A 57671-nucleotide genomic window follows, 5' to 3' on the forward strand; every position below is an offset into this window, starting at 1 on the left:
TGGTAGTGGTTGGCGACGTCGATCTGGCGGGGGGCTCGGACGCGGGGCTGCCGCAGGTGGGTCCGGGTGACGCGGCGTACGTGATGTATACGTCGGGGTCGACGGGCGCTCCGAAGGGGGTCGTCGTCTCCCACGCGGGGCTCGGCAATCTGGCGGCGGCGCAGATCGACCGGTTCGGTGTGTCGCCGTCGTCACGGGTCCTGCAGTTCGCGGCGCTGGGCTTCGACGCCATGGTGTCGGAGGTGCTGATGGCATTGCTGTCGGGGGCGACGCTGGTCATGGCGCCGGCGCGGGATCTGCCGCCGCAGGTGTCGTTGGCCGAGGCGCTGGAACGGTGGCAGGTCACGCACGTGACGGTTCCGCCGTCTGTGCTGGGCACAGCCGACGCCTTGCCGGACGAGCTGCAGACGGTGGTAGTGGCGGGGGAGGCCTGTCCGCCGAGCCTGGTGGATCGCTGGTCGGAGGGGCGGCGGCTGATCGACGCCTATGGGCCTGCCGAGGCCACGGTATGCGCGGCGATGAGTACGCCGTTGACGGCGGGCCGGAATGTGGTCCCGATCGGGACGCCGATCGCGGGGGGCCGTTGTTATGTGCTGGACGCGTTCCTGCTTCCCCTGCCGCCGGGGATCGCTGGTGAGCTGTACGTGGCCGGAATCGGGCTGGCCCGCGGCTATCTGGGTCGCGCGGGATTGACTGCGGAGCGGTTCGTGGCCGATCCGTTCGCCCCCGGTGAGCGGATGTACCGGACAGGGGACCTGGCGTACTGGACGAGCCAGGGTGAGCTGGTGTTCGCAGGGCGGGCCGATGACCAGGTCAAGGTCCGTGGATTCCGGATCGAACCCGGCGAGATCGAGTCTGTCCTGTCCGACCACCCACGGGTCTCCCAAGCTGCGGTGACCGTCCGCGCGGACCGGCTGCTGGCTTATGTTTCACCGGGCGACATCGATCCGCGCGCGGTGCGCGAGGGGCTTGCCGCCCGGTTGCCTCAGCACATGGTGCCCGCGGCGGTGATAGTGCTGGACGCGCTGCCGGTGACGGCGAACGGGAAGATCGACCGGGGCGCGCTGCCTGATCCCGATTTCGCCGCTGCGACCGCTGGACGGGAGCCGGTCACGGAGGCCGAGCGCGTGTTGTGCGACCTCTTTGCCGAGGTGCTTGGTCTCGACAGGGTCGGTGCGGACGACAGCTTCTTCGAGCTGGGTGGGGATTCGATCCTCTCGATGCAGCTGGCGTCGCGGGCGCGGCATGCCGGTCTGACGTTCGCCTCGCGGGATGTCTTCGCGTGCAGGACGCCGGAGCGGCTCGCGCGGCTGGCGGCGGAATCGACGCTGCCGCACAGTGATCGTTCCCCCGCGGCTGATGGTGTGGGTGGCGTCGAGTGGACGCCGGTCATGCGGATGCTGGGGGATGGGGTTGTGGGGGCAGGGTTCGCCCAGTGGGCGGTGGTGGGTGCGCCGCCGGACTTGACGGAGGATGTGCTGGCCGCGGGGCTGGCGGCGCTGGTGGATTCGCATGACATGTTGCGTGTGCGGGTGGAGCCGGGCCGGTTGGTGGTGGGTGAGCCGGGGTCGGTGGATCCGTCCGGCCTGGTTACGCGCGTGGAGGCTGCCGGACGTCGGCTGGACGAGGTCGTGGAGGACGCCGCGCGGGGTGCGGTGGAGCGGCTCGATCCCGCGGCGGGTGTGGTGGTGCAGGCGGTATGGGTGGACGGAGGGCCGGATCGGCTGGGCCGGTTGGTGGTGGTGGTGCATCACCTGGCGGTCGACGGGGTGTCGTGGCGGGTCCTGCTGCCGGACCTGCAGGCCGCCTGCGAGGCGGTGGCCGCCGGGCGGGATCCGGTGGTGGAACCCGTGGAGGTGTCGTTCAGGCGGTGGGCAGGTCTGTTGGAGGAGTGGGCGGTCTCCGCGGAGCGCGTCGGTGAGCTGGCGGCGTGGGAGGCGATCGTCGGTCAGGAGGATCAGCCGTTCGGTGCGCGTGGGCTGACCACGGGCCGGGACGCGGGCGGTGCTGTGCGCTCGCGGTCGTGGGTCGCGCCGAAGGCGGAGACGTCGGTGCTGCTGGGGCGGGCTCCGGGGGTGTTCCACTGCGGGGCGCATGAAGTCCTGCTGGCCGGGCTGGCCGGCGCGGTGGCGCGGTGGCACGGCGGGGACGCGCTGTTGGTGGATGTGGAAAGCCATGGCCGTCATCCCGTCGACGGGATGGATCTGTCCAGGACAGTGGGCTGGTTCACCAGCGTGCATCCGGTGCGGCTGGATGTGGCGGGGATCGACCTGGCGGATGTGCTGTCCGGTGGTTCGGCGGCCGGGCGCCTGCTGAAGGTGGTCAAGGAGCAGTCGCGGGCGGTGCCCGGCGATGGGCTCGGCTACGGGTTGTTGCGCCATCTCAACGGTGAGACCGGGCCGGTTCTGGCGGCATTGCCGTCGCCCCAGATCGGGTTCAACTACCTGGGCCGGTTCGCTGTCGGTGACCAGAACGGTGTGCGGGCGTGGCAGTTGGCCGGGGACATCGGCAGTTCGATGGATGCGAGCACGGATCTGCCGCACGCGGTGGACGCCAACGCGATCGTCCAGGACCTGCCGGACGGTCCGGAGCTGACGCTCACGCTGGAATGGCCGGACGATCTGCTCGACGAGGCCGAGATCGAACGACTGGGCCAGGCATGGCTGGACATGTTGTCCGGGTTGGCCCGTCAGGCGGATGACCCTGCCGCAGGCGGACACACCGCATCCGACTTCGATCTCGTCGACCTGGAGCAGGACGAGATCGAGGCCCTTGAGGCCGAACACTCGGGTGCCGGTGGACTGGCCGAGGTGCTGCCGCTCTCACCGTTGCAGCACGGGCTGGCCTTCCACGCCGGCTACGTACGCGACGGCGTCGATGTCTACACCGCACAGGCGGTGCTGGACCTGACCGGTCCGCTGGATATGGAGCTGCTGCGGAAGTCGGTGCGCGGGCTGCTGGATCGGCATGCCAATCTCCGTGCCGGATTCCGGCACAGCGCCGCCGGGGCCCCCTACCAGGTGATCGCCGGCACCGTGGAGGTGCCATTGACCCAGGTGGACGTGACGGAATCGGTAGATCCGCAAGCCGAAGCGCTGGTGGTGGCCGCGGCCGAACGGGCAAGGCCGTTCGAGCTCGCCCGGCCCCCGCTGCTGCGGTTCGCGGTGATCGTGGTGGGTCCGGACGAGTACCGGCTGGTGCTGACCTCGCATCACATCCTGCTCGACGGCTGGTCGATACACCTGCTGCTGGATGAACTGTTCAAGCTGTACGGCAACGGAGCGGATCCGCTCGCGCTGGCGCCGGTGACGCCGTATCGGCAGTACCTGGCCTGGTTGAGCGAAACCGATCGGGACGCTGCCATCGCCGCATGGCGCAACGCTTTGGCCGGCCTGCCGGAGCCGACTCTGATCGCGGCGGACCGGCCGGTGCCGGTCCAGATGTCCGAACAGACATGGACCGCACTGGACGAGGCGTTCTTCGAGGCGTTGGCGGCGAGGGCCCGCGAGTTCGGCGTCACGGTCAGCACACTGCTGCAGGCGGTGTGGGGAGTGGTGCTGGCGGCGATAACCGGTCGCGACGATGTGGTGTTCGGGTCGGTGGTGTCCGGGCGCTCGGCCGAGCTTCCCGGGATCGAGACCATGGTCGGACTCTTCATCAACACCGTCCCGGTCCGGGTACGGATGCAGCCGCAGCACACCTTTGCCGAGCTGGTGCGGCGATTGCAGAGCGAGCAGACAGCGGTGCTCGCTCATCACCACCTCGGGCTCACCGACATTCAGCAGGCCGCCGGACTTGGGCAGCTGTTCGACACCCTCTTCGTCTACGAGAACTACCCCAAGCCTGCCGCAAGCGATGACGGAGCTGCCGACGCAGGACCGGATCGGTTGCGTGTGCGGGGTGTGACCGATGCCGATTCCACCCACTACCCCCTGGCACTGACGGCCATCCCGGACAACGGCCTGCAGCTGCGGCTGGAACGCCAGCCGGAGCTGGTCACCGCCGCGCAGGCCGATACCGTGCTGGACCGGTTCACGCAGGTGCTCGAAGCCCTGGTCGCTGCTCCGCAGGTGCCGCTGTCCGTGGTGCCGATCCTGACCGAGTCCGAACGGCAACAGCTGTGGGCGTGGAATGACACCGCGGCGGAGGTACCGGCACAGACGCTGCCGGAGATGTTCGCCGCGCAGGTCGCCGCCACCCCCGAGGCGACTGCGGCGATGTTCGAGAACCAGTCGCTGACCTACGCCCAGCTCGATGTCCGCGCCAACCAGTTTGCCCACTGGCTCATCGACCACGGCATCGGACCCGAGGACCGGGTCGCGATCATGTTGCCTCGCTGCCTGGAACTGGTTGTCGCCGTGCTGGGTGTCACCAAAGCCGGCGCCGCCTGGCTACCCATCGATGCGAACTACCCCCAGGCGCGCATCGACTACATCCTCGCGGACGCGCAACCGGCGGTCGTGGTGGACGAGTCGGTGGTGCGCGAGGTCAGCGGATACCCCACCGATCCGGTGCGGTTGCGGGCTGTGCCCGAAAATGCGGCCTACCTCATCTACACCTCCGGCTCCACCGGGGAACCCAAGGGCGTTGTGGTCAGCCATACCGGTCTGGCCAGTTTGGCCGGCAGCTTGGCCGAGCGGCTGGATCTGACCACACGGAGCCGGGTCCTGGCGTTGGCATCGCCGAGTTTCGATGTCTCGGTGCTGGAACTGCTCATGGCGATCGGTGGCGGCGCCGCACTGGTGGTTCCGCCTGAGGGTGTTGTGGCCGGTGGAGAGCTGGCCGAGGTGTTGGCCGACCGGGAGATCAGCCATGCGTTGATCCCGCCCCCCGTGCTGGCCACCGTTCCCGAATCACCCGAGTCGGTACTGCCATGCCTGGTACTGGGTGTGGCGGCGTGTCCTCCTGAACTCGTGCATCGGTGGTCGCCCGGGCGCCGGATGATCAACACCTATGGGCCGACCGAGGCCACCATCGCCATGACGATCGGTCGGCACATTCCGGTCGGTGATGAGATTCCGCCGGTCGGGTATCCGACCGCGAACGCGCGGGCGTTCGTGTTGGATTCGTGGTTGCGTCTGGTGCCGCCGGGTGCGGTGGGCGAGCTGTATATCGCTGGTGTGGGTGTGGCCCGGGGATATCTGGGCCGAGCGGGGTTGACCGCGGCTCGATTCGTAGCCGATCCGTTCGGTTCCGGTGAGCGGATGTATCGGACTGGGGATCTGGTCCGGTGGAACCCGGAAGGAGAGCTGGTCTTCGTCGGTCGTGTCGATGACCAGGTGAAGGTGCGGGGGTTCCGGGTTGAGCCCGGTGAGGTCGAGGCGGCGCTGGTGGCGCAGGAGTCGGTGGGCCAGGCGGTGGTGGTGGTCCGCGCCAGTCATGCCGGCGAACGGCTGGTGGGGTATGTGACCGCTGCCGGGGAGGCCGCAGTGGATGCCGTCGCGGTGCGCGAGGGTCTGGCGGCCCGGTTGCCGGAATATATGGTGCCGGCGGCAGTGGTGGTGCTCGAGGCGCTGCCATTGACATCGAACGGGAAGGTCGACCGCAAGGCGTTGCCGGAACCGGACTTCAGCGGACGCGTTTCGGACAGGGAGCCGGTCACAGAGGTCGAACGGATGCTGTGCGATCTGTTTGCCGAGGTGCTCGGTCTGCCGCGGGTCGGTGCGGACGACAGCTTCTTCGAGCTGGGCGGGGATTCGCTTCTCTCGATGCAACTGGCGGCGCGGGCCCGCCGTGACGGCATGGTCTTCGGCTCGCGGGAGGTGTTCGATCGTCGGACGCCTGCGGGCATCGCGACGATCGTAGAGCTGGGCGCGGATGATCCCGCTGCGGGCGGAGACATCACATCCGGCGTCGACCTCCTCGACCTGGACCAGGAGGAGATCGACGAATTCGAGGCCGAGTTCGACCACCGGTAGGACAGTGTCCTAAGTGGTGAGGCACGGCAGAACCTCAACATGCGGCGGGAGAAGTGGAGTTGGACGGTCTCAGGCGGGGTGTCGGAGATCGCGAAGCCACTGATCCCGCCGTCGAAGGTGCGGCCTCAGGGCGGCGGAACTCAGGACACGCCTGATGCGACGCTGTTCGCGGCCGTCACCCGGGGACTGGTCGCGGCTGCGCCCGGCGGGCGCTACCACCCTGCTTCGGCGTCTCCGAGTCCACGGCCCGCCGCCGCTTCCTGATGTGGTGCCAGATCAGGTGGTTCCGGGTCGGACGCCTCGTCCGTCACCGGATCACCTGCCGAAGTCATGGATCACGCCGCTTCGTCGGCGTCCGGCACGGGAGCGAACCTCCCGCGCAGCTCTCAGGTACTAGGAATGGATGGGGCCGTGATGCACTCCGCGCTGGTGATCGGCACAGGACTGATGGGTACGTCGGTGGCGTTGGCGCTGCGGGCGCGTGGCGTGACCGTGTACCTCAGGGACGTCGACTCGGCGGCTGCCCGGACGGCCGCGTCGCTGGGCGCCGGTACGGTGCAGTCGCCCACGGAAACCGTCGACCTGGCGATCGTTGCGGTGCCCCCGCCGCTGATCGGCAAGGTGCTGGCGGACGCACAGGGCGGGCACCTGGCGCGGCACTACACGGACGTGGCGAGCGTGAAGGCGGAAACGCAGCACGACGTCATCGCCCTCAATTGCGACACCTCGTGCTACATCGGCGGACATCCCATGGCGGGCGCGTCGCGCAGCGGTCCGCTGAGGGCCCGGGGCGACCTCTTCGAGGGCCGCACCTGGGCGCTGACGCCGACGGCGGACACCGACACCGAAACGCTCAACACGGCACTGGAACTGGTGACGCTGTGTGGCGCTGTTCCTGTGCTGATGGAGGCGGCGGCGCACGACCGTGCGGTGGCGCTGGTGTCCCATGCGCCCCATGTGGTGGCGAGCCTGGTCGCGATGCGCCTGGACAGAGCCGAGGAGCGTGAGGTGAGCCTGGCGGGCCCGGGGCTGCGGGACCTGACCCGGATCGCGGAGGCCGACCCCCAGCTCTGGCTGGACATCCTGGGCGGCAACGCCGCGGTCGTGGCGGACCTCCTGGACGAACTGGGCGCCGATCTGAGCGAGATGGTCGCCGGGCTGCGCGCCATGGCAGCGACGGACGAAGCCAAGCGCAGCAGTGGCATGAAGACGGTCGGGACCATGCTGCGCAGGGGGAAGTCAGGCCGCGGCCGCATCTCCGGTAAGCACGGGACGCAGCCTGAGCGGTTCGAATCGGTGACCGTGATGATCGGGGACCAACAGGGCGAACTGGCACGGCTGCTGACGGATGCGGACCGCGCGGACGTCAACATCGAGGACATCCGCATCGAGCATGCCACCGGCCGCCAGGCCGGCCTGGTCCATGTCAGCGTCGCTCCCGGCATGACGGCACCGCTGAGGGAAGCCCTGCGGATCGGCGGCTGGCACGAGCGCTGAGCGCCGGCCGCGGCCCGATGTGTGGTTCGCCCCCCCTGGGCGGCGAGGAGTTCGCTCCGCGGGTGTGCGACTGAAGATCATGGATTACGCCCGGTGCGAGGCGTGCGCGATGCCCTTGTCGAGCACGTGGAAGGGGAACGCGGACTGGACATCGGCCCCGTTGTCCGTCGGGATCACCTCGACCTGGAACGGCAGGCGCTGGATCGCAGCGGCCTTGTTGAGTTGTGGGTAGATCCGCAGGCCCTCGACCCCCTCGGCCCGGTAGCGGCGCTGCCCTGCCGTGGTACGCCCGCCGGCTGATCCCGAAGTACCGGCAGGACTTGGCGACATAGCCGGTGACCTATTCGACATGGCGCATGACGGCCAGGCGCCGCTTGGCCTCACGATCGACCGCGTCCGGTGCGACTGGACATGTTGTCCGGGCTCGCCCGTCAGGCGGATGATTCTTCTGTGCGGCACGTTCCGCATTCGACGTCGACCTCCTCGACCTGGATCAGGGCGAGTTTGAGGAATTCACGGCTGAGTTCGACGACCAACGTCAAGCCCATAGCTGATTAAGGGAGACATTGATGGCCCAGTCGCGGATCGAGGACATCTGGCCGCTTTCGCCACTGCAGGCTGGGTTGCTCTTCCACGCGGTTTACGACGGCGAAGGGCCCGACGTCTACGTAGGCCATTGGATCCTGGACCTGGACGGGCCGGTGGACGCGGCCAGGCTGCGCGCGGCATGGGAGGCGCTGCTGACCCGGCACGCTCCGCTTCGGGCCTGCTTTCGGCAGCGTAAATCGGGCGAGACCGTGCAGATCGTCCTCAAAGAGGTGGAGCTTCCGTGGCGAGAGGTCGACGTTTCCCACCTCGATGACCCCGACGAGGCCGTGCGCGAGCTGGCCGAGGAGGATCGGACGACGCGATTCGACCTCGCGCAGGCGCCGTTGCTGCGGCTGACCCTGATCCGCCTCGGCGACCGTACGCATCGACTGGTGATGACCTGCCATCACACGATCACGGACGGCTGGTCGTTGCCGGTCATGGTCAACGAGCTGTCGAAGCTGTACCCGGCCGGCGGCGACCCGCTGGCCCTGCCCGCGGTGACGTCATATCGGGACTACCTCGCGTGGCTGAGCAGGCAGGACAAGGAGCGGGCCCTGTCGGCATGGGCGGCGCAGCTGCGTGGTGCCGAGGAGCCGACGCTGGTGGCGCCCGCCGATCCGGGGCGAGCGCCCGGCGTGCCGGACAGCGTCGAGATCGAGCTGCCCGCGACCCTCACGCGCTCGCTGGACGAGCTGGCTCGTGGCCATGGGCTGACGCTGAACACCGTGGTGCAAGGCGCGTGGGCCATGGTGCTGGCGCGACTGGCGGGCCGGACGGACGTGGTGTTCGGGGCGGCGGTATCGGCGCGCCCGCCGGATCTGCCCGGCGTGGAGGAGATGGTGGGGCTATTCCTCAACACCGTTCCGGTGCGCGTGCGGCTCCGCGGCTCGACGCCGGTGATGGAGCTGCTGGCGGAATTGCAGAAACGGCAGTCGGCGCTCATACCTGACCAGTTCGTGGGGTTGGTGGACATACAGCAGGCGGTCGGCCCCGGCGCGGTCTTCGATACCCTGCTCGTCTTCGAGAAGTTCCCCAACAAGCCCGCCGAATCGGACTCCGAGGGAAACTTTGGCATTCGAATAAATCAGGGCCGGGCAGCCGCCCACTACCCGCTGACGCTGGTTTGTGTCCCCGGCGAATCGATGCTCCTCAAACTCGACTATCTGACGGAGCTCTTCGATCGGGCCACAGCATTCTCCATCGTTGAGCGACTGAAGGAGGTTCTGCGTCAGCTGACGGGCGCGGGCGACCTGACGGTGGCCGAGGTCGATGTGACGACCGCGGCCGAGCGTGAGGTGGTCAATGAATGGGGTGCGACAGCCGCCATGATGCCGGGCCGGCCGGCCCCGGATCTGTTCGACCGTCAGGTGGAGCGCCACCGCGACAGGGCGGCGGTCGTCGATGGCGATCGGGCGATGTCGTTCGGGGAACTGGCCGAACACGCGGAGCGGCTCGCCGGCTATCTGCGCAGCAGGGGAGTTCGGCGCGGGGATCGGGTGGCCGTGGTGATGGGCCGGTCGCCCGAGCTGATCGCGACGTTGCTCGCGGTGTGGAAGGCGGGAGCGGCGTACGTCCCCGTGGATCCCGCCTATCCGGCGGAACGCCTGAAGTTCATGCTCGCGGATGCGGAGCCGGCGGCAGTGCTGTGCGCAGAGGCGTACCGAGATGTCGTGCTGGACGGAGGGCTCGAGCCGATCGTCCTGGACGATGCCCGGACGCGGAAGGCGGTGGCGGAGTGCCCCCGTCTGTCCGTTGGCGTACACGCTGACGACCTCGCGTACGTGATGTACACGTCGGGGTCGACGGGAACACCGAAGGGCGTCGTGGTGACGCACGGCAACGTCGCGGCGCTGGTCGGGGAGCCGGGATGGGCCATCGGCCCCGATGACGCCGTGCTGATGCATGCCTCGCACGCGTTCGACATATCCCTGTTCGAGCTGTGGGTGCCGCTGCTTTCGGGTGCCAGGGTGGTGCTGGCCGGATCGGGTGCGGTGGACGGCGAGGCTCTGGCCGGCTATGTGGCCGACGGTGTCACGGTCGCCCACCTGACCGCGGGGACCTTCCGGGTGGTGGCCGAGGAGTCACCGGAGTCGCTCGCCGGTCTGCGCGAGGTGCTGACCGGTGGGGACGCGGTGCCGCCCGCGGCGGTGGAGCGGGTGCGGCGCAGCAGTCCTGGCGTGCGCGTGCGGCATCTCTACGGCCCGACGGAGGCCACGCTGTGTGCGACGTGGTGGCTGCTCGAACCCGGCGACACGACGGGATCAGTGCTGCCGATCGGACGACCGCTCCCGGGGCGGCGAACATACGTCCTCGATGCGTTCCTGCGCCCTGTGCCTCCAGGCGTGGTGGGCGAGCTGTATGTCGCTGGAGCCGGTGTGGCACAGGGCTACCTCGGTCGTGCGGCACTGACGGCGGAGCGGTTCGTGGCCGATCCGTTCGTTCCCGGTGACGCGGCGGCGCACAGCGCCTCCGCGGGGGGCGGTGGCCGGGCGACGGGCGAGCGCATGTACCGGACCGGCGACCTGGCGTACTGGACGGACCAGGGTGCGCTGGCGTTCGCCGGACGTGCCGATGACCAGGTCAAGATCCGCGGGTATCGAGTGGAGCCCGGCGAGATCGAGGTGGTCCTCGCCGGCCTGCCCGGTGTGGGCCAGGCCGTCGTGTCCGTACGGGACGAGCAGCAGCTGATCGGCTATGCGGTCGCCGAAGCGGGGCACGACGTCGACCCGGTGCGGCTGCGCGAGCAGCTCGCCGAGTCGCTGCCCGAATTCATGGTTCCGGCCGCGGTGCTGGTGCTGGACCAGCTGCCGTTGACGGTCAACGGAAAGGTGGACCGGCAGGCCCTGCCCGAACCGGACTTCGCCGCGAAGGCGGTCAGCCGCGAGCCGGACACGGAGGCCGAGCGCATCCTGTGCGGAGTGTTCGCCGAAGTCCTCGGCCTGGAACGGGTCGGGGTCGAGGGCAACTTCTTCGAGCTGGGCGGGGACTCGATCTCGTCGATGCAGGTGGCCGCCCGTGCGCGACGCGAGGGGATCTTCCTCACCCCGCGGCAGATATTCGAGCACCGGACCCCGGAGCGACTTGCGGCACTGACACAAGAGGCCCTGACGACACGCATACGGGACCGCTCCGAGGCGGGCACAGGCGTGGGAGAAATCCCCTGGGCGCCGGTGATGCGTGCCCTCGGGGATGCTGCGGTGCGCCCTGACTTCGTGCAGGCGAAAGTCGTCGTCACCCCGGCAGACCTGAGTCCGGATGCCCTGGTGATCGCCCTGCAAGCGGTGCTGGATGTGCACGATCTGCTGCGGGCACGGGTGGAGCCGGACGGACGGCTGTTCGTGGCCGAGCGCGGCGCGGTGGACGCGGCCGGCCTGGTCACGCGGGTGCCGGCCGGGACCGCGGACCTCGATGAGCTCGCCGAGCACGAAGCCAGGACGGCGGCCGGCACGCTGAACCCGTCGGCGGGAATCATGGTGCGGGCCGTGTGGGTCGACGCCGGAAGCGACCGGCCGGGCCGGTTGGCTTTGGTGGTGCACCATCTGTCGGTCGACGCGGTCTCATGGGGAATCCTGGTGCCGGATCTGCGATCGGCGTACGACGCGGTGATCTCCGGCGGGCTCCCTGCCCTTGAGCCCGCGACGACGTCGTACCGGCACTGGGCGCGGCGGCTGACCGAGCAGGCCTTCAGCGAGAGCACGATCGCTGAGGTCGATCACTGGGTCGCCGTACTGGATGGTGCGGATTCGTCCCTCGAAAGGCGGACCGGGCAGTCGCACTCGTGGTCATGGACGCTGTCCGGAACCACGGCGCGCAGTCTGGTGTCCCGGCTTCCGGGGGTTTTCCACTGCGGGATTCACGAAGTCCTGCTGGCGGGCCTCGGGGGTGCGGTGGCGCGCCGGGGCGGTGCCGGCGCCGGGATTCTGGTGGACGTGGAAGGCCATGGTCGCCATGCCGCCGACGGTGAGGATCTGTTGCGCACCGTGGGCTGGTTCACCAGCGTCCACCCGGTCCGCCTCGATGTCTCCGATGTCGACCTTGCCGCCGCCGCAGCGGGGAACGCCGCGGCCGGGCAGTTGCTGAAGGCCGTGAAGGAACAGGCCCGCGCCGTCCCCGGCGATGGCCTCGGCTACGGGCTGTTGCGCTATCTCAACCCCGATACCGGGGCCAGGCTGGCCGGGTTGCCGTCCCCGCAGATCGGATTCAACTACCTCGGCCGGTCCAGCCTCGCCGCCGAGGCCACCGCGTGGCAGGGGAGCGAAGAGTCGCTCGGCGGCGGTCCGGAGATGGTCGCGGCCCACCCGATGGAGGTCGCTGCGGACGTTCAGGACACGCCCGCCGGACCCCGGCTGAGGCTGTCCATCGAAGGCAGGGATCTCGACCCCGCCACGGTGGAGCGGCTCGGCGAGGCATGGCTGGAGATGCTGACCGGCTTCGCGGCGCTGGCCGAGGATCCCGACGCCGGCGGGCACACCCCGTCCGACTTCGACCTCGTCGAGCTGACGCAGCGGGACGTGGCGGATCTGGAGGCCGCGGCGCCAGGGCTGACGGACGTCTGGTCCCTGTCACCGCTGCAGGAAGGCATGCTCTTCGAGCGGGCCATCGACGAGGACGGCGTCGACGTCTACCAGAGTCAGCGGATCCTGGACCTCGACGGACCGGTCGACGCGCAACGGCTGCGTGCGGCGTGGCAACGGCTGGTCGCCCGGCACGAGTCGCTCCAGACGAGCTTCCACCAGCTCGGATCCGGCGAAACGGTGCAGGTCGTCGAGGGCGAGGTCGATGTCCCATGGCGTGAGGCCGATCTGTCGCACCTCGATGAGGCGGCCGCGACGGCGGAGGTCGAGCGCCTGCTCGCGCGGGATCAGGCGGAGCGGTTCGATGTGACCAGGGCACCGCTGCTCCGGCTGTTGCTGATCCGTCTCGGTCGGAGCAGGCACCGGCTCGTCGTGACGTCGCATCATGTTGTCCTGGACGGCTGGTCCACACCGATCGTCCTGGGTGAGATGTCGACGGGTTACGCGGGTGGACAGGGCTCGTCGAAGCCACCGTCCTATCGGGACTACCTGGCGTGGCTCCGCCGTCAGGACGAGGAGGCGACACGAGCGGCGTGGCTGTCCGAGCTCGCCGGGGCGGACGAACCGACCCTGATGGACGCCGACGCGGACAAGTCGATGGTCATGCCGGACGGGCATGCCGAATGGCTGCCCGAGGGGGCGACGCAGGCCCTCACCGACTTCGCACGTGGCCATGGACTGACGTTGAGCACGATCGTGCAGGGCGCATGGGCGTTGGTGCTGGCGCGGCTGGCGGGCCGGACGGACGTGGTGTTCGGGTCCGTGGTGTCGGGGCGTCCCGCGGATGTGCCGGATGTCGAGCGGATGGTGGGGATGTTCATCAACACCGTCCCGGTGCGTGTGCGCCTCGAAGGCGGCCGGCCGATGCTGGACATGTTGCAGGACTTGCAGAGGCGCCAGGCGGCGTTGACGGAGCATCAGTACCTGGGACTGTCCAAAATCCAGCGGCTGGTGGGGACGGGCGCGATCTTCGACAGCATCGTGATGGTCGTGAACTACCCGGACGACGACGCCGGTCCCGGCGGCGACGGTGGTTTTGCGATCAGCTCGATCCGCACCCGGACCGGTACCGGTTATCCGCTGACCATGAGCGTCTCTCCCGGGAACCGCTTGCGGATCGACGTGGCCTACCGGCCCGATCGGATCGACCGCGAAACGGCCGCTGAGGTTGCCGGGCAGGTCGTGCGGGTCATTGAACGGATAGTGGCGGAGCCCTCGCTTCCGGTGGGCCGCCTGGCCGTGACGGACGAATCGACGCGTGCGTCGGTGGTGGAGCACGGGAGCTCGACCGGCGAAGCGGACGGCAGCCGGTCGGTGCTGTCGCTGTTCCGGCGGCAGGCCGACAGGTCCCCGGACGCGGTGGCGGTCATGGACGGGGGACGCACCCTGTCGTACGCCGAACTCGACCGGACATCCGATGGGTTGGCAGGGCACCTCGCCGGGATGGGCGTGCGGCGTGGCGACCGTGTCGGCGTGGTGATGGAACGCGGCGCGGACCTGTTCGTCGCCCTGCTCGCGGTCTGGAAGGCGGGGGCCGCGCAGGTGCCGGTGAATGTGGACTACCCCGCGGAACGGATCGACCGGATGCTGGCCGATGCCGGCGCACGGGTGGCGGTCTGCGTGGGAGCGACCCGCAACGCGGTGCCGGACGGGGTCGAGCCGGTGGTCATGGACGCACCGGCGATCGGGGGAGTGCCGCACGAGGCGCCGGCACTCACGGTCGGGGTGCACGACGTGGCCTATGTGATGTACACGTCGGGATCGACCGGGGTCCCGAAGGGCGTCGCGGTGCCGCACGGGAGCGTGGCGGCACTGGCGAGCGACGCCGGCTGGTCGCAGGGCCCGGACGACTGCGTGCTGCTGCACGCGTCGCACGCGTTCGACGCGTCCTTGGTGGAGATCTGGGTGCCACTGGTCAACGGGGCCCGCGTGCTGGTCGCGGAACCGGGCGCGGTCGACGCGCAGCAGCTGCGCGAGGCGATCGAGCGTGGCGTCACCACCGCCCATCTGACGGCCGGGAGCTTCCGGGTGGTGGCCGAGGAATCGCCGGAGTCCTTCCGCGGGCTGCGCGAGATCCTGACCGGCGGTGACGCGGTACCACTCGCGTCCGTCGCGCGGGTGCGCCGGGCGTGCCCGGAGGTTCGAGTCCGGCAGCTCTACGGCCCCACCGAGATCACCCTCTGCGCCACGTGGCACCTCCTCGAACCGGGGGACGAAACGGGCGACACCTTGCCGATCGGCCGACCGCTGGCCGGACGGCAGGCCTACGTGCTCGACGCGTTCCTCCAGCCGGTGGCGCCCAACGTGACCGGCGAGCTCTACCTCGCGGGCGCCGGCCTCGCGCACGGCTATCTGGGCGCGAGCGGGCCGACCTCGGAGCGGTTCGTCGCCGATCCGTTCGCTCCCGGCGACGCGGCGGCGCGAAGCGCCTCCGTACGTGGTGGTCGGGCGACGGGCGGGCGGATGTACCGCACCGGCGACCTGGTGCGCTGGACGGACCGCGGTGAGCTGCTGTTCGTCGGCAGGGCCGACTCCCAGGTGAAGATCCGGGGCTACCGCGTGGAGCCCGGGGAGATCGAGACGGCCCTGGCCGAGGTTCCGCAGGTCGCGCAGGCGATCGTGGTGGTGCGGGAGGACCAGCCCGGCGAGAAGCGGCTGATCGCGTATGTGACCACGGAAGGGGATCCGGGACCGGATTCCGACGCGATCCGCGAGCAGCTCGCGGCGCGGCTGCCGGAGTTCATGGTGCCCGCGGTGGTGGTGCTGGACGGCTTCCCGCTGACGCTCAACGGAAAGATCGACCGTGCGGCCCTGCCGGCTCCGGAGTTCACCGCGAGGGCGGCAGGCCGCGAGCCGCGTACCGAGGCCGAGCGCGTGTTGTGCGACCTGTTCGCCGAGATACTCGGGCTGGACCGGGTCGGCGCCGACGACGGCTTCTTCGAGCTGGGCGGCGACTCGATCCTGTCGATGCGATTGGCCGCCCGCGCGCGTCGCGAGGATCTCGTCTTCGGGGCGAAGCAGGTCTTCGAGCAGAAGACGCCCGCGAGGATCGCGGCGGTCGCCGAGCGTGGCGGACCGGCGCGGGCCGACGTCGCCGACGGCGTCGGCGAGGTCCCGTGGACGCCAGTGGTGCGGGCACTGCTCGAACGCGATCCCCGCGCGATGACCCGACGCGCACCGGCGCAGTGGGTGACCGTGGGCGCGCCCGACGACCTGTCCGTGGACGTGCTGGCGGCCGGACTGGCCGCGGTGATCGACACCCATGACATGCTGCGCAGCCGGATCGTCGAGACCGACGGAGAGCAGCCCCGGCTGGTCGTGGCCGACCGGGCAGCGGTATCCGCGGCGACGCTGGTCGAGCGGGTCGAGGCCGGTGCCGGTGACGTGGACAGGATCGCGGAGCGCTGCGCCGACGAGACGGCCGCCCGGCTGGATCCCGCCGCCGGCGTGATGATCAGGGCGGTGTGGGTGGACGCCGGACCCGGCCGCCTCGGACGGCTCGTGGTGGTGGCGCACCACCTCCTGGCCGACGTCGTGTCGTGGCGAGTCCTGCTGCCGGACCTGCAGGTGGCATGTGCGGCCGTGGCCGCGGGCCGGGAACCGGCGCTCGATCCGGTCGACGTCTCGTACCGGCGTTGGGCGCGAACACTGGCCGATCAGGCGGCGATCCGGACGGCGGAGCTGGAGACGTGGACGGCGATCCTCGACGGAGCGCAGTCGCGGCCGGGCGAGTTCGATCCCACGCGCGACACGATGTCGACCGCGGGACGCAGGTCCTGGAGGTTGCCGCGGGACAAGGCCGGCGTGCTCGTGGCGAAGGCAACCTCGGCCTTCCACTGTGGTGTTCACGAGGTGTTGCTGGCCACCCTGGCGGGCGCGGTGGCCCGATGGCGCGGCGACACGGCCGTCGTGGTGGACGTCGAGGGTCACGGCCGCCAGCCCATCGGTGACCTGGACCTGTCCCGGACGGTCGGCTGGTTCACCGACATCCATCCGCTCCGGCTGGATGTGGCCGGGATCGACACGGCCGAAGCCGTCTCGGGTGGCGACGCGGCAGGCCGGCTGCTGAAGAGCGTCAAGGAGAACGTGCGAGCCGTGCCCGACGGCGGGCTCGGCTACGGGATGCTGCGTTACCTCAACGCCGAGACCGGGCCGGCCCTGGCGGCACTGCCGAAGCCGGAGATCGGGTTCAACTACCTCGGCCGCTTTTCGTCCCGGCCCGACGGTGCCGCGGAGCCCTGGCAGATGGTGGGGACCATCGGCGGTACGACGGACCAGGACACGGCCTTGCGGCACGTCCTGGAGATCGACGCGGTCGTGCTGGACGCCGACGACGGACCCGAGCTCGAGCTGACCGTGACCTGGGCCGGGCGCATACTCGGCGAGGCCGAGGCGGAGTCGCTCGGGCAGGGCTGGCTGGACATGCTGTCCGGCCTCGCCGCCCACGTCGACGCCGGCGGCGTCGGGGGGCACACGCCGTCCGACTTCCCGCTCACCGCGCTGACGCAGCGGGATGTGGCGGAGGTCGAGGCCGCCGTACCGGGCTTGGTCGACATCTGGCCGCTGTCTCCGCTCCAGGAGGGCCTGCTGTTCCACGCCGCCGACGAGCGCGGCCCGGACGTCTACGCGAGTATGCGTACCCTCGTCATCGAGGGACCGCTGGACGTCGCCCGCTTCCGCAGGGCGTGGCAGGTGCTGCTGGATCGGCATCCCGCCCTGCGGGCGAGTTTTCATCAGCTCGGGTCCAGTGCGACGGTGCAGGCGGTCGCCGGCGAGGTGACGCTGCCCTGGCAGGAGACCGATCTGTCCCATCTGCCCGAGGACGAGGCGCTGGCGGAAGTCGACCGTCTCGCGGCGGAGCTGCATGCCGAGCGGTTCGACCTGACCCGGGCGCCGCAGCTGCGTCTGCACCTGCTGCGTCTCGGTGACCGCCGGCACCGGCTCGTCTTCACGTCGCATCACATTGCGGCGGACGGATGGTCCCTGCCGCTCATCACCGGTGAGGTACTGGCGGCGTACTACGCCGGCGGTGAGGGCCGGGCGTTGCCGACCCCGACGTCGTACCGCGACTATCTCGCCTGGACCGTTCACCAGGACAAGGCAGTTGCCCGGGAGGCGTGGCGGGCCGAACTCGCGGGGCTCGACGAGGCGACCCACGTCGTGCCACCGGAGACGATCATCGCGCCCGTCGAGCCCGACCGGGTCGGGTTCGCACTCGACGACGATCTGAGCCGGCGCCTGGTGAAGTTCACCCGCCAGCACGGTGTGACGGCGAACACACTCTTCCAAGGGGTCTGGGCACTGCTGCTGGCCCGGCTGACCAGTCGTCAGGACGTGGTCTTCGGCGCCGCGGTGGCCGGACGTCCGCCCGAGATCCCCGGTGTCGAGTCCGCGGTCGGCCTGTTCATGAACATGCTGCCCGTCCGGGCCCACCTGGCCGGCGCCGAACCATTCCTCGACATGCTGGCGGACCTGCAGGAACGGCAGGTCGCGTTGATACCGCATCAGCACGTCGGGCTGACCGAGATCAAACAGCATGCCGGGCCCGGCGCGGCATTCGACACGATCGTGGTGTTCGAGAACTACCCGCCCCCGCCGCCTGTGTCCGACGAACCCGACGCACTCGTCATGCGTCCCGCGGGAATTCCGAACGACACCGGGCACTATCCACTGTCCATGCGCGCATCCGTAGCGGGTCCCGTCCACGGCGAAGTCATCTTCCGCCCGGACGCGTTCGAGCGGACCCAGGTCGAGGAGCTTCTCGCGTCGCTCCTCCGGGCTCTCGAGCAGGTCGTGGCCGATCCCCGGACGCCGGTGGGACGGGTCGGCCTGATCGGACCTGAGCAACGCCGCCTGGTGGTGGACGAGTGGAACAGGACCGACGAGCCGGTTGCGGCGGAGACACTGCCGGTGCTGTTCCGCAGGCAGGCCGAGCAGACGCCGGACGCGCCGGCGGTGCAGGACGCGGCGCGGAGCCTGTCGTACAGCGAGTTGCTCGGCGAGGTGGAAGCGCTGGCGCGACTGCTCGTGGGCTCGGGCGTGCGGCGTGAGGCCCGGGTGGGAGTACTGGTCGAGCGCTCGGCCGAGCTGGCGGTGACCCTGATGGGGGTGTTGTTCGCCGGCGGGGCGTTCGTGCCGGTCGATCCGGACTATCCCCGTGAGCGCATCGAGTTCATCCTGGCGAACTCGGCGCCGGAGGTGCTGGTGTGCACGAGCACGACTCGCGCGGTCGTGCCTGCGGAGTTCGCGGGCCGGGTGCTGGTGCTGGATGAGCTGCCCGCCGCCGATCCGGGTGTGGAGTTGTCGCCGGTGGCACCCGAAGACGCGGCGTACGTGATCTACACGTCGGGGTCGACAGGGGTGCCCAAGGGCGTCCTGGTGGCCCACTCCGGACTCGTCAATCTGGGGTACGCGCACATCGAGCGGATGGCCGTGACGTCGTCCTCGCGTGTCCTGCAGTTGTCCGCGATCGGATTCGACGCCATCGTCTCCGAGCTCTACATGGTTCTGCTGGCCGGCGCGACGTTGGTCCTGCCGGACGCGGCGAGCATGCCGCCCCGGGTGACACTGGGCGACGCGATCCGCAGGGCGGGTATCACCCACCTGACCGTGTCGCCGAGCGTGCTGGCGAGCGAGGACGACCTGCCGGACACCCTGCAGACAGTGCTGACGGGCGGCGAGGCACTGCCGGCCGCGCTGGTGGACCGCTGGTCGCCGGGCCGTCGGGTGATCCAGGCCTACGGGCCGACCGAGACGACCATCTGCTCGACGATGAGTGCCCCGTTGGCTCCAGGACACGATGTGGTCCCGCTCGGCGGCCCGATCCACAACGTGCGGCACTACGTGCTCGACGCCTTCCTCCAGCCGGTACCGCCGGGGGTGGTCGGCGAGCTCTACATCACTGGCGTCGGACTGGCTCGTGGATACCTCGGGCGCCCTGGCCTGACGGCGGAGCGGTTCGTCGCGAGTCCGTTCGCCCCCGGTGAGCGGATGTACCGCTCCGGCGACCTGTTCCGCTGGAGCCGGGAGGGCCAGCTGCTCTTTGCGGGCCGGGTCGACGCGCAGGTCAAGGTGCGCGGATACCGGGTCGAGCCGGCTGAGATCGAGGCCGTGCTCGCGGAGCATCCGGGGGTCGGCCAGGTCGCGGTCGCGGTCCGCAGGGACGGCCCTGGCGACAAGCAGCTAATGGCGTATGTCGTGCCGTCGGCCGACGCTTCCGGCGAGAACGGCACGCTGACCTCCGCGCTGCGCGAGCTGGCGGCCGAACGCCTGCCGGAGTACATGATGCCCGCGGCATTCGTGTCGCTGGAGCACATGCCACTCACCCCGAACGGCAAGCTCGATCACCGGGCGCTGCTGACCCTCGACTTCGCCGGGATGTCTTCCGGGCGGGAGCCGCGCACAGCGATGGAGGCGAGGCTGTGCGAACTGTTCGCGGAGGTACTCGGCCTGGACCGGGTGGGTGCCGACGACAGCTTCTTCGAACTCGGCGGCGATTCGATCATGTCGATGCAGCTCTCGGCCCGAGCCCGCCGGAAGGGGCTGGAACTGGCCGCGTGGCAGGTGTTCGAGGAAAGGACGCCGGAACGGCTGTCGGTGCTTGTCGCGGAACTCCCCGCCGACGGCGATGCCACCGAGGCGCCGGAGTCCTCGGCGGGCACGCTCGTCGATCTCTCATCCGACCAGATGGACCAACTCGAGGCCGGACTGGCCGATGAACAAGCGCTGTAAGGAGCAGACCGTGACAGTTGACGGTACCCGCCCGAGGCCTCGCTCCAGCGTGGAGGATGTCTGGCCCCTCTCGCCGCTGCAAGAAGGGATGCTGTATCACACCGCGCTTGACCACGATGGTCCTGACGCCTACACCGTGCAGACCGTCTACGGCATCGACGGCCCGCTGGACGCTGCCCGGCTGAGGGCGTCGTGGCAGGCCGTCGTGGACCGGCATGCCGCGCTGCGGGCATGTTTCCGCTATGTCAGCGGCGCGCAGATGGTGCAGGTCATCGCGCGGGACGCCGAGATCCCCTGGCGCGAGACGGATCTTTCCGGGCTGCCGGACGACGTCGCCGACAGCGAGGTGGACCGGCTGGCGGCGGACGAGGTGGCCGAGCGGCTGAACATCGAGACGGCGCCGCTGATGAAACTGCACCTGATCCGGCTCGGCCCGGAGCGCCACCGGCTCGTGCACACCCTTCACCACGTGCTGGTGGACGGCTGGTCGATGCCGGTCATCCACCGCGAACTGGCCGCGATCTACGCGGCGGACGGGGAGGCATCCGGACTCCCGCCCGCCGGGTCCTACCGGGACTATCTCGCGTGGCTGGGCCGGCAGGACAAGGAAGCGGCCAGGGCAGCCTGGCGGAAGGAGCTCGCGGGGCTGGACACGCCCACCACGGTCGCCCCGGCCGATCCGACCCGCGTGCCGGACATCGACACGGTGGTGCTCGAGCTGTCCACGGAACTGACGGAAGGTCTGGCCGGACTGGCGCGCCGTCACGACCTCACCCTGAACAGCATCGTGCAGGGTGCGTGGGCCGTCGTGCTGTCGCAACTGGCCGGCCGTACCGACGTGGTGTTCGGCGCGACCGCCTCGGGGCGGCCCGGCGACCTCGCCGGTGTGGAGTCGATGGTCGGCCAGCTGCTCAACACCCTGCCGGTGCGGGTCCGGCTCGACGGCGGGCGGCGGGCCGTCGAGCTGTTCGCCGAGCTGCAGCGCGGCCAGTCGGCGCTCATGCCCCACCACCATGTCGGCCTGCAGGACGTGCAGGCCGTCGCCGGCCCCGGAGCGGTCTTCGACACGCTCATCATCTACGAGAACTTCCCTCGCAAGGGACTCGGCCGGGCGCCGGACGAGGGCCTGACCCTGCGCCCGCTGAAGCGGGGGCGCAACTCCTCGCACTACCCGTTCACCCTGATCACCGGACCCGGCGAACAGATGCCGCTCATCCTCGACTACGACCGGGGCCTGTTCGACCAAGCGGTCGCCGAATCGGTCGTGGGCGCGCTGGCCCGCGTGCTGGAGCGGCTGGTCGCCGAGCCCGATGTGCTGGTCGGCCGCCTGACGCTGCTGAGCGAGGCCGAGCGCGCCCTGGTGGTGGACGAATGGAACGCGACCGAGGGCCCGGTGCCGGGGGAATCCATGGTCGGGATGTTCGCGCGGCGGGTGGCCGCGGCGCCGGACGCGGTGGCGATCACCGACGCCGGCGGCGCGGATCTGACCTACGCCGAGGTCGACCGGGCTTCGAACCGGCTGGCCGGCTACCTCGCCGGTCGTGGCGTCGGCCGCGGCGACCGGGTCGGGGTGGCCATGGACAGGTCGCCGGACCTGCTGATCGCGTTCCTGGCGATATGGAAGACAGGTGCGGCGTACGTCCCGGTGGACGTCGAGTACCCGGCCGAGCGGATCGCGTTCATTCTCGACGACTCCGCGGTCTCCACCGTCCTGTGCACGGAGGCGACCAGCGGAGTCGCGCCGAAGGACGCGATCGTCCTCGACGCGCCTCGGACGCGGGCGGCCGTCGACGGCTGCGCCGCCACGGCGCCGGAGAGCCGGCCGAGCGCCGACGACCTGGCGTACGTGATGTACACCTCCGGATCCACCGGCCTCCCGAAGGGCGTAGGCATCCCCCACGGGGGCGTGGCCGGCCTGGCCGGTGACGCGGGCTGGCAGATCGGTCCGGGCGACGGCGTGCTGATGCACGCGACGCACGTCTTCGACCCCTCGCTGTACGCGATGTGGGTGCCGCTCGCCATGGGCGGCCGCGTCCTGCTCACCGAGCCGGGTGTGCTGGACGCGGCCGGGGTACGCCAGGCCGTCGAACGCGGCGCGACCGCCGTCCACCTCACCGCCGGTACCTTCCGCGCCCTGGCGGAGACGTCTCCGGAGTGTTTCGCGGGTCTGGTCGAGATCGGGACCGGCGGGGACGTGGTCCCCGCGCAGTCGGTGCAGAACCTGCGGCGGGCCCAGCCCGGCCTGCGGGTGCGGAACACCTACGGACCGACCGAGACCACCCTGTGCGCGACGTGGAAGCCGATCGAGCCCGGCGAGGAGCTCGGGTGGGAGCTGCCGGTCGGCCGTCCCATGGCCAACCGCAAGGTCTACATCCTCGATGCCTTCCTGCGCCCGGTCGCGCCGGGAGTGGCCGGCGAGCTGTACATCGCCGGCACGGGGCTGGCCCGCGGGTACCTCACCAGCACGGGCCTGACGGCCGAGCGGTTCGTGGCGTGCCCGTTCCTCGCCGGTGAACGGATGTACCGCACCGGCGACCTGGCGCGCTGGAACAAGGACGGCGAGGTGGTGTTCCTCGGCCGAGCCGACGACCAGGTGAAGATCCGCGGCTACCGGGTGGAGCTGGGCGAGGTGGAGGCCGTGCTGGCGGCCCAGCCCGGGGTGGTCGAGGCAGTTGTCATGGCGCGGGAGGACCAGCCGGGCGAGAAGCGTCTGGTGGGCTACTTCGTCTCCGACGGCAGTGATGCGGGGCCGGAACAGATCCGGCGTCACATGGCCCTGGTCCTGCCCGCGTACATGGTGCCGATGGCGGTTGTCGCCCTGCCCGGCCTGCCGGTCACCGCCCACGGCAAGGTGGACCGCCGGGCCCTGCCCGCCCTGGATCTCGCGGGACACGCGTCGGAGAAGGTGCCGGAGAGCGAGACCGAGAAGGTGCTGTGCGCGCTGTTCTCCGAGATCCTCGGCGTCGACCACGTGGGTGGCGACGACACCTTCCACGACCTCGGCGGGAGTTCGGCGCTGGCCATGCGGCTGATCGCGCGGATCCGTGAGGAACTCGGCGCGGATCTGCCCATCCGGCAGCTGTTCTCCTCGCCGACACCCGCGGGTCTGGCGAGGGTGCTTGCCGCGAAGTCACGCCCCGCACTGGAAGCCGCCCAGCGGCCGGACCGGGTGCCGGTCACCACCCGGCAGCTGCGCGCCCGGCTGCTGGCCGAGCCCGGGAAGGAGACGGCCGGCCTGCACGCGTCGGTCGCACTGCGCCTGCGCGGCCGGTTGGACGTGCCCGCGCTGGCGGCGGCGCTCGGCGACGTCGCGGCCCGGCACGAAATCTTCCGTACGACCTTCCCCGGCGACGCACAGAGTGTCCACCAGCACATTCAAGACGCCCTGGCGGTCGAGCTGACTCCCGTCCCGGCCACCGAGGAGGACCTTCCCGGGCTGCTCGCCGAGCGGCGCGAGTCGGCGTTCGACCTCACCAAGGACGTGCCGTGGCGATGTGAGCTCTTCGGACTCGCGGAGAAGGAGCACGTGCTGCACCTGCAGGTGCATCGGATCCTCGCCGACGACGACTCGCTGGACGTGTTCTTCCGCGACCTGGCGGCCGCATACGGCGCGCGGCGCGAGGGCCGGGTCCCGGAGCGCGCGCCCCTGGCCGTGCAGTTCGCCGACTACGCGATCTGGGAGCAGCGACTGCTCGCGGACGAGAACGAGCCGGGCAGCCTGCCCAACGAGCAGATTGCCTTCTGGCGGGACAACCTGGCCGGCATCGACGGAGAGACGGCGCTGCCGTTCGACCGCCTGCGGTCGGCTGTCGCGTCGCGTCGGGCCGGTACGGTCGAGCTGCGGCTGGACGCGGGCCCGTACGCCCGGTTGATGGACGCAGCGGAGTCGGCCGGCGCGGACGCGTTCCAGGTGGTGCACGCCGCGCTCGCCATGCTGCTGACGAAACTGGGCGCGGGCCACGACCTGGTGATCGGCACGACGCTGCCCCGGGACGAGGACCTCATCGACCTCGAGCCGATGATCGGGCCGTTCGCCCGGCCGGTCGCCCTGCGCACGGAAGTCTCCGGCGACCCGACCTTCCTGGAAGTCGTCACCCGCGTGCAGGAAGCGGTCCAGGCCGCGCAGGAGCACCTGGACGTGCCCTTCGAGCGGCTCGCCGAGCTGCTCGACCTGCCCGCCTCGCTCTCCCGCCACCCCGTGTTCCAGGTGGGGCTGGAGGTGTTGGAGGAAGGGCTCGGCACCTGGGACGCGATGGAACTGCCGGGCCTGCGCACCGATGTCGAACCCGGCGGGGCCGAAGCCATGGAGCTGGATCTCGCGTTCAAGCTCACCGACCGCCTCGACGACGACGAGGAGGACTGCATCGAAGGCATCCTCCGCTATGCCACCGACCTGTTCGACCGGGACACGGCCGAGTCGGTGGCCCGGCGGCTGGTCCGCGTCCTGGAACAGGTGGCGGAGGATCCCCGGCGGCGGATCAGCGACCTGGACATCTTCCTGGACGACTTCGAACGCAGCCGTCCGGTCATCGCACCGGCACGGTGGGCCGGGGCCGTGCCCCCGGCGCTCGCCGACCTGGCCGAGGACGGTCCGCCCGGTGCGCTCCTGCTCGACGACCAGCTGTGCCCGGTCACTCCCGGGGCCGTGGGCAATCTCTACGTCACCGGGCCCGCAGTGGACGCGGGCAAGGCCGGTCGGTCGACCGTGCCCTGCCCGTTCGGGACTCCGGGACATCAGATGCTGCGCACGGGCCTGCTCGCCCGGAAGACCTCGGCCAAAACCCTGGTCGTCGTGGGCGAGCGGCGGCGCTCGACCCCTTCGGTGAAGACGGGTGACTACGAGATCCTGCTGCCGCTGCAAGTCGGCGGTGACCGCCCGCCACTGTTCTGCCTCCACGCGAGCGGCGGTCTGAGCTGGAACTATCAGCCGTTGCTGCGGCATCTTCCCGCGAATCAGCCGGTCTACGGAGTGCAGGCACGCGGCTTGGCCCGTACCGAACCCCTGCCCGGCAGCGTCGAGGAGATGGCGGCCGACTACCTCGAGCACATCCGGGCTGTGCAGCCGACCGGGCCGTACCACCTCCTCGGCTGGTCCCTCGGCGGGCGGATCGCGCAGGCGATGGTCGCGTTGCTCGAGGCGGAAGGGGAGGAGGTCGGCCTGCTCGCCCTGCTCGACGCCTATCCCGTCTACATGGGACGGAACGCGACCGGCACGGTGAGCGAAGAAGCCATGCGCGACGAGGAGGCCCTGCAGAAGCGCAAGGAGCAGGACCTGGAACTCGCCGGTGGACTGGTCCAGGGGCCCGGCACCAGGAAGCGCCTCGAGGCGGTGATGCGAAACCTCTGGGAGGTCGGGCCGCGGCATATCGCCTCGCCCTTCGCCGGCGACATCCTGCTCTTCATCGCCTCGATGGAACGGCCGGCGCATCTGCCCGTACCGGAGGCGATAGCCAGCTGGAAGGACTTCACCAGCGGAACCATCGAGCCCCACGAGATCCCGTCCAACCACTACGACTTGGTGCAACCAGCGGCGCTGGCCCAGATTGGTGCCATCGTCGCCGAGAAGCTCCATTCCCGGCCGAAGAGCGAAAGGACAGAACGATGACCAACCCGTTCGACGACGACGGATCCTTTTTCGTGCTGGTCAACGATGAGGGCCAGCATTCCCTCTGGCCGACCTTCGCGGAAGTGCCCGCCGGATGGTCCCGTGTCCACGGTGAGGCCACCCGTCAGGAGTGCCTCGACTACGTCGAGGAGAACTGGAAGGACCTCCGGCCGAAGAGCCTCATCCAGGAAGCCGGCGTCTGAGGCGAAGGCGTCCAGCTGCTCGATGTGGACGGTTGGACGGGCTCGGCGCCCGTCCAACCGGCTCGCGACAACGATTCCTCATCCGAGGCTGGACGAGGCGAAAGGACCTGTGCGGTGCCCGAGGAGAACAACGCTGTCCGGGGAACGTTCGAGGAGATCAACGTTGACCTGGGCCTGGACATACACCGACGGGACCGGTTCGATCCGGTGCCGGAGCTGCGCGCCTTGATGGCCGAAGGCCCCATGGCCGTACTGGGCGTCGAGGATGTCCCCGAAGGGCGGACCGCGTGGCTTGCCGCCGGGTACGACGAGATCCGGCATGTTCTCAGCTCGGACAAATTCAGTTCCAAGCTGCTCTACCGTGGCACCGCGGCCGGTTTCATATTCCCCGGCTTCCTCACCCAGTACGATCCACCGGAACACACGCGTCTGCGCCGGATGGTGACAGGCCCGTTCGCCATCCGGCGAATACAGGGGTTTCGGCCGCAGGTTGAGAAGATCGTCGAAGCCACCCTTGACGACATCGAGGCCACCGGTGGCCCGGTGGACTTCGTCCCGCATTTCGGGTGGCCCATCGCGACGACGGTGACCTGTGATTTCGTCGGCATTCCACGCGATGATCAGGTGGAGCTGTCCCGTGCCCTGCACGCCAGCCGGGCCGAACGGTCGGGTAAGCGGCGCCTGGCGGCGGGAAACAAGTTCTGGGCGTACATGAACCAGGTCGTGACGCGTACCCGCCGCGATCCCGGTGACGACCTGTTCGGCGTCGTGGTGCGCGAGCACGGCGACGACATAACCGACGCGGAGCTGATCGGAGTGGCCGCGTTCGTCATGGGCGCCGGCGGGGACCAGGTGGCTCGCTTCCTCGCGGCGGCCGCATGGCTGATGGTCGAGGAGCCCGAGCAGTTCGCCGTGCTGCGGGACAGGCCGGACACCGTGCCGGACTGGCTGGACGAGGTGGTCCGGTACATCACCAGTGACGAGAAGACCACTCCGCGCGTCGCGTTGGAGGACGTGCGTATCAGTGGTTGCCCCATCAAGGCAGGCGACACCGTCACACCCTCGTTCCTGGCCGCGAACCGCTGGAACTTCCCCGGCCCGGACGACCGCTTCGACATCACCAGGGAAAAGCCCGCGCATGTCGCGTTCGGGCACGGCATCCATCACTGCCTCGGCCGGTCGCTGGCCGAGATGGTGTTCCGGGTGGCGATTCCGGCTCTGGCACACCGCTTTCCCACCCTGCGGCTGGCCGAACCGGACCGCGAGATCAAGTTGGGGCAGCCGCCGCTCAACGTGGAAGCCCTGCGGCTCAACTGGTAGCGCCGGATCTAGGAGGAGAATCGATGGCAGGGGAGGAGCTTCCCGTTGAGTGGTGACGACCCACGCCCCGTCCACGTTCGCAGGCACGGCCTCGATCCGGCGGACGAACTGCTCGCTGCAGGACCGCTGACGAGGGTCACCGTCGGATCCGGAGCGGACGCCGTGACCCGCTGGATGGTGACCACGCACGCCCTCGTCCGACAGGTGATGGGCGATCACAGGAGGTTCAGCACACGGCGACGCTGGGACCGGCGGGACGAGATCGGCGGGGAGGGCATCTTCCGGCCGCGTGAGCTGGTCGGCAACCTGATGGACTACGACCCGCCGGAGCACACCCGGATGCGGCAGAAGCTGACCTCCGGCTTCACGCTGCGCAAGATGCAGCGTATGCAGCCCTCCATCGAACAGATCGTGACCGAGCGTCTCGATGCCATGGAGCAGGCGGGATCCCCCGCGGATCTGATCGAGTACGTCGCCGAGGAGGTGCCCGGGGCCGTGCTGTGCGAGCTGATCGGCGTGCCCCGGGACGACCGGGTCATGTTCATGCAGCTGTGTCACGGGCATCTCGATGCCTCGCGAAGCCAGAAGAGGCGGGCGGCGGCCGGCGAGGCCTTCTCCCGCTACCTGTTGGCGATGATCGCCAGAGAACGGAAGAATCCGGGCGAGGGGCTGATCGGAGCCATCGTCGCCGAACACGGCGACGCGGCCACGGACGAGGAGCTGAGGGGCTTCTGCGTCCAGGTGATGCTGGCCGGCGACGACAACATCTCCGGAATGATCGGGCTGGGCGTGCTGGCGCTGCTGCGGCACCCCGAGCAGATCGCCGCGTTTCGGGGCGACGAGCGGTCGGCGCAACGGGCGGTCGACGAGCTGATCCGCTACCTGACGGTCACCTATTCCCCGACACCCCGCATCGCCATGGAGGACGTCATCATCGGGGACCAGGTGGTCAAGAAGGGGGAGAGCGTCATCTGCTCGCTTCCGGCGGCCAACCGTGACCCTGCCCTGACGCCGGATCCGGAACGTCTCGATGTCACGCGCGATTCCGTCCCGCATGTCGCGTTCGGGCACGGCGTCCATCATTGCCTCGGAGCAGCTCTGGCCCGCCTCGAACTGCGGACTGTCTATACCGCTCTGTGGCGGCGATTTCCCGGGCTGAGGCTCGCGGATCCCGCGCAGGAGGACATGTTCCGCTTGACCACCCCTGCGTATGGACTGACGGAGCTGATGGTCGCTTGGTGATTGTCCGGAATAACTGCTGTGACCGGTGATGCAAACGACCACAGAGGAGTAGGTATGAACGGAATCCGATGGATCGCGTCCTATCCCAAGGCCGGAAACACGTGGCTCAGGTGCATGCTGGCCGCCTACATATCGGGAGAATCCCCGAAGGTCTGGAACGATGTGTACGCCACGACCCCCGTGCTCGAGGGGATGCTGCGTTACGGAGATCTGCCGCCGGTGGAGCCGACGGAACCGGTGCTGCTGAAGACGCACCTCAGGGCCGATGTGCCGGTGCTGGACGTGCTGAGGAAGTCGACCGGCAAGGTTCTCTATCTTGTGCGCAACCCGAGGGATGTCCTGCTCAGTTCGCTGCGCATGGCCGCGATACCGCTCGACGACCTGGAGAGAAGCCGCGCCTTCGTCCGCGAATTCATCGCCACGGAAGGCCACCAACTGGCGGCGCTCTCGCCGGGCGTCGGTATCGGGTCGTGGCCGGAGAACGTGCGGAGCTGGACCGAGTCGTCGGGTGACCGCTTCCCGAACGCGGACCTGCTGACGGTGCGCTATGAGGATCTGCGTGCCGATCCGGTAGCACGGCTCGCCGAGATCATGGAATTCCTCGCCCTCGGGGAGCCCGTCGAGATCGCGAACATTCGCCGCGCGGTGGAAGCCAGCACCCTGGAACGGATGCGTGAACTGGAGCAGCAGAGCGCACGGGTGGGGGGTGGGACGTCGCCCACTGGCCAGGAGGCCGGCGGTGATGGGCCGAAATTCGTGGGCGAGGGCAGGTACGGCGACCGTTCACTGTCCTTCTTGGGCGATGAGATCGAGTCCGCCTATCAGGAGCTGCTGCATGGGGACTCTGCATACGCTCATTACGCGAAGCAGTACGGGTACGCCGAATAGCTAGCTGTCCCCGAAACGCTAGTATCGGCCAGTGAAGGAGATTCCACTCGTATGGGGCAGCGTATCGGTCAGGTCGCACCAATCCTACGAGAGCCGCCGAACTTCAAGTTGAGAACGAACTGTGATCCGCATGCGGAAAACTTCGATCTCCAAGCGCATGGCCCGCTGTTCCGGATTGTCGGAGAGGCGTCCGAGCAGCTGGGCAGGGACTATGTTTGGCAGGCGTTCGGGTACGACGTCGTGCGCAGGATATTGGGCGATCACGAGAATTTCACGACCCGGCCTCGGTTCATCCAGGGGGAATCGGAGGAACGCGTAGAGCCCCAGTTCGTCGGGCAGATATCGACGTATGATCCGCCTGAGCACACACGCCTGCGGAAGATGCTGACACCGGAGTTCACGGTCCGGCGCATACGCAAGATGGAGCCCAACATACAAGCCCTTATCGACGATCGGCTCGAGATGATGGACGCCGCGGGACCACTCGCGGACATCCAGCGGGATTTCGCCGATCCGATCGGCGCGGGTGTTCTGTGTGAGCTGCTCGGCATCCCGCGGGATGATCGACGCGAGTTCGTCCGTCGGCTCAGGCGGAACGTCGATCTGAGTCGCGGGCTCAAGGCGAGGGCCGCCGACAGCGCGGCGTTCAACAGGTACCTGGACAACCTGATCACCCGGCAGCGGAAGGACCCCGGCGAGGGGCTCCTCGGCATGGTCGTGCAAGGGCACGGGGACAACATCACGGACGAGGAGTTGAAGGGCCTGTGCATGGCGCTGATCCTCGGTGGTGTCGAGACCGTCGCGGGGATGATCGGATTCGGGGTCGTCGCGCTTCTGGATAACCCCGACCAAATACCGTTGCTTTTCGCGGGCCGCGAGAAGGCCGATCTCCTGGTCAACGAACTGGTGCGTTATCTGTCGCCCGTGCAGGGGCCAAATCCCCGCCTGGCCATCAAGGACGTGGTCATCGATGGACAGTTGATCAAGGCGGGGGACTATGTGCTGTGCTCGGTTCTCATGGCCAACCGGGATGACGCGCTGACGCCGAACCCCAACGTCGTCGACGCGAACCGTGAACCGGTCTCGGACGTGGGATTCGGGCACGGCATCCACTACTGCGTAGGCGCGGCGTTGGCAAGGGCGATGCTGCGAATTTCCTATCAGTCCCTCTGGCAGCGCTTCCCCGGGCTCCGGCTGGCAGTGCCCATCGGTGAAGTGAAGTACCGAAACGCGTTCGTCGACTGCCCGGATCAGGTGCCAGTCACTTGGTAGTGATCGAGCGGTGCACCCTCAGAAAATCAGCCGCAATAATGTGACCCGCAACAGAGGAGACGGTGGCGAGATGTCGGTCGAAGAATTCGATGTAGTGGTGGCCGGTGGTGGGCCGGGTGGTTCGACGGTGGCCACACTCGTGGCCATGCAGGGCCATCGGGTGCTGCTGCTGGAGAAAGAGAACTTTCCCCGGTACCAGATCGGTGAGTCGTTGCTGCCCGCCACGGTGCACGGAGTGTGCCGGATGCTCGGCGTCGCGGACGAACTGGCCGAATGCGGGTTCCCGATGAAGCGGGGTGGCACGTTCCGCTGGGGCGCTCGCCCGGAGCCGTGGACGTTCCACTTCGGCCTCTCCGCCCGGATGGCCGGCTCGACGTCGTACGCCTATCAGGTCGAGCGGGCGCGATTCGACGAGATCCTGTTGAACAACGCCAAACGCAAGGGTGTGGTCGTGCGGGAGGGATGCGCGGTCACCGATGTGGTGGAAGACGGCGATCGTGTCACCGGTCTGCGTTACACCGATCCCGATGGCATTGAGCGTGCGGTGTCGGCGCGCTTCGTGGTTGACGCGTCGGGCAACAAGAGCCGGCTGTACACCAACGTCGGCGGCACGCGGAACTATTCGGAGTTCTTCCGCAGCCTGGCGCTGTTCGGGTACTTCGAAGGGGGCAAGCGGCTGCCCGAGCCCGCCTCCGGCAACATCCTGAGCGTGGCCTTCGACAGCGGCTGGTTCTGGTACATCCCGCTGAGCGACACGCTGACCAGCGTCGGCGCGGTAGTGCGCAGGGAGGACGCCGAGAAGGTCCAAGGAGATCGGGAGAAGGCACTCAATTCCTTGATCGCCGAGTGCCCGATGATCTCGGAATACCTGTCGGACGCGACCCGGGTGACGACCGGCAAGTACGGGGAAGTGCGGGTCCGCAAGGACTACTCGTATCAGCAGACGAGTTACTGGCGGCCGGGGATGGTTCTGGTCGGCGATGCCGCGTGCTTCGTGGACCCGGTGTTCTCTTCCGGGGTGCATCTGGCGACCTACAGCGGGCTGCTCGCGGCCCGGTCGATCAACAGCGTCCTCGCGGGCGAGCTGGATGAGAAGACGGTACTGACCGAGTTCGAGGCGCGGTATCGCCGCGAGTACCAGGTGTTCTACGAGTTCCTCATGTCGTTCTACCAGATGAACGTGAACGAGGACTCGTATTTCTGGCAGGCCAAGAAGGTCACGAACAGTCAGAACGCCACGGATATCGAGTCGTTCGTGGAGCTGATCGGTGGGGTGTCGTCCGGTGAGACGGCGCTGACGCCGGCGGACAGGATAGCCGAGCGCAGCGCCGAGTTCGCCGCGGCCGTGGATCAGATGGCAGGCGGCGACCAGGAGGACATGGTGCCGATGTTCAAGTCGCAGGTGGTCCAGCAGGCGATGCAGGAGGCGGGCCAGGTGCAGATGAAGGCGCTGCTCGGCGAGGACGCCGAGCCCGAGCTGCCGCTGTTCCCCGGCGGGCTCGTGACCTCGCCCGACGGAATGAAATGGATGCCCCATCAACCGGCGTGAACCCTCCGCGCTTCGGACAGTCCGCCGGTGCTCAAAGTCCTACGAAACAGGGGATGCGAAATGCGTGTGTTGCTGTCGACGTATGGCAGCCGCGGAGACGTCGAACCGCTGGCAGCACTGGCGGCGGGGTTGCGGGAGCTCGGCGCGGAGGCGCGGGTGTGCGCACCGCCGGACTGCGCGGAGCGGCTGGCCGAGGTCGGTGTGCCGCATGTGCCGGTCGGCCCGTCGGCGCGCGCGCCGAGACACGGAACTGCGCCGCCGTCCCCCGAGGACATGCTCAGATTCTCGGCCGAGGCGATCGCCACGCAGTTCGACCAGCTCCCGGCAGCCGCCGAGGGGTGTGACGCGGTGGTGACGACCGGTTTGCTGCCCGTCGCGATCGGGGTCCGGTCGGTGGCCGAGAAGCTGGGCATCCCCTACTTCTACGCCTTCCACTGCCCGATCTACATGCCGTCGCCGTACTACCCGCCGCCGCCTCCCCTTGGCGAGCCGCCCGCACGGGATGTGACCGACATCGGGGCGCTGTGGGACCGGAACAACCAGAGCGCCTACCGGCGGTACGGCGGCCCGCTCAACGACAGGCGGCGCGCGATCGGCCTGCCACCGGTGGAGGACATCTTCACCTTCGGTTACACCGATCATCCCTGGCTGGCGGCGGACGCGGTCCTGGCCCCGCTGCAGCCGACGGACCGCGACGCCGTGCAGACCGGAGCGTGGATCCTGCCGGACGAACGGCCCCTTTCGGTGGAACTGGAGGCGTTTCTGGATGCCGGGTCACCGCCGGTGTACGTGGGTTTCGGCAGCCTGCGTGCGCCTGCGGACGCCGTCCGGGTGGCCGTCGAGGCGGTCCGTGCCCATGGCCGCCGGGTGATCCTCTCCCGCGGATGGGCCGATTTGATCTTGCCCGACGACCGGGATGACTGCTTCACCATCGGAGAAGTGAACCAACAGGTGCTGTTCGGCCGGGTGGCCGCCGTCATCCACCACGGCGGCGCGGGCACGACGCACGTGGCCGCGCGGGCAGGCGCCCCCCAGGTCGTGGTGCCCCAGATCGCGGACCAGCCGTACTACGCCGGCCGGGTGGCCGAGCTGGGCATCGGGGTGGCACATGACGGTCCGGCCCCGACGTTCGAATCCTTGTCGGTCGCGCTCGGCACAGCCCTTGCCCCGGGAACCCGCGCACGAGCGACGGCCGCGGCAGGCACGATCCGCGGCGATGGGACAAGGGTGGCCGCGGAGCTGCTGCTCGATGCGGCCGGCCAGGACAAGGAGGCTGTCCCCGCATGAACCACACCGGTCCGTCCAGTCCTCACTCGTTGCGACGCGGTAAGGCCGTCGATAGATTGACTGCCATGTTTCGCGGCCCCGACCGGACCCGATTACTGGTGATATCCCCTCATTTGGACGACGCGGTCCTGTCCTTCGGGGCCGGCCTCGCCCAGGCGGAGCGGGACGGTGCACAGGCGACCGTCTTCACGGTATTTGCCGGCACCGCATCACCTCCCTACTCCCCGGCGGCGCAGCGATTGCACGGAATCTGGGGCATCTCGCCGGATCAGGACGCATCGCTGTATCGCCGAAAAGAAGACATTGCCGCTCTCGGCCACCTGGGGGTCGACTACCGGCACGGCCGATTCCTTGAGGCCATTTATCGCAAGTTGCCGGATGGTCAATGGCTGGCTGACAACGTGCCAGGCCGGCAGAAGGTGGCAATCAGCAGACAATCGTCACAGGGCGATTCGGATCTGTTTTCCGCGGTAAAGGCTGACATCGAGACGGTTGTCGACGAGTGTACTCCGACGCTGATCGTCACCTGTGCGGCCGCCAACGGTCATACCGACAACGAGATCGCACGAGATGCCGCGCTGTTCGTGGCGCACGAGCAGCGCATTCCGGTGCGACTGTGGGAAGACCTTCCGCACGCGATCTTTGGGTTGGGTCCCGTCGAACTGCCGAGGGGATTTCGTCTCGGTCCTCCCGATTTCAGTTCCGTCAAGACGGAGACACGGGCGCGGAAATTCGAAGCCCTGAAGCGCTATCCGTCGCAAATGTCGATGCTCAACGGGCCCGACAAGGATCTGTTCGCCCAGCTGGAAAAGCATGCTCGGGAAAACTCACCACACGGCGGGTACGGCGAAAAGACCTGGGAAGTTGTCTGACGAATGTCGACCAGGAGGTTGGCCTTATGAGTAATCAGCTGGAGCATGGCCCGGTTCGGACGACTCGCGCGGAAGCTTTGCTGGCCTCCGTAGGCGAGCGAGGCGTACTGCGCAGTTTCTATGACGAGGACGTCGGGTCCGATTTGATGCAGGATGCGGACGGCATCTCGGAAGCGCAGGAGATGGCCGCCCGCATTCGCCCTGCGTCCGGACCGGTGCTGGAACTCGCTGCCGGAACGGGCCGGCTGACCTTCCCCTTCCTGACGCTCGGGTTCGAGGTGACCGCACTTGAGCTGTCGACCACGATGGTCGCCAGCCTTCGGCGGCAGCTGGAAGACGAGCCGGCGGATCTCCGGGGCCGGTGCACCGTGGTTCAAGGAGACATGAGCGCCTTCGCGTTGGATCAGCGCTTTGGAAGCGTGGTCATCAGCTACGGCTCGATCAGCCTCCTGGACGACGCCGGTAGGCGTGGCCTGTACGCGTCGGTTCGTGAGCACCTCGAGCCCGGCGGGCAGTTCCTGATCAGCATGGCCAACGCCGGCAGGTCGGAGTCGCTGGAGCGCGATCAGGAGTTGTCAGGCCGGAGCGGCCGACGGTACGTGCTGCACGTGCGGCGGTCGCCGGCGGAAGCAATCCAGGACATCACCGTCTACCCCGCCGACGATACGTCGGACCCCTTCGTCGTCTGCACGAGTCGCCTAAGGCTCCTGGAGTCGAATCAGGTGGTGCGGGAACTGGAACAGGCCGGATTCGACGTGATGGAGCCGGCTTCGTTCAGGTCCGCCGGGGGTAGCGGCCGCCATGACGCGTTGTTGCTGGAGGCGTCATTGAGGGGCGATCCCTCATGACTCTCTGAGCTTGGATCAGGGGAGGCGTGCGGTGATGAGTGCGGCGAGCCGGGAGACGGCCTCCTCGATGAGCTCCGGTGTGAGCAGGCTGATCGAAAGCCGGAGTTGGTTGAACCCGTCCTTGCCGCCGTAGAAGTGATGCATCGGGGTGAACAGGACGCCGTAGTCGCCGGCGGCGTGTTTCAGCAACTCGTCGTCGACGACGAAGGGCACGGTGACGGTGACGAAGAACCCGCCCTTCGGCGTGTTCCAGCTGACCCCGGGGCAGCCGCCGAGCCTGCGGGTGAGCTCGCCCAGCGTGTGCTGGAGGTTGCGTTGGTAGATGGCGATTTCCCTGGCGTTGGCCTTGGCCAGACTGAAGTCGTTGAGCAGGAGCTTTCCGGCGATCACCGCTTGCGCGATGGGCGAGGTGTTCACCGTGAGCATGCCCTTGAGCTTCGAGAGCTGGTCGGCGAGCAGGCCGCCCCCGGCCACGTGCTGATCCGCCACGACGTAGCCGACCCGGGCGCCGGGCATGCCGGTCTTGGCGAAGGAGCCGATATAGACCACGGTCCCCGACCGGTCGAGTGCTTTCAGCGTGGGGAGGCGCTCGGATCCGAAGAGCCCGTACGCGTTGTCCTCCAGGAGCAGGATGCCGTTCACCTCGGCGACCTCGAGGAGCCGGCGGCGGGCGGGCACGTCCATGCTGGTGCCCGTGGGGTTGGCGAAGTTGGGCGTCACGTAGCAGGCCCGGACTCGCTTGCCCTGCTCTTCGGCATTCCTCAGCTGGAGGACGAGGTCCTGGGGGTCGATGCCGTTCTCGGTGGACCGGACCGGCCAGACCGGGGTGTCGGTCAGCAGCGCAGCCCCGGTCAGGCCGACGTAGGTGGGGGCGGGGGCGAGCAACACGTCCCGCTCATCCGCCCGTAGCGTGCGGAGAGCCAGAAACATGGCCTCCTGCGCGCCCACGGTGACGACCACGGACTCGGGGTCGGCGTCGATGTTCTCGTCCTCGGCGAGGTTGCGGGCGATGAGATCGGTGATGACGCCCTTCGTGGTGCCGTACTGGAAGAGCGTGCGGGTGACCTGCGCCTCGTCCAGCTCCCGGTCGTTCCGGAGGTGGTCGCAGTAGGCGTCGATGTACTCGTGGATGAGGCGGACGTCGAAGAACTCTTCGTACGGGCGACCTGCCGCCATGGAAATGGCCACAGGATATTCGCCGATCAGCTCATTGAGCAGGTTCATCGACGAGATGGCCGGATCGGCGAGGGAGCCGTGCAGAGTTTCCACGCTCAAGCGATTGGATAGACCGTATGATTCCATGAATGCTAGGGTTTTTCATACGTGGCCGAGGTGTCAAGAGACGGCAGTGGACGCGAATTGATGGCGATTCTCGCTGATTTGCGCTGAGCGTGTCCGAAATTGTGGATGTCTATGAGTGCTATTCCAGATGCTCGATATCCGAAGGTACGGTCACACGTATGCCACAGCACCTGGTGAGGGCCAAACCGTTCCGGGGAAACGAGAACTCCGCCGCGCGCAGTGGACGTGCGGCGGGCGGGGGAGGATCGGCATGTTGATGACAACGGTGAACGGGATCCGGTTGTCCTACCACGACCATGGAAATGGTTCCCCCGTGCTGTTGCTGACCGGCACCGGGGCGCCGAGCTCGGTGTGGGACCTGCACCAGGTGCCCGCGCTCCGCGCCGCCGGATTCCGGGTGATCACCATGGACAACCGCGGGATCCCGCCCAGCGACGACGGCACGGACGGGTTCACCATCGACGACCTCGTCGCGGACGTGGCCGCCCTGATCGAGCACCTCGGTGTGGCGCCGTGCCGCGTGGTCGGCACCTCGATGGGCTCGTACATCGCGCAGGAGCTGGCACTTGCCCGCCCCGAGCTGCTGGACGCGGTCGTGCTGATGGCGGCCTGCGGCAGGAGCAGTCTCGTCCAGCAGGTGCTGGCCGAGGCCGAGGCGGAGCTGATCGAACGCGGTACCGATCTGCCGCAGGGGTACCTCGCCGCCGTTCGCGCCCTGCACAACCTGGGGCCCGCGACGCTCACCGACGACGACCTCACCGCCGACTGGCTCGACCTGCTCGAGGCGTCAGGCACGGGGGGGCCGGGTGTCCGGGCTCAGCTGCTCCTGAGCGCGTTGCCCGACCGCATCCGGGCCTACCGCGCCATCAAGGTGCCCTGCCACGTCGTCTCGTTCGAGCACGACCTCGTGGCGCCGCCGGCAGCCGGACGGGAGCTGGCCGCCGCGATTCCCGGCGCAACGCACCGCACGATTCCCGGGTGCGGGCACTTCGGCTACCTGGAGAACCCGGGAGCGGTGAACCGCGAGGTGATCCGGCTTCTCCACGCCGAGTCCCGCGCGCCATTGGAGGAGACCGCATGACACCCCTTGAGTCAGCCCACGACAGTCACCTGGGTCGTGCCGGGCTCCCCGTCGACACGATCGCGGACGCCCGCGGAGCCGCGGAGGAGCAAGAATGACCGGCGCGATCGTGCTGCCGTCCACGGCGCCCGCACTGTTCGAGGCAACCGCCGCGGCGGTGCCGGACCGGCCGGCGGCGGCGATGGGTGACACCACACTGACCTACGCCGAGCTGAACGCGGAGGCCAACGTCCTCGCGCGTCGGCTCGTCGAGCACGGGGTCGGCCCGGAACGGCTCGTCGCAACGGTGATGCCGCGGTCGATCGAGTTCGTCATCGCGATCCTGGCCGTGCACAAGGCCGGTGCCGCGTACGTGCCTGTCAGCCCGGACTATCCGGAGGAACGCAGGCGGCAGATGCTGGACGACGCGTCAGCGCATTGCGTGCTGTCCCTGCCGGGGCAGGATGTGGCCGGCGCTCGCGTCGCCATGACCGTGGAACGGGAGCCATCCCGGTCCGAGCCGAACCTGGACGACCACGACCGGCTCAGCCCCTTGCTTCCCGACCACCCCGCGTATGTCATCTACACCTCGGGCTCGACCGGGCGACCGAAAGGCGTGCTGGTCACGCACCGCGGGATCCCGAACCTGGCTGCCGACTACGCGCGCCGCCAGCGGCTGCTGCCGGAAAGCAGGTTGCTGGCGTTCGCGTCACCCAGCTTCGACGCCTCCGTCGCCGAGTTCTGGCCGATCTGGCTGGCCGGTGGCTGCCTGGTGCTGGCTCCCGCGTCGGACCTGATCCCGGGCGAACCGCTCGCCCGGCTGGTGCGCGACCAGAGCATCACCCACGTCACCTTGCCGCCGTCCGCGCTGGCGCCGCTGGAGGAGGCCGGCGGCCTGCCCGCAGGGCTGACCCTCCTGGTCGCGGGCGAGGCGTGCCCGGCACCGGTCGCCAAACGCTGGGCCACCGACCGCGTGATGATCAACGCGTACGGCCCGACCGAGGCCACCGTCGCGGTGACCGCGAGCGAGCCACTGACCGGCGATGGAACGCCGCCGATCGGCAGGCCGATCACTGGCGTCCGTACGTACGTTCTGGATGACCGGCTACGGGCCGTCCCGGACGGGGACGTGGGCGAGCTGTACATGACCGGCCCCGGCCTCGCCCGCGGATACCTGTACCGACCGGCGGCGACCGCGCAGCGGTTCCTGCCGGATCCGTTCGGCAGTCCGGGCGACCGCATGTACCGCACCGGCGACCGGGTGCGGGCGCGTTCGGACGGCCAGCTCGTCTTCGTCGGCCGCGCCGACGACCAGCTGAAGGTCCGTGGCCACCGGATCGAGCCGGGCGAGGTCGAGACCGCCCTGTTCGAAGTGGACGGGGTGGCCCAGGCCGTGGTGATCGAGCACGAGAACAGGCTGGTCGCCTACGTGGTCGGCACCGCGGGCGCGCCGGTGGCAGCCGAGCACCTCCTGGCACAGCTGCGCAAACGGTTGCCCTCCTACCTGGTACCCGACGTGGTCGTCGACCTGCCGCGTCTGCCGACATCACCGAACGGCAAGGTCGACCGAGCCGCCCTGCCCGATCCCGAGGGCGCCCAGCGCGCGACATCGGGGCGAGCGCCGAGCACACCCACGGAGATCCTCCTGGCCAGGCTGTTCGCCGAAGTGCTCGGCGTCAGCAGCATCGGCGTCGAGGACAGTTTCTTCGAGGTCGGCGGCCACTCGCTGCTCGCGACTCGGCTGGTGGCCAGCATCCGCGAAAGCCTGAACGTCCGGCTTCGGGTGCAGACCTTCTTCAATGCGCCGACCGTGGCACAACTCGCCAAGGTGCTCGACGGCGCACCGACGTGACCGGGAGACCATCCATGCGTACGACGAAAACCGTCGATGAGGCTGACCTCGGCAACCCCGATCTGTACACGACGCTCGACCGGCACGCCCGCTGGCGCGCGCTCGCGGCGGAAGACGCGATGGTGTGGAGTGATCCGGGCAGTTCACCCACCGGCTTCTGGTCCGTGTTCTCGCACCGGGCATGTTCCGCGGTCCTCGCGCCCTCCGCGCCGTTCACCTCCGAGTACGGAATGATGATTGGGTTCGACCGCGACCATCCGGACACATCGGGCGGCCGGATGATGGTGGTCTCCGAACAGGAGCAACACCGCAGGTTGCGCAGGCTGGTCGGACCGCTGCTCTCCAGAGCGGCTGCGCAGGGGCTGGCGGAGCGAGTGCGGACCGAGGTGGGCAGCGTGCTCGACCAGGCGCTCGACGACGGGGTGTGCGACGTGGCCCCGGCGATCGGCTCACGCATTCCGGCCGCGGTCGTGTGCGACATCCTCGGCGTACCGGCCGAGGACCAGGACTTGCTCATCGAGCTGACCAATCACGCGTTCGGCGGCGCGGACGAATCGTTCGACGGGATGACGCCGCGTCAGGCACACACCGAGATCCTCGTCTACTTCTACGAGCTGATCGCCGCGCGCCGCGAGCGCCCCGGCACCGACCTCGTCAGTACGCTGGTGGCCGACGACAGCCTCACCATCGACGACGTGCTGCTCAACTGCGACAACGTACTGATCGGGGGCAACGAGACCACCCGGCACGCGATCACCGGTGCGGTGCACGCGCTCGCCACGGTGCCCGGCCTGCTGACCGACCTGCGCGACGGGAGCGCGGACGTCGACACCGTCGTGGAGGAGGTGCTGCGCTGGACCTCGCCGGCGATGCACGTGCTCCGGGTGACGACCGGCGAGGTCACGATCAACGGCCGTCACCTGCCGCCCGGCACGCCGGTGGTCGCGTGGCTGCCCGCCGCGAACAGGGATCCCGCCGAGTTCGACGACCCCGACGCGTTCCGCCCCGGGCGCAAGCCCAATCGGCACATCACGTTCGGCCATGGGGTGCACCACTGCCTCGGTTCCGCACTCGCCCGGATTGAGCTGTCGGTCGTGTTGCGCGCGCTGGCCGAGCGAGTGTCACAGGTGGAACTGGTGAAGGAGCCCACCTGGTTGCGCGCGATCGCCGTGCAGGGGTACCGGGAGCTCCCGGTGCGGTTCACGGGGCGTTGACCCGGGAGCCGATTCGCCGGATCGTTCCGTGCGAAGTGCTCGCGCAGGCGTAGGCCCGCCTTCTCGGCCTTGGCGACCTGCTCGTCGATGCCGAGAAGGGCTGTCCCGTCATCCCTGGCGGGCGCGGCGAATGGCTCGATCCGCTGCCACAGTTCATCCGACACCGTCCACGGCGACGTTCCCACGACCATGCCCACGGCCAACTCAGGTCAGCCGCCGTCGCCTCAGCCCACTGCCGCAATTTCACGGATATCGATCAGCAGTAGTGCTTGGTATTCGGGGGCACGAACGGCGTTTGTCCAACCGGTATCCATGACGCCGGTGCCCGGGAGACGTCAAGCTGACACCGTTGATGCGAAATTGACTTGCAGTCATGCTGTGAATAGGCATCTATTCCTTTGATGGAGGAAGTCTTGAGCGCTGTTCAGGATTTTGAGATCGAGTATGTGGAAATGTATGTCGGGAATCTTGAGGAGGCCGCTTTCGGCTGGGTGGACAAGTACGCTTTCGCCGTCGCCGGTACGAGCCGCTCGGCCGACCACCGGAGCGTCACGCTGTCTCAGGGGCCGATAAAGCTGGTCCTCACCGAGCCGACGTCGGATCGTCATCCGGCGACGGCCTACCTCCAGACCCATGGAGACGGTGTGGCCGATATCGCGCTGCGTACGCCGGACGCGGCCGCCGCTTTCGAGGCTGCCGTGCGGGGCGGGGCGGTCGCTGTCCGAGAGCCGGCGCGGCGCAACGAATCGGAGCCGTACGGACCGGGCGTCACGGCAGCCGTCGTCGGTTTCGGCGATGTGGTGCACACCCTGGTCCAGAGTGACGAAACCACCGCCCCGCCGGAGGCGAGCGGCCATCGCGGGGGAGACGCGGACCTGCTCGAGATCGATCACTTCGCGGTCTGCCTGAGCGGGGGTGACCTCGGCCCCACGGTGCAGTTCTACGAGCGGGCACTGGGGTTCCGGCAGATTTTCGAGGAGCACATCGTGGTCGGTGCCCAGGCGATGAACTCCATCGTCGTGCAGAGTGCGTCGGGAGCGGTCACCCTCACGCTGATCGAGCCCGATGGGAGTGCTGACCCGGGCCAGATCGACGACTTCCTCAAGGAGCACCACGGGGCCGGCGTCCAGCACATCGCATTCACCAGCGACGACGCGGTCCGCTCGGTCCAGGCGCTGTCCCGGAGCGGGGTGGAGTTCCTGAAGACGCCGGCGGCCTACTACGACATGCTCGGTGAACGGATCGCGCTGGAGACGCACAAGCTGGATGATCTGCGGGCGACGAACGTGCTCGCCGACGAGGATCACGCCGGCCAGATGTTCCAGATCTTTACCGCCTCCACTCATCCTCGGCGGACGATCTTCTTCGAGATCATCGAGAGGCAGGGGGCGCAGACCTTCGGCAGCTCCAACATCAAGGCCCTGTACGAGGCCGTGGAGCTGGAACGGACCGGGCAGAGCCAGCCTGGCGCCATCCGACGATGACGTACCTTCGCCTGGCAGAGTTCGAACGTGCCGCCCGAGAAGCCCTGCCCGGCCAGATCTGGGACTTTCTCGCAGGGGGCAGCGGCACCGAGGCATCTCTGGCGGCCAACCGCACCGCGCTCGAGCGGATCTTCGTGGTGCCCCGGATGCTGCGTGACCTGACCGACAGCAGCACAGGGGCCGAAGTCCTCGGCCACCACGCCGCATTGCCGATGGCGGTCGCGCCGATCGCGTACCAGCGGTTGTTCCATCCCGAGGGCGAGCTCGCGGCGGCTCGCGCGGCTCGGGACGCCGGCGTGCCGTACACCATCTGCACCATGAGCAGCCTTCCGCTGGAGGAGATCGCGGCCGTCGGTGGCCGGCCGTGGTTCCAGCTGTACTGGCTGCGTGACCAGAAACGATCTCTGGAGTTGGTGCGCAGGGCGGAGGACTCCGGCTGCGAGGCGATCGTGTTCACCGTCGATGTGCCGTGGATGGGGCGGCGGTTGCGTGACATGCGCAACGGCTTCGCGCTGCCGGAGTGGGTGACGCCTGCCAACTTCGAAGCATCCGCGGCCGCGCACCGCCGTACCCGAGGGGTTTCGGCCGTGGCCGACCACACCGCGCGCGAGTTCGCCCCCGCCAACTGGGACTCCGTGGCGGCGGTGTGCGCGCGTACGAACCTGCCGGTGGTGCTCAAAGGGATTCTCGCTGTCGAGGACGCCCGCCGTGCCGTCGAGACCGGTGTCAGCGGCATCGTGGTGTCCAACCACGGAGGCCGTCAGCTGGACGGTGCCGTGCCCGGAATCGAGGTGCTGGGCGAGATCGCCGCAGCGGTCGCCGACGGCTGTCAGGTGCTGCTGGACGGGGGAATCCGGAGTGGCGGAGACATCCTCAAGGCGATCGCGCTTGGCGCGTCTGCCGTGCTGGTCGGACGGCCCGTGATGTGGGGGCTGGCCACGGCGGGCCAGGACGGCGCTCAAGAGGTGCTCGAACTGCTCGCCGTCGAACTCCGGGACGCGATGGGCCTGGCGGGCTGCGAGTCGGTGCACGCGGCCGGTCGGCTGAGCACGAGGGAGCTCCGGTATGGCTGATGCTCCGCGGGAGGGGTCCGGCGGCGACAGCGCCCTCCGGCCACGACGGCGAAAGGTGGTGCTGCCGGCGTTCGGCATGTGATGCCCCGGGAAGGTCCGCCCCCGCTGTCACGAGGCGGTCAAGCTGCGTTCATGGTGTCCGTTCATACCCGCGAAAGGTGAGATCGATGACCGCGTCACAGATAAGGCCGGTGTTCCGTAGCAAGCTCAGGACTTGGGGCTGGATGTACCGATGACTACCACTATCGCGCCGGCTGTGGACCCTTCCGTCCTCACCGGACTCACCGAGATCACCAGGTTCGCGGGTGTCGGGACCGCGGTGTCCGACACGTCCTACTCTCAATCCGAGCTGCTCGAAATCCTCGACATCGAGGATCCCAGGGTCCGATCGGTCTTCCTGAACAGCGCGATTGACCGGCGCTTTCTCACGCTTCCGCAGGAGGGCCCCGGTGGAGTGCGTGTAGTGGAACCCCAGGGTGATCTCCTGGACAAACACAAGAAGATCGCCGTTGACATGGGGTGCCGGGCGCTAGAGGCCTGCCTGAAGTCGGCGGGAGCGGCACTTTCGGACCTGCGTCACCTGTGCTGCGTCACCTCGACCGGCTACCTGACTCCCGGCCTGAGCGCATTGATCATCCGTGAACTCGGCATAGACCCGCATTGCAGCCGTTCGGACATTGTGGGCATGGGATGCAACGCGGGTCTGAACGCGCTCAACATGGTCGCGGGCTGGTCCGCGGCGCACCCGGGTGAGCTCGGCGTCGTCCTGTGCAGCGAGGCATGCTCCGCTGCGTACGCTCTGGACGGCACGATGCGGACCGCGGTCGTCAACAGCCTGTTCGGCGACGGATCCGCCGCCCTCGCCGTCGTCTCCGGTGATGGGCGGGTGCCCGGTCCACGCGTGCTGAAGTCCGCGAGCTACATCATCACCGACGCGATCGAGGCGATGCGCTACGAATGGGACCGGGACCAGGACCGGTTCAGCTTCTTCCTCGATCCGCAGATTCCCTACGTGGTCGGTGCACACGCTGAGATCGTCGTCGACAGGCTGCTGTCCGGTACGGGGCTGCGCCGCAGCGACATCAGCCATTGGCTGGTGCACTCCGGCGGCAAGAAGGTGATCGACGCCGTCGTGGTCAATCTCGGCCTGAGCCGGCATGACGTCCGGCATACCACCGGCGTGCTCCGCGATTACGGAAATCTCTCCAGCGGCTCCTTCCTCTTCTCCTACGAGCGACTCGTCGAAGAGGACGTCGCTCGGCCTGGCGACTACGGAGTGCTGATGACCATGGGGCCCGGCTCCTCGATCGAAATGGTGTTGATCCAGTGGTGATGCGTGGGGAAACGGATGGCGAACTGATGCTGCACCTGGACGGCACTCGGCCGCTGTCGGCCGCGTCGGTCGAGGAGATGGACGACCTCTGCGACCGCGCCGAGGACCATCGGGAATCCGGCCCGGTCACCGTCCACGTCACGGGTGTCCCACCAGTCGGCTGGTGGACGGAGCTGACAGTCGGCGTGGTCTCCAAATGGGAACGGGTGGTGCGCCGGTTCGAACGGCTCGGCCGGCTCACGGTCGTGGTGGCGTCGGGCGACTGCGCCGGAACGGCGCTGGACGTCCTCCTCGCCGCCGACGTCCGGATCGTCGCTCCTGGCACCCGGTTGCTGCCCTCCTGGGCAGGCGGTGCCACCTGGCCGGGGATGACCGTGCACCGGCTCACCCATCAGGCCGGTACGGCAGGCATCCGGCGGGCCGTGCTGCTCGGGGTCCCGATCGAGGCGGACCGTGCGCTCGCGCTCAACCTGGTCGACGAGGTGACCGAGGACCCGGCGACGTCACTGGCCTGCCTGGCCGAGGCGGCCGGTGCCGTGGACGGCACGGAGTTGGCGATCCGCAGGCAGCTGATTCTCGAAGCCGGCTCGACGACCTTCGAGGACGCGCTCGGCAGGCACCTCGCTGCCTGCGACCGCACCCTGCGCCGAACGGGACCGTCCGCATGACGATCGCGAGCAGACTTCCGAGCGGTCTCGCCGCCGCCGGGGAGGCGCTGCACAAGGCGGCCGAGCGGGTCGACGACCTGCTCGCCGTCCTGCCCGAGCCCACTCGACGGACCCCCGGCCAGCGGGCCGAGGCCGCCGCCGCCCAGGACGAGGTGCGCCGATTGCGCGAGCGGTTCCTGGCCGACCACGTCGAGGAGGTGTACGCCCGGCTCACCGGCGGCCGGAGCCTGCGGATCGAAGCCCTGGTCACGGAGGCCGCCGAGGTCTTCCCCGGCCTGGTCCCGACGGAGGCACAGCTCGCGGACGAGCGGTCGCGGGTCCAGGCGGACAAGGAAGGCCGAGAGATCGACCAGGGCATCTTCCTGCGGGCGGTGCTCGGCTCGCCCGTCACGGGCCCGCAGTTGGTCGACGCGATGCTCCGACCGACCGCGCGGGCGCTCGCACTGCTCCCGGAGTTTCGGCGGACCGGCCTCCTGGAGACCGAGTCCGTTCGGCTGGAGCGGCGCGACGGCGTGGCTCATCTGACGATGTGCCGCGGCGACCGCCTCAACGCCGAGGACGAGCAACAGGTCGAGGACATGGAGACCGCGGTCGACCTGACCCTGCTGGACGAGGACGTCAAGGTCGGGTTCGTGCGCGGCGGCGAGATGAGTCATCCGCGCTACCGGGGCAGGCGCGTGTTCAGTGCCGGAATCAACCTCAAGTACCTGTCGTCGGGCGACATCCCGCTCGTCGGGTTCCTGCTCCGCCGTGAGCTCGGCTACATCAACAAGATCGTTCGCGGGCTCCGCTCGGACGACGGTGACTGGCGGCCGCCGTATGCTGCCAAGCCGTGGGCGGCAGCCGTCGACGCGTTCGCGATCGGCGGCGGCACCCAGTTGCTGCTCGTCTTCGACCATGTGCTGGCCGCGTCCGACGCCTTCCTCAGCCTGCCCGCCGCCAAGGAGGGCATCATCCCGGGTGTCGCGAACTTCCGCCTCACCCGGTCGGTCGGCCCGCGCGTTGCCCGGCAGGTGATCCTCGGCGGCCGACGGCTGTGGGCGAGCGAGCCGGACGCCCGTCTGATCGTCGACGAGGTCGCCGAACCTGCCGACCTGGACGCTGCGATCGAACGGGCCTTGGAACGGCTGGGCGGGGAAGCGGTGCTCGCCAACCGTCGGATGCTGAATCTGTCCGAAGAGCCGCCCGAGGAGTTCCGCCGCTACATGGCGGAGTTCGCGCTCCAGCAAGCGCTGCGACTGTACGGCGCCGACGTCATCGACAAGGTGGGCCGGTTCGCCGCGAGGCGGACATGAACCGCATCCGGCCCAACTGTGGGGCATCCGCTCCCTGCCGCACATGCAGCAGCCGTCCACTCCGCGCACAGCCGCCCTCGACCTGATGTGGCGTGCGGCCAGGGCGCGAACGCCGACTGATCCCTGTCTGATCCCTGTCTGATCCGTCACTGACGACAGCCTTTGGCCCCCGACTCAAGGAGAGCTCATTTCCCATGCAGGACCATACGTCTTTGGCCGCGAGCGATCGCAACCTTGAACTGGCGCTCGACGTGCTTCCCGCGCTGGCGGTCATCCTGCTGGCGGCGGCCGTGTTCGGCAGGCTCGCGGCCATGCTCGGACAGCCGCGGGTGCTCGGCGAGATCTTGGCCGGCATCCTGCTGGGCCCGACCCTGTTCGGCTGGCTGGCGCCCGGTCTTCAGGCGGATGTCTTCCCGGCGGAGGCGCGGTCGGTGCTGTACGTCCTGAGCACCATCGGGCTGACGCTCTACATGTTCCTCGTCGGCGCCGGTCTCGACCACGGCCGCCAGGAGTCCGGTCGCAAGCACCACCCGGCGGTCCTTGCCGCCTCGGGGTTCCTGCCCTCCCTCGTCCTCGGCGGTCTCGTCGGCCTGCTGATGTGGGACGACGTCGCGCGCGGGGATGTCGGCCGGTGGGAGTTCGCCCTCTTCGTAGGCGGTGCGCTGTCCCTCACAGCGCTCCCCATGCTGGCCCGCATGCTGTACGAGCGGGGTCTGCAGAACTCCCGCCTGGGGCGGCTGTCCCTGGTTGCCGCGTCGATCGACGACGCGGGGGCCTGGTGCTTCCTGGCCGTGCTGACGGCCGTGCACACCGGTTCCGGGGCCGCGGGCGCTCTGCCCATGATCGGTTACAGCATCCTGTTCACCGCCGTGATGCTGCTCGGAGTGTCCCGACTGCTGCGGCCGCTGGCGCGGCACGTCGGCCGGCAGGGCACGCTGAGCCCCGGCGTGATGTACGTCGTCGTCATCGTCCCGATCGTCTGCGGATACCTCACCGACCTGATCGGGATCTACGCGGTCTTCGGCGGCTTCATCGCCGGCCTGGCCATGCCCCGTGACCCGCAGTTCCGCCAAGCGCTGCACAGCCGGATGATGGACACCGTCTCCACGCTACTGCTGCCCATCTTCTTCGCCCTGTCCGGCCTCACCACCGACCTGCAGGGCATCTCGGCCGACACCCTGCTGTTCGGCGTCGCCGCGCTCCTGGCGGGATTCGCGGGCAAGTACTTCGGCAGCGCCCTGGCCATGAAGACACTTCGCTTCAGTTGGCGCGAGGCCTTCGCTGTGGGAGGACTGATGAACGCCCGCGGCATGATGATCCTCATCTTCATCAACATCGGCTTGGCGCAGGGTCTGATCACCAAGCCGGTCTTCTCCGTTCTCGTCGTGGTCGCCGTTGTCACGAGCGCCACGGCCCTGCCGCTGTACCGCCGGGCGCTCCCGGAACACCTGGAGATGCAACTCGGCAGCGGAGTGCCCACTCCGGCGCCGGCACCACGCCCCCTCGCGACGACCGACATGCACTGATCTGCAAGCACCCGCCGGAGGCCCAGACCCGTGGTCGGGCCGAGGACATCCCGGTGGACCCACCTCGTGCACTGCGCACCACGGTGGCCACCGAGAAGGGGCTGCCGGCGGTGTACGTGGCGCATCCGGGTCCGTGAGGGGGATACGCAGGGGCGACTTCCGGACGGACTCGCGGGACGCCGGTGCGACGAAGCTCGCCAAGGCCGTCGCCGCCGGGCGCAGCGAGCGGGTGCCGGTGCTCGGTGGCTTCAACGGCACCGTGGATGACCGGGTCGACGGCCTCACCTCGCGGCTGCGCCCGGTCCTGGACGTGGCCGGGGACGGGTTCGGCTTCAGCCGGCCGGCGAGGTGGCGCGGATCGACCAAACCCTGGTCCGCGGCGTGGAGCCGCCGGCCGGTGGTGGCCAGAATCAGATGGGTAGCCGCCGGGCGGTGACATATCGTCGGCATATCGAGAAACGCATACGCCCGGGCAACACACCACTACATTGACTGGCGGCATGTCCATCAACCCCTCCAGCGAACTCATGCGGACTGCAGCCGGGAATCCGGTCGTCAGGCCGATCAGCGACGCCGAGCATGTGGCGTTCGTGCAGGCCCAGCGGTCGGTCAGCTTTCTGCAGACCCCGGCGTGGGGCCGCGTCAAGACCGAGTGGCGCAGCGAGTCCCTCGGCTGGTTCCTGGGTCGGCGCCTGGTTGGTGCCGGGCTCGTACTGCACCGCCCGGTGCCGCGGCTCGACCGCTACACGCTGGCGTATCTGCCCGAGGGCCCGGTCATCGACTGGAGTGGCGAGATCGGTGCCTGGCTCGATCCGCTGGCGACCCATCTCAAGGCCCAGGGCGCGTTCGCGATCCGGCTCGGCCCGCCGGTGCGCACAGACGCCTGGAGCGCCGCCCAGGTCAAGGAGGGCATCGCCGACCCGGGCTGCAAGCGGCTCACCGACATCTCCGGCCACTGGTCCGACCCGGTCGGTGCCCGCGTGGGCAGCAAGCTCCGGGAGGCCGGCTGGCTGTCGCAGAGCCCGGAGGACGGGTTCGGGGTCGGGCATCCACAGTTCAAGTACGAGATCCCGATGGCAGGCAGGACCGAGGACGAGCTGCTCAAGGGCATGAACCAGCAGTGGCGCCGCAACATCAAGAAGGCGGCCAAGGAGGGCGTCGAGGTCACGGTCAGCGACAGGGGCGCGGAAGACCTCAAGGCGTTTCACGACCTCTACGTCCACACCGCCGAGCGCGACCACTTCACACCCCGGCCGCTGCGATACTTCGAGACCATGTTCGCGGCGCTGAGTGCCGAGGACCCCGAGCGGATCAAGCTCTATATGGCCCGCCACCAGGGCGACTTGGCCGCCGCCACTGTCCTGGTCCGCGTCGGCGCCCACGCTGTGTACGCCTATGGCGCCTCCTCCACCGCGAAGCGCGACGTGCGTGGTTCCAACGCCTGCCAGTGGGCGATGATCCGCGACTCGCTCGCGGCCGGATGCGACGTCTACGACCTGCGCGGCATCACCCCCACCCTCGACGCCGACGACCCGCACGTCGGCCTTGTCCAGTTCAAAGTCGGCACCGGCGGCCAGGCGATGCGGTACGTCGGCGAGTGGGACCTGCCGCTGCGGCCGATGGTTTACCGGGCCTTCGGCCTCTATATGAGGCGGCGCGGACGCTGAACCGCACAGCCGGCTAAGCGTCGGGTGCGCAGGGGGTAGCCGGTCAGGGGCTCAGGCGCCGGAGAGGATCTCCTTCGACAGCGGGGTCGGTCGTAAGGGGCCCTGGCTCGTCGCCGATGAGTGTGAGGGTGCCGGTGTGGCCCGACCGGCGCAGGGTCTCGGCGGCAGTCAGTCCGGCCTCCGAGGCACCGACGATCACGCCTCGATCGGGTGCGGCAGTCACGACGACTCCCCGAGCCGGATCGCTGCCCCGGGGCACATCGTGGCCGACTCGCGTACGGCGTCGTGGAGGCGAGCGGTGGAACTCGGTTGATTGATTGCTGTCGGCGTCCGGAGGTGAGCCGGCCGTCGAAGGCGTTGAGCGCGGCCTTCCAGCGTATGGTCCAGCACCTTGCGCGTCAGCTCCGTCAGCAGGCCACCGTCGCCGGTCAGCTTCACTCCGCCGGCCTCGGCCCGGGCCACCAGCTCGATAACCGGACCGTCATCGACGGCATCCACGGCGGTCTCCCGGCCTCGGCATCACTCATCACGTCAGCCATCAACTGTCGCGTTCAGCTCGGGAGTTACACCGGTCGCCGTACAGACACGGTGCTGGAAGCCGACGCCATACAGCACGACACGCGCGACGGCGGAGCCCCGTACCCGACAGCGGCATCAGTCTGTGGGCTCACTCCTCGACGGGCCCATGGCCGGTCACGTTCTGCGGCTCCACGCGTCGACCGCGGCGGCGGCCCAGGCCCTGACGCGTTCCGTGAACTCTTCGGCGGGGAACGTCCCGTCGACAGCGACATCTTCGATCGTCACTGAGAAACGGGGCGGCGGCGCGTCCCGTTGCGGCAGTGCTGGCACCGACATTACACATTCAAGCTCAGCAGCTCAGTAGCTCGGCTTCCGAATCGGTCGCGTCGATATCCCCCTGGCTGCGCCAGAATTCCTCACGCTCATTTCCGTCAGGGAGCCGACGTTCGGCCTTCGTGATGGCGACCACACCGAGGAACGCTCCTACGGCTCGGCTCGGCTCGGCTCGGTTCGGACCGGCGGCTTCGGCTTGCGCACGGCATCGTCCGGTGCCTGGACCCAGATGAGGGGAGTTTTCCGACTCCGCCAGCACCGCCCACTCATTTCCACAGAGGAGGCGGTGACAGCGGGAAGGCCAATAGCGTCTGAACGCTCAGCAGAACTGCAGCCTGGGGAATTGCGAGGCCGCTATTCAGCCACGATTGATCATCGTCAGCGACACAACCAGCCATTGACATGTGCGAACAAGAGCGGGGCCATCCGGATTCGACAGTGCTGCATATGATCGAACTGCACGCTTTCAAGAGGTGAGGAGTTCAAACGTTCATGACCGGTGAGCGAGTTTTTCTCGTGACTGGAGGGGGGACGGGCATCGGTGCTGCGACGGCACGGTTGTTACGGGCCGACGGACACCATGTCGTGATCGCCGGCAGGAGACCGCAGCTGTTGCACCAGGTCGCTGCCGAGACCGGAGCGCTGGCCCACCCTGCAGACGTCGCGGATCCCGAGGCCGTCTGCGAACTCGTCGAGACGACGGTGAAGGCCTACGGGAGACTCGACGGTGTCGTACTCAACGCCGGAATCGGGCGGGGCGGCGCGGTCGGCGACACCGAGGTCGAGGATTGGGAAGAGCTGATACGGACCAACCTCACTGGCCCGTTCCTGTTGCTGCGTGCCGCGCTGCCGCACCTGCTGAAGACCCGCGGTGCGGTGGTAGCGGTCGCCTCGGTTGCCGCGCTTCGTAACAGCGTTGGCAACGCCGCCTATGCGACGTCCAAGGCGGCCTTGCTCCACATGTGCCGCTCCCTCGCCGTCGACTACGGGCCGCAGGGGCTGCGGGCCAACGCGGTGTGTCCGGGCTGGGTGCGTACGGAGATGGCCGATGGCCGGATGGCGCGGTTCGCGGCGGAGGAGGAGCTGGCGGGCGGTGTCGAGGAGGCTTATGCGGAGGCGAGCCGGCTGACTCCCGCCCGTCGGCCGGGCGATCCGGCGGAGGTCGCCGCGGCGATCGACTGGCTGCTGTCACCCGCCGCGTCCTACGTCAACGGCTCCGTCCTCACGGTCGATGGCGGGGCGACCGCGGTCGGCGTCGGCGGTGCCGCCTTCGACTACCGAATCGAGGCGCGTCCCCCGCGCCCGTAACGGACTGGGGCCAGGCCGCTTCCCCAGGGGCCCGGCTCGAGGTGACTCAGGATCCATGGCAGGGTCAGGGCCCCAGCAAGAGGCCTGACGCGCCCGTGGCAGAGCCGGCTCTACCGCTCGGTCCAGGGTGGCAACAGCGGCTTGACGCGTGCCCCACGAACGGCCGAAACACCCACATCGATCACGTCCAACAACCAAGATCTCGTGACGAGTTCCTACTTCCTGGTGGACGTATCCGCATGGATCACGAACTTCCGGGTGGGAGGCGAGACGTAAGCTCGCGCCATGTCGAGGAGGAAGGACTTCTCGCTGTCGAGGTCGCCTTTGTCGAAGTTGACGAGACTGTCGGCGGACTGCTCTTGGGGCATGTCTGCGAGCTTGGCGTTGCGTGCCCCCGCCATCACGCACGCGAGTACCGTCGCATCGACTTTGGAGTGAGCGACATCCATACGCGCGACATGCCGGCGCGCGCGAGCCCACGCACCTTCGGCCACATAGTCGTTGAGGACGAGGATGGCATCGCGAGTCTCGATGATCTTGCGGTAGGCCAGCAGCTGCCAAGTTGCCTGCGGCCACATGATCTCGAGCAGGCGGTGGCGAGGTTTGAGGAACGCGACGTCTGGCGTGGCCTGTACCAAGTCGTGCCACAGCGGCCACAGGCGCCAGATGGTGCAGATCTCCGTGACGGCGCCCCGCACAGCCCACAGTGTGGGTGCCAATAGAGCGATCGCCCGTAACAGCCCGTGAAAGCCCATGACATACGGGAGGTATGGCATCAGCCGTTCGGAGTGGAACAGCAGGCTGATGAGCTGGCAGAGCCAGTACAGGAAAGAGAGCGCTGTGCCGATTCCGAACATCCCTAAGCTTGCTTTCAGGACGGGGTCCGACGTGCGCCTGCTGTACTGGCGGCACAGGGAGGTACAGGAGAAGTCCGCGATCAGATGGACCATGACCAGGATGAGCCAATAGGCGGTGGAAGGGTCCGGTGCACCGTGACCCGTGGCGGTGTGTCCCTGGTGCGGTGGAGCCAAGGCATCCGTGATGAGCAGGGACACCATGGCCAGGATCGTCACAGAGCACACGCGCAGAAGTGATCGGCCGCCGACGGTGGCTGAGACGAAGTACAGCACTGCCCCCGACGAAAGCACTCCGATCAGGTTCCGCGCCAGGACAATGGAATGTCCCTCTACAGTGGCCTGGAGTGCGAGTTGGGTCGCGGCGGGGAGCGTGAGAGTGATGGCAACCGTAGCGGTGGCCACGGCCAACCACAGCCCGCGCTGCTCAGGGGTCCGTAGAGCGGTAGAGCCACGTAGTGCCAGAGCCAGCCAGAGGCAACTCACGCAGAAGTAGTTGAACCAGCTCAGCACAGCGGAGGGTCCAGCGCTCATCCGCGGCGCGCGCGCCCCAGCGCGACCTCCAGCCGGCCCAGCACGCCGTGCGGAGCTTTGGTGGCGGACTGCGAAGCTCGGATGCGCAGCAGGCTGGCGAGCATCTCCGCCTCCCGTTCCTGACGGCTGGTGTAGTTGGTGCGGCCGAGTAGCCGTTGCACCAACTGCGGGCTTAGATTGGGCAGAAGCGCTTGAGACGCCTCGCCGTAGCCGAAGTCTATGCCGCGGTGGTCAAACAGCATGTGCCCGATCTCATGCAGCAGGATGTGTTCTCTGTGCACTCGGCTGGTGCGCTGCTCGCAGAAGATGTGGTCGTCGGTCTCGGTGGCGAGCCACATACCGCAGATATTGTTTCTGACAGCCTCTTGAGGCAGCGGATGCAGATGTAACGGCCGTCCCCGCTGGACGGACAGCTCCTGGCACAGAGCATCGATGGTGAAGGGGTGTGGCACATTGAGTTGCTCTAGGACCGACTGGCAACGCTGGTGCAATTGAGCGTATTCATTCGGCATGGTTCTCCCAATAGCCTGCGTGGGGGTTCCCTATGACCTTGGTCAAGGGGTGAGTGGGGGTTGGTGGTTTGTTGTCGGTAGAAGGTTCCGTGGCGGAGCACGGCGAAGAGGACGTCTGCTCGGCGTCGGGCGAGGCAGAGGAGGGCTTGGGTGTGGTGCTTTCCCTGGGCGATCTCCTTGTCGTAGTAGGTGCGGGAGGCCGGGTCTTGCCAGGGTGATGAATGCGGAGAGGGAGAAGGCGCGTTTGAGCTGCTTGTTTCCTCTCCTGGAGGGCTGTTCGCCCCGAATTGACGACCCGGAGCTGCGGGTTGTGCGGGCGAGGCCCGCGTAGGCGGCGAGATGGGCCGCGGACGGGAACGCGGTGCCGTATCCGGCGTCGATGAGGATGCGGGCTCCTGCCCTGATGCCGATGTCGGGCATGGACATCGGGACCTTCGAAAGAGGGGGCCTTCAGCAGTTCCTGGATCCGGTGGGCCAGGAGTGTGCGCTGGTCAAGTACCGCCTGGAGTGAGCCGATGAGGCCGGAGACGATCAATGCGGCCGAGTCCGTGCCGGGAACGACGACGGTCTGTTCGTCGAGCGCGGTGAAGATGTCGCTGATCGACGCGTCTTTCGCGTCGGTCTCGGCCTCGCCGGGATGGAGGTCGGCGATCCGCCGCATCGTCAGGCCGGGCAGATGGGCGACATGCCGGTCAAGGTCGCGGGCGATGGTCGGTGGCAGGGCTCCGATGGAGGCGACCTGGTCGATGATGACCAGGACGGTGCCGTGTTCGGCCTGCAGTTTGACGAAGACTTCGCGGAGTTCGGGTTCGCTGTCGGGCGGGCGCTTGTGGAGGGGCTTCTTGCCGGTGGGGGTGAGTGCGGTGGCGTGGTGTTCGCCCTTGCCGACGTCCAGGCCGAGGTCGACGTCGATGCTGCTGGCATCGATCACGTCGGGCATCCTTCGGTGCTGTTCACCCGGTCCTGCCACGGCACTGATCGCCACATCCACATTACGAAGAGCCTCCCGGCCTGCGAAAAAGGCCGGTATTCATGCCAACTCCGAAGGCCGGTAACCCCGTTGCGGGTCTACGAAAACGGCGATGGGGGAGGTCGGCCGCTTCCGGGATGCGTGCGCTCCGGAGCGCCAGTGGCAGAAAAACGGACCCGGCCCATCTGGATGTTCCAACAGGAACGTTTCCTCAGCCATGGGATCCGGCTGCGGAAGAATTCGGGTCACTCTTCGCCGAGAGGTTTTGCAGTTTGCGAGCCTCGTCGACCATCGTGAGCAGGGCGTCCAGACTGGCGGGCGAGAGCCTCTCGGCGCGTAACGCCAGACTGCGGATCTTGGTGTCGCGCAGTGCGGTGGCCGGCGTTAGTTGGGCATTGACCCGTTCCGACACTTCGTCGTTGTGGAAATATTCGAGTGGTACACCGAATAACCGAGCGAGAGTGTCCAGCTGTTCCAGTGTGAAGTAGCGCTTCTTTTCGGTGGCTAATTCCCAGAGATGGGTAGCGGAGATGGTGACTCCGGTCGTCTCGCGGATCTCCTTGGCGAGCCGCGCGTAACCGGGACGGGTGCGTTCGTCGGAATAGAGCGCATCGATCAGCTTGTTGAGGGGCTGCTCGAGTTGCAGGAGCAGCGGACGGTCTTCCTCGCTGCGGGCCGATCCGTTACTGCGCATCTCTCGCCCTTCCTAGCCGAGGTCTCCCAACGAAGGCAGGAGCCAACCCGGCGTCTGCCAAACGAGGGAGAGTCTAGCCCGGCTAACAACGGTTAACACAATGAGGTGGCTGGGCCTTGGTGGCCGTGTCCGCGTCAGGAGTTGGGCGTTGGCGGTGCATGGGGACTTCGCCGTGGATTGCGTCGAATGACCTGTGGGAGCGGATCGAGCCGCGCTCCTGCCGCGCAAGGAGCGTCGGTTCCGGCTCCCGGGCCGGAAGCCGCTGCCTGACCGGAAGGTGCTGTGCGGCATCCTCTTCGTGCTCCACACGGGCATCGACGCCATCCCGCCGGTCAGAGGCGGGGTCGGTCACCCACGACGCAAGCCCGACTCGCTCTTCGCCGACCGCGGATGCGACCACGACATCTACCGCGACCAGGTCCGCCAACGCCGGATCGTGCCGGCCATCGCCGGCCACGGCACCGGACTGGGCACCTACCGCTGGGTCGTGGAACGCACCTTCGCCTGGCTCCACGGCTTCAAACGCCTCCGCATCCGCTGGGAACGCCGAGCCGACATCCACGAAGCCTTCCTCAAGCTCGCCTGCTGCCTGATCACCCGCCGACAGATCAACTCATTGTGTTAGCCGTTGTAATGAGGCGCTGCTCCAGAGAAATTACTCTGGCGCTTTGGTCACTTCCCGACGGTGTGCGCAGATGCCGTGGCATTGCGGCGGGCGGATGTCAGAGCCAGTAGGCAGCAGGCTGACAGGACGGCCAGGAGCGCCTGGTAGACGGCCACCGGCCATAGTGAGCCATGTCCTGCCGTGACCAGGGTTTGGGCCAGGACCGGAGCCGTACCCCCGAACACCACACCGGCCAGCTGTTGGGCCAAGGAGATCGCGGTGTAGCGAACCCGGACTGGGAAGGCATCGGTGAGCAGGGCGGCGATCACCGCGTAGACGATGGCGCTGGCGGACTCCAACGCGCACACCCCCAGCGTGATCTGGACCAGCGAACCACTGCCTAAAGAAAGGACAGTGAGGGGAACGGCGAGCAGGTACAGAGCCAGGCCAAGGGCGCAGATGCGTGCGGCCCCCAAGCGTTGGGCGGCTATCGCAGCCAGGGGTTGGACCAGGAACCGGGCGACCGCCGCGAGTAGCACCACGCTCAGCACCTTCTCCCGGGGAAAGCCGATGTGCGCGGTCGCCCAGGACAGCACGAAGGTGCCGGCTAGATACGTCCCGGCAACTGGGACGGCGCAGGCACCGACGCACACCGCAATCCTCGGGAAGTGGCGTTGCACGGCGTCGCGCACTGGGGCAGAGGCCACCTTGCCCTGCGCCGACAGTCGCTCGAACTCCGGGGATTCGGGCACCGCCAGTCGTATGGCCAGGCCGACGGCCATGAGGGGGATGGAGAGCAGGAAAGGCACCCGCCAGCCCCAGGTCAGGAACTCGCCGTCGCCCAGCTGCGAGAACGGAAGGTAGACGGCGCTGGTCAGGATGGAGGCCAGCGGTGTGCCCTGTTGCACCATGGCCGTCAGGATGACCCGACGCCCCTGTGGCGCGTGTTCGCCGGCCAGCAGTACCGCGCCGCCCCACTCGCCACCCACTGCGACTCCTTGAATGAGCCGCAGGACGCACAGCAGCACGGGAGCGATGACTCCCGCCTCCTCGTAACGAGGCAGTAGTCCGATGCCTGCGGTAGCTGCTCCCATCAGCCCAAGTGTCGTGAGCAGACTGCGTTTTCGTCCGAGCCGGTCCCCGAAGTGACCGAATAGAACAGCGCCGATCGGGCGCCCCAGAAAGCCAACCCAGAAGGTGGCGAACGATGCGAGCAGACCGGTGGATTGCTGCACGTCGGGAAAGAACAACTCTGGGAAGACCAGGCTGGATGCGGTGGAGTAGACGAAGAAGTCGTACCACTCGACCGTGGTTCCCATCAGGCCGGCGAGTCCTGCCTTGTAGGCAGGGGACAGCCGGGGGCGTCTAGTAGGTGCGCGCGAGGGCAGGCGCATCGTGCTCCAAGAGATCACTGCAGTGGGCGGACTATGAACTCGTAGCGAGATGTTGGTTGTTGGGCCTGGTTGGGCGTG

At 68.5% G+C, this 57671-nt stretch carries 32 protein-coding genes and 5 pseudogenes (1 of these 37 running past the window's edge); 27 read left to right on the forward strand and 10 right to left on the reverse strand.

Annotated features, from left to right (window positions below):
• The 3 genes and pseudogenes from OHA98_RS39480 to OHA98_RS39490 form a co-directional block, all read left to right on the forward strand.
• On the forward strand, window positions 1-5918 hold the 3' portion of the coding sequence (locus OHA98_RS39480) for a non-ribosomal peptide synthetase (RefSeq protein ID WP_266932984.1). 3505 nt of this gene lie to the left of the window's left edge; the window shows 5918 of its 9423 coding nt (coding positions 3506-9423); its start codon lies off the left edge, out of view; it ends in the stop codon at window positions 5916-5918.
• Window positions 5919-5957: 39 nt separating this feature from the next.
• A pseudogene (locus OHA98_RS39485) lies at window positions 5958-6193 on the forward strand (transposase); the annotation flags it as partial.
• Window positions 6194-6329: 136 nt separating this feature from the next.
• On the forward strand, window positions 6330-7415 hold the full coding sequence (locus OHA98_RS39490) for a prephenate dehydrogenase (RefSeq protein ID WP_266932985.1): 1086 nt from the start codon (window positions 6330-6332) through the stop codon (window positions 7413-7415).
• A gap of 84 nt (window positions 7416-7499) precedes the next feature.
• On the opposite strand, the gene OHA98_RS39495 is transcribed toward OHA98_RS39490, so the two are convergent.
• Window positions 7500-7745 (reverse strand): hypothetical protein, encoded by a 246-nt coding sequence (locus tag OHA98_RS39495; protein WP_266932986.1) that lies wholly within the window; start codon window positions 7743-7745, stop codon window positions 7500-7502.
• Window positions 7746-7984: 239 nt separating this feature from the next.
• Here OHA98_RS39495 and OHA98_RS39500 point away from each other — a divergent pair, with 239 nt between their 5' ends.
• The 11 genes from OHA98_RS39500 to mpaM all read left to right on the forward strand — a co-directional run bounded on the left by OHA98_RS39500 (window position 7985) and on the right by mpaM (window position 35397).
• Entirely contained in the window at window positions 7985-20311 is a 12327-nt protein-coding gene (locus OHA98_RS39500) for a non-ribosomal peptide synthetase (protein ID WP_266932987.1), read from the forward strand.
• Complete coding sequence (locus OHA98_RS39505; RefSeq protein ID WP_266932988.1) at window positions 20295-25916, forward strand: non-ribosomal peptide synthetase; 5622 nt, start codon at window positions 20295-20297, stop codon at window positions 25914-25916. The genes OHA98_RS39500 and OHA98_RS39505 overlap by 17 nt, the downstream gene beginning before the upstream one ends.
• Window positions 25913-26119, forward strand: coding sequence for an MbtH family protein (locus OHA98_RS39510; RefSeq protein WP_266932989.1), 207 nt, complete (start codon window positions 25913-25915; stop codon window positions 26117-26119). The genes OHA98_RS39505 and OHA98_RS39510 overlap by 4 nt, the downstream gene beginning before the upstream one ends.
• A gap of 114 nt (window positions 26120-26233) precedes the next feature.
• Window positions 26234-27439 (forward strand): cytochrome P450, encoded by a 1206-nt coding sequence (locus OHA98_RS39515; RefSeq protein WP_266932990.1) that lies wholly within the window; start codon window positions 26234-26236, stop codon window positions 27437-27439.
• Window positions 27440-27484: 45 nt separating this feature from the next.
• Window positions 27485-28681, forward strand: coding sequence for a cytochrome P450 (locus OHA98_RS39520; protein ID WP_266932991.1), 1197 nt, complete (start codon window positions 27485-27487; stop codon window positions 28679-28681).
• Between the two features lie 54 nt (window positions 28682-28735).
• Window positions 28736-29569: a sulfotransferase domain-containing protein gene (locus tag OHA98_RS39525; protein ID WP_266932993.1), complete on the forward strand. Its 834-nt coding sequence runs from the start codon at window positions 28736-28738 to the stop codon at window positions 29567-29569.
• 51 nt (window positions 29570-29620) lie between these two features.
• Window positions 29621-30841 (forward strand): cytochrome P450, encoded by a 1221-nt coding sequence (locus OHA98_RS39530; RefSeq protein WP_266932994.1) that lies wholly within the window; start codon window positions 29621-29623, stop codon window positions 30839-30841.
• Between the two features lie 70 nt (window positions 30842-30911).
• On the forward strand, window positions 30912-32390 hold the full coding sequence (locus OHA98_RS39535) for a tryptophan 7-halogenase (RefSeq protein ID WP_266932995.1): 1479 nt from the start codon (window positions 30912-30914) through the stop codon (window positions 32388-32390).
• Between the two features lie 60 nt (window positions 32391-32450).
• Window positions 32451-33677: a glycosyltransferase gene (locus tag OHA98_RS39540; protein ID WP_266932996.1), complete on the forward strand. Its 1227-nt coding sequence runs from the start codon at window positions 32451-32453 to the stop codon at window positions 33675-33677.
• The gene (locus OHA98_RS39545; RefSeq protein ID WP_266932997.1) at window positions 33674-34549 is read left to right on the forward strand and encodes a PIG-L deacetylase family protein; all 876 of its coding nucleotides are present in this window, start codon (window positions 33674-33676) and stop codon (window positions 34547-34549) included. The genes OHA98_RS39540 and OHA98_RS39545 overlap by 4 nt, the downstream gene beginning before the upstream one ends.
• A 26-nt stretch (window positions 34550-34575) precedes the next feature.
• A complete protein-coding gene (gene mpaM / locus OHA98_RS39550; RefSeq protein WP_266932998.1) occupies window positions 34576-35397 on the forward strand; it encodes a daptide-type RiPP biosynthesis methyltransferase in 822 nt (273 codons plus the stop codon).
• Between the two features lie 15 nt (window positions 35398-35412).
• Here mpaM and OHA98_RS39555 read toward each other — a convergent pair whose 3' ends face one another.
• A complete protein-coding gene (locus tag OHA98_RS39555) occupies window positions 35413-36666 on the reverse strand; it encodes a PLP-dependent aminotransferase family protein (RefSeq protein ID WP_323179717.1) in 1254 nt (417 codons plus the stop codon).
• Window positions 36667-36949: 283 nt separating this feature from the next.
• Between OHA98_RS39555 and OHA98_RS39560 the strand changes: the two genes are divergently transcribed.
• The 11 genes and pseudogenes from OHA98_RS39560 (at window position 36950) to OHA98_RS39610 (ending at window position 49871) form a co-directional block, all read left to right on the forward strand.
• Window positions 36950-37780: an alpha/beta fold hydrolase gene (locus OHA98_RS39560; RefSeq protein ID WP_266933000.1), complete on the forward strand. Its 831-nt coding sequence runs from the start codon at window positions 36950-36952 to the stop codon at window positions 37778-37780.
• A gap of 94 nt (window positions 37781-37874) precedes the next feature.
• Complete coding sequence (locus OHA98_RS39565) at window positions 37875-39611, forward strand: amino acid adenylation domain-containing protein (protein ID WP_266933002.1); 1737 nt, start codon at window positions 37875-37877, stop codon at window positions 39609-39611.
• A 14-nt stretch (window positions 39612-39625) separates the two neighbouring features.
• Window positions 39626-40825, forward strand: coding sequence for a cytochrome P450 (locus OHA98_RS39570; protein WP_266933003.1), 1200 nt, complete (start codon window positions 39626-39628; stop codon window positions 40823-40825).
• Window positions 40826-41226: 401 nt separating this feature from the next.
• Window positions 41227-42309, forward strand: coding sequence for a 4-hydroxyphenylpyruvate dioxygenase (hppD, locus tag OHA98_RS39575; protein ID WP_266933042.1), 1083 nt, complete (start codon window positions 41227-41229; stop codon window positions 42307-42309).
• On the forward strand, window positions 42306-43382 hold the full coding sequence (locus OHA98_RS39580; RefSeq protein ID WP_266933004.1) for an alpha-hydroxy acid oxidase: 1077 nt from the start codon (window positions 42306-42308) through the stop codon (window positions 43380-43382). Before hppD ends, OHA98_RS39580 begins: the two co-directional genes overlap by 4 nt.
• A gap of 232 nt (window positions 43383-43614) precedes the next feature.
• Window positions 43615-44715 (forward strand): 3,5-dihydroxyphenylacetyl-CoA synthase DpgA, encoded by a 1101-nt coding sequence (dpgA, locus tag OHA98_RS39585; RefSeq protein ID WP_266933043.1) that lies wholly within the window; start codon window positions 43615-43617, stop codon window positions 44713-44715.
• Window positions 44715-45383 carry an enoyl-CoA-hydratase DpgB gene (gene dpgB, locus OHA98_RS39590; RefSeq protein WP_266933006.1) on the forward strand — a complete coding sequence of 223 codons (669 nt, stop codon included), beginning with the start codon at window positions 44715-44717 and terminating at the stop codon, window positions 45381-45383. Before dpgA ends, dpgB begins: the two co-directional genes overlap by 1 nt.
• Window positions 45380-46678, forward strand: coding sequence for a (3,5-dihydroxyphenyl)acetyl-CoA 1,2-dioxygenase DpgC (dpgC, locus tag OHA98_RS39595; protein ID WP_266933007.1), 1299 nt, complete (start codon window positions 45380-45382; stop codon window positions 46676-46678). The genes dpgB and dpgC overlap by 4 nt, the downstream gene beginning before the upstream one ends.
• Before the next feature lie 212 nt (window positions 46679-46890).
• The gene (locus tag OHA98_RS39600; RefSeq protein WP_266933009.1) at window positions 46891-48204 is read left to right on the forward strand and encodes a cation:proton antiporter; all 1314 of its coding nucleotides are present in this window, start codon (window positions 46891-46893) and stop codon (window positions 48202-48204) included.
• Window positions 48205-48239: 35 nt separating this feature from the next.
• Window positions 48240-48594: pseudogene (locus tag OHA98_RS39605) on the forward strand (hypothetical protein); the annotation flags it as partial.
• 110 nt (window positions 48595-48704) lie between these two features.
• Entirely contained in the window at window positions 48705-49871 is a 1167-nt protein-coding gene (locus tag OHA98_RS39610; protein ID WP_266933011.1) for a peptidoglycan bridge formation glycyltransferase FemA/FemB family protein, read from the forward strand.
• 54 nt (window positions 49872-49925) lie between these two features.
• On the opposite strand, the pseudogene OHA98_RS39615 reads toward OHA98_RS39610, so the two are convergent.
• The 3 genes and pseudogenes from OHA98_RS39615 to OHA98_RS39625 form a co-directional block, all read right to left on the reverse strand.
• Window positions 49926-50094 (reverse strand): annotated as a pseudogene (locus tag OHA98_RS39615) (NAD(P)/FAD-dependent oxidoreductase); the annotation flags it as partial.
• Complete coding sequence (locus OHA98_RS39620; RefSeq protein ID WP_266933013.1) at window positions 50091-50369, reverse strand: hypothetical protein; 279 nt, start codon at window positions 50367-50369, stop codon at window positions 50091-50093. The gene OHA98_RS39620 and the pseudogene OHA98_RS39615, both read right to left, overlap by 4 nt.
• Before the next feature lie 195 nt (window positions 50370-50564).
• On the reverse strand, window positions 50565-50726 hold the full coding sequence (locus tag OHA98_RS39625) for a DUF5946 family protein (RefSeq protein WP_266933015.1): 162 nt from the start codon (window positions 50724-50726) through the stop codon (window positions 50565-50567).
• A gap of 489 nt (window positions 50727-51215) precedes the next feature.
• Here OHA98_RS39625 and OHA98_RS39630 point away from each other — a divergent pair, with 489 nt between their 5' ends.
• Complete coding sequence (locus OHA98_RS39630; RefSeq protein WP_266933017.1) at window positions 51216-52031, forward strand: SDR family NAD(P)-dependent oxidoreductase; 816 nt, start codon at window positions 51216-51218, stop codon at window positions 52029-52031.
• Window positions 52032-52246: 215 nt separating this feature from the next.
• On the opposite strand, the gene OHA98_RS39635 is transcribed toward OHA98_RS39630, so the two are convergent.
• From OHA98_RS39635 to OHA98_RS39650, 4 genes and pseudogenes are all read right to left on the reverse strand, one after another.
• Window positions 52247-53419: an MAB_1171c family putative transporter gene (locus tag OHA98_RS39635; protein WP_323179715.1), complete on the reverse strand. Its 1173-nt coding sequence runs from the start codon at window positions 53417-53419 to the stop codon at window positions 52247-52249.
• Window positions 53416-53931, reverse strand: a complete 516-nt coding sequence (locus OHA98_RS39640) for a hypothetical protein (protein WP_266933020.1) — start codon at window positions 53929-53931, stop codon at window positions 53416-53418. Before OHA98_RS39640 ends, OHA98_RS39635 begins: the two co-directional genes overlap by 4 nt.
• Window positions 53932-54008: 77 nt before the next feature.
• Window positions 54009-54871, reverse strand: a pseudogene (locus OHA98_RS39645) (transposase); the annotation flags it as partial.
• 241 nt (window positions 54872-55112) lie between these two features.
• Window positions 55113-55595, reverse strand: a complete 483-nt coding sequence (locus OHA98_RS39650; RefSeq protein ID WP_266933022.1) for a hypothetical protein — start codon at window positions 55593-55595, stop codon at window positions 55113-55115.
• Between the two features lie 313 nt (window positions 55596-55908).
• Between OHA98_RS39650 and OHA98_RS39655 the strand changes: the two are divergent.
• Window positions 55909-56220: pseudogene (locus OHA98_RS39655) on the forward strand (transposase); the annotation flags it as partial.
• 47 nt (window positions 56221-56267) lie between these two features.
• Here OHA98_RS39655 and OHA98_RS39660 read toward each other — a convergent pair.
• The gene (locus tag OHA98_RS39660) at window positions 56268-57518 is read right to left on the reverse strand and encodes an MFS transporter (RefSeq protein WP_266933023.1); all 1251 of its coding nucleotides are present in this window, start codon (window positions 57516-57518) and stop codon (window positions 56268-56270) included.
• Between the last annotated feature and the right edge of the window lie 153 nt (window positions 57519-57671).

The sequence above is a fragment of the Streptomyces sp. NBC_00654 genome (genome assembly GCF_026341775.1).
Lineage (GTDB): Bacteria > Actinomycetota > Actinomycetes > Streptomycetales > Streptomycetaceae > Streptomyces.

Excerpts from the sequence above, each read along its gene's own strand:
- OHA98_RS39495 (WP_266932986.1), bottom strand. The coding sequence starts at position 7,745 with ATGTCGCCAAGTCCTGCCGGTACTTCGGGATCAGCCGGCGGGCGTACC.
- OHA98_RS39500 (WP_266932987.1), top strand. The coding sequence starts at position 7,985 with ATGGCCCAGTCGCGGATCGAGGACATCTGGCCGCTTTCGCCACTGCAG.
- OHA98_RS39505 (WP_266932988.1), top strand. The coding sequence starts at position 20,295 with ATGAACAAGCGCTGTAAGGAGCAGACCGTGACAGTTGACGGTACCCGC.
- OHA98_RS39510 (WP_266932989.1), top strand. The coding sequence starts at position 25,913 with ATGACCAACCCGTTCGACGACGACGGATCCTTTTTCGTGCTGGTCAAC.
- OHA98_RS39525 (WP_266932993.1), top strand. The coding sequence starts at position 28,736 with ATGAACGGAATCCGATGGATCGCGTCCTATCCCAAGGCCGGAAACACG.
- OHA98_RS39530 (WP_266932994.1), top strand. The coding sequence starts at position 29,621 with ATGGGGCAGCGTATCGGTCAGGTCGCACCAATCCTACGAGAGCCGCCG.
- OHA98_RS39535 (WP_266932995.1), top strand. The coding sequence starts at position 30,912 with ATGTCGGTCGAAGAATTCGATGTAGTGGTGGCCGGTGGTGGGCCGGGT.
- OHA98_RS39540 (WP_266932996.1), top strand. The coding sequence starts at position 32,451 with ATGCGTGTGTTGCTGTCGACGTATGGCAGCCGCGGAGACGTCGAACCG.
- OHA98_RS39545 (WP_266932997.1), top strand. The coding sequence starts at position 33,674 with ATGAACCACACCGGTCCGTCCAGTCCTCACTCGTTGCGACGCGGTAAG.
- mpaM (WP_266932998.1), top strand. The coding sequence starts at position 34,576 with ATGAGTAATCAGCTGGAGCATGGCCCGGTTCGGACGACTCGCGCGGAA.
- OHA98_RS39560 (WP_266933000.1), top strand. The coding sequence starts at position 36,950 with ATGTTGATGACAACGGTGAACGGGATCCGGTTGTCCTACCACGACCAT.
- OHA98_RS39565 (WP_266933002.1), top strand. The coding sequence starts at position 37,875 with ATGACCGGCGCGATCGTGCTGCCGTCCACGGCGCCCGCACTGTTCGAG.
- OHA98_RS39570 (WP_266933003.1), top strand. The coding sequence starts at position 39,626 with ATGCGTACGACGAAAACCGTCGATGAGGCTGACCTCGGCAACCCCGAT.
- hppD (WP_266933042.1), top strand. The coding sequence starts at position 41,227 with ATGGAGGAAGTCTTGAGCGCTGTTCAGGATTTTGAGATCGAGTATGTG.
- OHA98_RS39580 (WP_266933004.1), top strand. The coding sequence starts at position 42,306 with ATGACGTACCTTCGCCTGGCAGAGTTCGAACGTGCCGCCCGAGAAGCC.
- dpgA (WP_266933043.1), top strand. The coding sequence starts at position 43,615 with ATGACTACCACTATCGCGCCGGCTGTGGACCCTTCCGTCCTCACCGGA.
- dpgB (WP_266933006.1), top strand. The coding sequence starts at position 44,715 with ATGCGTGGGGAAACGGATGGCGAACTGATGCTGCACCTGGACGGCACT.
- dpgC (WP_266933007.1), top strand. The coding sequence starts at position 45,380 with ATGACGATCGCGAGCAGACTTCCGAGCGGTCTCGCCGCCGCCGGGGAG.
- OHA98_RS39610 (WP_266933011.1), top strand. The coding sequence starts at position 48,705 with ATGTCCATCAACCCCTCCAGCGAACTCATGCGGACTGCAGCCGGGAAT.
- OHA98_RS39625 (WP_266933015.1), bottom strand. The coding sequence starts at position 50,726 with ATGTCGGTGCCAGCACTGCCGCAACGGGACGCGCCGCCGCCCCGTTTC.
- OHA98_RS39630 (WP_266933017.1), top strand. The coding sequence starts at position 51,216 with ATGACCGGTGAGCGAGTTTTTCTCGTGACTGGAGGGGGGACGGGCATC.
- OHA98_RS39635 (WP_323179715.1), bottom strand. The coding sequence starts at position 53,419 with ATGAGCGCTGGACCCTCCGCTGTGCTGAGCTGGTTCAACTACTTCTGC.
- OHA98_RS39640 (WP_266933020.1), bottom strand. The coding sequence starts at position 53,931 with ATGCCGAATGAATACGCTCAATTGCACCAGCGTTGCCAGTCGGTCCTA.
- OHA98_RS39650 (WP_266933022.1), bottom strand. The coding sequence starts at position 55,595 with ATGCGCAGTAACGGATCGGCCCGCAGCGAGGAAGACCGTCCGCTGCTC.
- OHA98_RS39660 (WP_266933023.1), bottom strand. The coding sequence starts at position 57,518 with ATGGGAACCACGGTCGAGTGGTACGACTTCTTCGTCTACTCCACCGCA.